General features: G+C 51.2%; 53 protein-coding genes and 2 pseudogenes (1 of these 55 running past the window's edge). 9 read left to right on the top strand and 46 right to left on the bottom strand.

The window, feature by feature from the left end; translation table 11 throughout:
- Window positions 1-637, bottom strand: partial view of a BMP family lipoprotein gene (locus G5B42_RS05410; RefSeq protein ID WP_181339435.1) — the 5' portion only. The gene continues 446 nt to the left of window position 1, outside the view; only the first 637 of its 1,083 coding nucleotides appear in the window; the start codon lies at window positions 635-637; its stop codon lies off the left edge, out of view.
- 157 nt (window positions 638-794) lie between these two features.
- Complete coding sequence (locus G5B42_RS05405; RefSeq protein ID WP_181339434.1) at window positions 795-3,590, bottom strand: response regulator; 2,796 nt, start codon at window positions 3,588-3,590, stop codon at window positions 795-797.
- 471 nt (window positions 3,591-4,061) lie between these two features.
- Here G5B42_RS05405 and G5B42_RS05400 point away from each other — a divergent pair, with 471 nt between their 5' ends.
- The 5 genes from G5B42_RS05400 to G5B42_RS05380 all read left to right on the top strand — a co-directional run bounded on the left by G5B42_RS05400 (window position 4,062) and on the right by G5B42_RS05380 (window position 7,904).
- Window positions 4,062-4,865 (top strand): amino acid ABC transporter substrate-binding protein, encoded by an 804-nt coding sequence (locus tag G5B42_RS05400; RefSeq protein ID WP_181339433.1) that lies wholly within the window; start codon window positions 4,062-4,064, stop codon window positions 4,863-4,865.
- Window positions 4,866-5,063: 198 nt separating this feature from the next.
- Window positions 5,064-5,738: an amino acid ABC transporter permease gene (locus G5B42_RS05395; protein WP_181339432.1), complete on the top strand. Its 675-nt coding sequence runs from the start codon at window positions 5,064-5,066 to the stop codon at window positions 5,736-5,738.
- 19 nt (window positions 5,739-5,757) lie between these two features.
- Complete coding sequence (locus tag G5B42_RS05390; protein WP_187350950.1) at window positions 5,758-6,534, top strand: amino acid ABC transporter ATP-binding protein; 777 nt, start codon at window positions 5,758-5,760, stop codon at window positions 6,532-6,534.
- Window positions 6,535-6,691: 157 nt separating this feature from the next.
- The gene (locus tag G5B42_RS05385; RefSeq protein ID WP_231133261.1) at window positions 6,692-7,315 is read left to right on the top strand and encodes a uridine kinase family protein; all 624 of its coding nucleotides are present in this window, start codon (window positions 6,692-6,694) and stop codon (window positions 7,313-7,315) included.
- A gap of 127 nt (window positions 7,316-7,442) precedes the next feature.
- Window positions 7,443-7,904, top strand: a complete 462-nt coding sequence (locus tag G5B42_RS05380; protein WP_181339431.1) for a hypothetical protein — start codon at window positions 7,443-7,445, stop codon at window positions 7,902-7,904.
- A gap of 46 nt (window positions 7,905-7,950) precedes the next feature.
- Here the strand turns inward: G5B42_RS05380 and G5B42_RS05375 are convergent, their stop codons facing one another.
- The 4 genes from G5B42_RS05375 to G5B42_RS05360 form a co-directional block, all read right to left on the bottom strand.
- A complete protein-coding gene (locus G5B42_RS05375) occupies window positions 7,951-8,598 on the bottom strand; it encodes an HAD family hydrolase (protein ID WP_181339430.1) in 648 nt (215 codons plus the stop codon).
- A gap of 39 nt (window positions 8,599-8,637) precedes the next feature.
- Window positions 8,638-9,108 carry a GNAT family N-acetyltransferase gene (locus tag G5B42_RS05370; protein ID WP_331274051.1) on the bottom strand — a complete coding sequence of 157 codons (471 nt, stop codon included), beginning with the start codon at window positions 9,106-9,108 and terminating at the stop codon, window positions 8,638-8,640.
- A 234-nt stretch (window positions 9,109-9,342) separates the two neighbouring features.
- Window positions 9,343-10,110, bottom strand: a complete 768-nt coding sequence (locus tag G5B42_RS05365; RefSeq protein WP_181339428.1) for a MerR family transcriptional regulator — start codon at window positions 10,108-10,110, stop codon at window positions 9,343-9,345.
- Between the two features lie 68 nt (window positions 10,111-10,178).
- The gene (locus G5B42_RS05360) at window positions 10,179-10,871 is read right to left on the bottom strand and encodes a Crp/Fnr family transcriptional regulator (RefSeq protein ID WP_181339427.1); all 693 of its coding nucleotides are present in this window, start codon (window positions 10,869-10,871) and stop codon (window positions 10,179-10,181) included.
- A 252-nt stretch (window positions 10,872-11,123) separates the two neighbouring features.
- On the opposite strand from G5B42_RS05360, the gene G5B42_RS05355 reads away from it, so the two are divergent.
- From G5B42_RS05355 to G5B42_RS05345, 3 genes are all read left to right on the top strand, one after another.
- Window positions 11,124-11,882, top strand: a complete 759-nt coding sequence (locus G5B42_RS05355) for an ATP-binding protein (RefSeq protein ID WP_181339426.1) — start codon at window positions 11,124-11,126, stop codon at window positions 11,880-11,882.
- Between the two features lie 41 nt (window positions 11,883-11,923).
- Window positions 11,924-13,489, top strand: a complete 1,566-nt coding sequence (hcp, locus tag G5B42_RS05350) for a hydroxylamine reductase (protein WP_181339425.1) — start codon at window positions 11,924-11,926, stop codon at window positions 13,487-13,489.
- Between the two features lie 134 nt (window positions 13,490-13,623).
- Window positions 13,624-14,034: a hemerythrin domain-containing protein gene (locus tag G5B42_RS05345; RefSeq protein ID WP_181339424.1), complete on the top strand. Its 411-nt coding sequence runs from the start codon at window positions 13,624-13,626 to the stop codon at window positions 14,032-14,034.
- Window positions 14,035-14,156: 122 nt separating this feature from the next.
- Here G5B42_RS05345 and G5B42_RS05340 read toward each other — a convergent pair.
- The 38 genes and pseudogenes from G5B42_RS05340 to G5B42_RS05155 all read right to left on the bottom strand — a co-directional run.
- Window positions 14,157-14,633, bottom strand: a pseudogene (locus G5B42_RS05340) (tripartite tricarboxylate transporter permease); the annotation flags it as partial.
- 134 nt (window positions 14,634-14,767) lie between these two features.
- Complete coding sequence (locus G5B42_RS05335) at window positions 14,768-15,463, bottom strand: GntR family transcriptional regulator (protein ID WP_181339422.1); 696 nt, start codon at window positions 15,461-15,463, stop codon at window positions 14,768-14,770.
- 77 nt (window positions 15,464-15,540) lie between these two features.
- Window positions 15,541-16,500 (bottom strand): annotated as a pseudogene (locus G5B42_RS05330) (2-hydroxyacid dehydrogenase); the annotation flags it as partial.
- 249 nt (window positions 16,501-16,749) lie between these two features.
- Complete coding sequence (locus G5B42_RS05325; protein ID WP_181339421.1) at window positions 16,750-17,256, bottom strand: nucleotide-binding domain containing protein; 507 nt, start codon at window positions 17,254-17,256, stop codon at window positions 16,750-16,752.
- Window positions 17,168-18,136: a BKACE family enzyme gene (locus tag G5B42_RS05320; RefSeq protein WP_181339420.1), complete on the bottom strand. Its 969-nt coding sequence runs from the start codon at window positions 18,134-18,136 to the stop codon at window positions 17,168-17,170. The genes G5B42_RS05325 and G5B42_RS05320 overlap by 89 nt, the downstream gene beginning before the upstream one ends.
- Before the next feature lie 73 nt (window positions 18,137-18,209).
- Window positions 18,210-18,938 carry an enoyl-CoA hydratase/isomerase family protein gene (locus tag G5B42_RS05315; RefSeq protein WP_181339419.1) on the bottom strand — a complete coding sequence of 243 codons (729 nt, stop codon included), beginning with the start codon at window positions 18,936-18,938 and terminating at the stop codon, window positions 18,210-18,212.
- 130 nt (window positions 18,939-19,068) lie between these two features.
- The gene (locus G5B42_RS05310; protein WP_181339418.1) at window positions 19,069-20,043 is read right to left on the bottom strand and encodes an AEC family transporter; all 975 of its coding nucleotides are present in this window, start codon (window positions 20,041-20,043) and stop codon (window positions 19,069-19,071) included.
- 234 nt (window positions 20,044-20,277) lie between these two features.
- Window positions 20,278-20,763: a rhodanese-like domain-containing protein gene (locus G5B42_RS05305; RefSeq protein WP_331274050.1), complete on the bottom strand. Its 486-nt coding sequence runs from the start codon at window positions 20,761-20,763 to the stop codon at window positions 20,278-20,280.
- Window positions 20,764-21,318 carry a YeeE/YedE thiosulfate transporter family protein gene (locus G5B42_RS05300; protein WP_181339417.1) on the bottom strand — a complete coding sequence of 185 codons (555 nt, stop codon included), beginning with the start codon at window positions 21,316-21,318 and terminating at the stop codon, window positions 20,764-20,766. It abuts the gene before it with no gap.
- The gene (locus G5B42_RS05295; RefSeq protein ID WP_181339416.1) at window positions 21,315-21,836 is read right to left on the bottom strand and encodes a YeeE/YedE thiosulfate transporter family protein; all 522 of its coding nucleotides are present in this window, start codon (window positions 21,834-21,836) and stop codon (window positions 21,315-21,317) included. Before G5B42_RS05295 ends, G5B42_RS05300 begins: the two co-directional genes overlap by 4 nt.
- Before the next feature lie 173 nt (window positions 21,837-22,009).
- The gene (locus tag G5B42_RS05290) at window positions 22,010-22,933 is read right to left on the bottom strand and encodes an AraC family transcriptional regulator (protein ID WP_181339415.1); all 924 of its coding nucleotides are present in this window, start codon (window positions 22,931-22,933) and stop codon (window positions 22,010-22,012) included.
- Between the two features lie 411 nt (window positions 22,934-23,344).
- Entirely contained in the window at window positions 23,345-26,746 is a 3,402-nt protein-coding gene (locus G5B42_RS05285; RefSeq protein WP_181339414.1) for a DEAD/DEAH box helicase family protein, read from the bottom strand.
- Between the two features lie 12 nt (window positions 26,747-26,758).
- Window positions 26,759-27,937 (bottom strand): restriction endonuclease subunit S, encoded by a 1,179-nt coding sequence (locus tag G5B42_RS05280; protein WP_181339413.1) that lies wholly within the window; start codon window positions 27,935-27,937, stop codon window positions 26,759-26,761.
- Window positions 27,930-29,402 (bottom strand): type I restriction-modification system subunit M, encoded by a 1,473-nt coding sequence (locus G5B42_RS05275; protein ID WP_181339412.1) that lies wholly within the window; start codon window positions 29,400-29,402, stop codon window positions 27,930-27,932. Before G5B42_RS05275 ends, G5B42_RS05280 begins: the two co-directional genes overlap by 8 nt.
- Window positions 29,403-29,649: 247 nt before the next feature.
- Window positions 29,650-30,195, bottom strand: coding sequence for a hypothetical protein (locus G5B42_RS05270; protein WP_181339411.1), 546 nt, complete (start codon window positions 30,193-30,195; stop codon window positions 29,650-29,652).
- Between the two features lie 4 nt (window positions 30,196-30,199).
- Complete coding sequence (locus G5B42_RS05265; protein ID WP_181339410.1) at window positions 30,200-30,745, bottom strand: ECF transporter S component; 546 nt, start codon at window positions 30,743-30,745, stop codon at window positions 30,200-30,202.
- Between the two features lie 50 nt (window positions 30,746-30,795).
- A complete protein-coding gene (locus tag G5B42_RS05260; protein WP_181339409.1) occupies window positions 30,796-31,590 on the bottom strand; it encodes an energy-coupling factor transporter transmembrane component T family protein in 795 nt (264 codons plus the stop codon).
- On the bottom strand, window positions 31,587-32,447 hold the full coding sequence (locus G5B42_RS05255; protein WP_181339408.1) for an ATP-binding cassette domain-containing protein: 861 nt from the start codon (window positions 32,445-32,447) through the stop codon (window positions 31,587-31,589). The genes G5B42_RS05260 and G5B42_RS05255 overlap by 4 nt, the downstream gene beginning before the upstream one ends.
- Window positions 32,423-33,253 (bottom strand): energy-coupling factor transporter ATPase, encoded by an 831-nt coding sequence (locus G5B42_RS05250; protein WP_181339407.1) that lies wholly within the window; start codon window positions 33,251-33,253, stop codon window positions 32,423-32,425. Before G5B42_RS05250 ends, G5B42_RS05255 begins: the two co-directional genes overlap by 25 nt.
- A gap of 312 nt (window positions 33,254-33,565) precedes the next feature.
- Window positions 33,566-34,243 (bottom strand): phosphoribosylaminoimidazolesuccinocarboxamide synthase, encoded by a 678-nt coding sequence (locus G5B42_RS05245; RefSeq protein WP_181339406.1) that lies wholly within the window; start codon window positions 34,241-34,243, stop codon window positions 33,566-33,568.
- Between the two features lie 225 nt (window positions 34,244-34,468).
- Complete coding sequence (locus tag G5B42_RS05240) at window positions 34,469-34,885, bottom strand: DUF3842 family protein (RefSeq protein ID WP_181339405.1); 417 nt, start codon at window positions 34,883-34,885, stop codon at window positions 34,469-34,471.
- A gap of 44 nt (window positions 34,886-34,929) precedes the next feature.
- Window positions 34,930-36,141, bottom strand: coding sequence for a M48 family metallopeptidase (locus G5B42_RS12255; RefSeq protein ID WP_181339404.1), 1,212 nt, complete (start codon window positions 36,139-36,141; stop codon window positions 34,930-34,932).
- A gap of 166 nt (window positions 36,142-36,307) precedes the next feature.
- Window positions 36,308-36,727, bottom strand: coding sequence for a Uma2 family endonuclease (locus tag G5B42_RS05230; protein ID WP_231133259.1), 420 nt, complete (start codon window positions 36,725-36,727; stop codon window positions 36,308-36,310).
- Between the two features lie 340 nt (window positions 36,728-37,067).
- Entirely contained in the window at window positions 37,068-38,222 is a 1,155-nt protein-coding gene (locus G5B42_RS05225) for a helix-turn-helix domain-containing protein (RefSeq protein WP_231133258.1), read from the bottom strand.
- A complete protein-coding gene (locus G5B42_RS05220) occupies window positions 38,192-38,686 on the bottom strand; it encodes a response regulator (protein ID WP_231133257.1) in 495 nt (164 codons plus the stop codon). The genes G5B42_RS05225 and G5B42_RS05220 overlap by 31 nt, the downstream gene beginning before the upstream one ends.
- Window positions 38,676-40,469: a cache domain-containing sensor histidine kinase gene (locus G5B42_RS05215; protein ID WP_231133256.1), complete on the bottom strand. Its 1,794-nt coding sequence runs from the start codon at window positions 40,467-40,469 to the stop codon at window positions 38,676-38,678. Before G5B42_RS05215 ends, G5B42_RS05220 begins: the two co-directional genes overlap by 11 nt.
- Window positions 40,466-41,506, bottom strand: a complete 1,041-nt coding sequence (locus G5B42_RS05210) for a substrate-binding domain-containing protein (RefSeq protein ID WP_181339399.1) — start codon at window positions 41,504-41,506, stop codon at window positions 40,466-40,468. Before G5B42_RS05210 ends, G5B42_RS05215 begins: the two co-directional genes overlap by 4 nt.
- Window positions 41,507-41,621: 115 nt before the next feature.
- A complete protein-coding gene (locus G5B42_RS05205) occupies window positions 41,622-42,716 on the bottom strand; it encodes a cache domain-containing protein (RefSeq protein WP_231133255.1) in 1,095 nt (364 codons plus the stop codon).
- Between the two features lie 52 nt (window positions 42,717-42,768).
- The gene (locus tag G5B42_RS05200) at window positions 42,769-43,869 is read right to left on the bottom strand and encodes an ABC transporter permease (protein WP_181339397.1); all 1,101 of its coding nucleotides are present in this window, start codon (window positions 43,867-43,869) and stop codon (window positions 42,769-42,771) included.
- 1 nt (window position 43,870) lies between these two features.
- The gene (locus G5B42_RS05195) at window positions 43,871-44,989 is read right to left on the bottom strand and encodes an ABC transporter permease (RefSeq protein ID WP_181339396.1); all 1,119 of its coding nucleotides are present in this window, start codon (window positions 44,987-44,989) and stop codon (window positions 43,871-43,873) included.
- Between the two features lies 1 nt (window position 44,990).
- On the bottom strand, window positions 44,991-46,469 hold the full coding sequence (locus G5B42_RS05190) for a sugar ABC transporter ATP-binding protein (protein ID WP_407926903.1): 1,479 nt from the start codon (window positions 46,467-46,469) through the stop codon (window positions 44,991-44,993).
- A 117-nt stretch (window positions 46,470-46,586) separates the two neighbouring features.
- Window positions 46,587-47,582 (bottom strand): substrate-binding domain-containing protein, encoded by a 996-nt coding sequence (locus tag G5B42_RS05185; protein ID WP_181339394.1) that lies wholly within the window; start codon window positions 47,580-47,582, stop codon window positions 46,587-46,589.
- Window positions 47,583-48,083: 501 nt separating this feature from the next.
- Complete coding sequence (locus tag G5B42_RS05180; protein ID WP_181339393.1) at window positions 48,084-49,187, bottom strand: hypothetical protein; 1,104 nt, start codon at window positions 49,185-49,187, stop codon at window positions 48,084-48,086.
- A 65-nt stretch (window positions 49,188-49,252) separates the two neighbouring features.
- Window positions 49,253-49,996, bottom strand: a complete 744-nt coding sequence (locus G5B42_RS05175) for an outer membrane lipoprotein-sorting protein (protein ID WP_181339392.1) — start codon at window positions 49,994-49,996, stop codon at window positions 49,253-49,255.
- A gap of 33 nt (window positions 49,997-50,029) precedes the next feature.
- Window positions 50,030-51,292 carry an ABC transporter permease gene (locus G5B42_RS05170; protein WP_181339391.1) on the bottom strand — a complete coding sequence of 421 codons (1,263 nt, stop codon included), beginning with the start codon at window positions 51,290-51,292 and terminating at the stop codon, window positions 50,030-50,032.
- 12 nt (window positions 51,293-51,304) lie between these two features.
- Window positions 51,305-52,555, bottom strand: a complete 1,251-nt coding sequence (locus G5B42_RS05165) for an ABC transporter permease (protein WP_231133254.1) — start codon at window positions 52,553-52,555, stop codon at window positions 51,305-51,307.
- A complete protein-coding gene (locus tag G5B42_RS05160; RefSeq protein ID WP_181339390.1) occupies window positions 52,539-53,246 on the bottom strand; it encodes an ABC transporter ATP-binding protein in 708 nt (235 codons plus the stop codon). The genes G5B42_RS05165 and G5B42_RS05160 overlap by 17 nt, the downstream gene beginning before the upstream one ends.
- Before the next feature lie 36 nt (window positions 53,247-53,282).
- Window positions 53,283-53,894 carry a TetR/AcrR family transcriptional regulator gene (locus G5B42_RS05155; protein WP_181339389.1) on the bottom strand — a complete coding sequence of 204 codons (612 nt, stop codon included), beginning with the start codon at window positions 53,892-53,894 and terminating at the stop codon, window positions 53,283-53,285.
- A 405-nt stretch (window positions 53,895-54,299) separates the two neighbouring features.
- On the opposite strand from G5B42_RS05155, the gene G5B42_RS05150 reads away from it, so the two are divergent.
- On the top strand, window positions 54,300-55,214 hold the full coding sequence (locus G5B42_RS05150) for an AEC family transporter (protein ID WP_181339388.1): 915 nt from the start codon (window positions 54,300-54,302) through the stop codon (window positions 55,212-55,214).
- Between the two features lie 301 nt (window positions 55,215-55,515).
- Here the strand turns inward: G5B42_RS05150 and G5B42_RS05145 are convergent, their stop codons facing one another.
- Both G5B42_RS05145 and G5B42_RS05140 read right to left on the bottom strand, forming a co-directional pair.
- Window positions 55,516-56,211: an L-ribulose-5-phosphate 4-epimerase gene (locus tag G5B42_RS05145; protein ID WP_181339387.1), complete on the bottom strand. Its 696-nt coding sequence runs from the start codon at window positions 56,209-56,211 to the stop codon at window positions 55,516-55,518.
- 154 nt (window positions 56,212-56,365) lie between these two features.
- Window positions 56,366-57,671: xylulokinase (locus G5B42_RS05140; RefSeq protein ID WP_181339386.1), on the bottom strand; the 1,306-nt coding region annotated here is incomplete at its 5' end.

Genomic DNA, 57,671 nt, shown 5'->3' with positions numbered 1-57,671 from the left:
AAGATCCCTGGTAGATCACATTTTCCGGACGGATCACCATGTTTGTTCCTAAATTGGCGTTGGCGTATTTGACCCCCTGTTGGAATCCCCAGTTAAATTTCTGGACTGCCGGGATCTCCATACCACCGATAAAGCCCAGTTCTCCTTCTTGCAATTGCAACGCCGTGGCCACACCAGCGACAAAACCGGATTCATGCTCCGCGAAAAAGATCGAAACGGTATTTTCTTTCACCACCGGCACAAAATCACCCGCATGGGGATTCCCGTCAATGAGAACGAATTTGGCATCCGGATACCGCTCTTGTGCTTGGTAAATGGCTGTTTCAAACTTAAAGCCAGGGCAGACCATAAATTTGAAGCCCGCATCATAAAGATTGCCAATCTCAGTCAGATAATCGGCTTCGGTTGTCCCCGCCGGTTTCAAATACTTTGTTTCCAAGCCAAGTTCCTCTCCGGCTTGCACAACCCCTTCCCAAGTCCCCTGGTTGAATGATTTGTCGTCAATGGTACCGGCATCGGTTACCATTCCCACTTTCATGCGGCCCATCTTGAGCACGCCGGTACGTTGTCCCACGTTGACCACGACCAATACGGCCACCACCAAGATTACCAGAGCAATTAAGACTTTTTTAAACATTCAGGAGCCTCCTTTGTTTTTGTTTTTTTATTTTGTAATCCCCCGATGAACTGGACATACCCTTTTTTGTCTATCCTTTTACTATTCTAGATAATTTTTGTAAATGTTGCAAGCTTCTGATAGAAATTAGTATATTTTCACTAAAAGTGTAAAATTATTAGTCCACCGTAACCTGCCGTAAAACCGCCAGTAATTCATCGATCCGGTACGGTTTACTGACCACGCCGGAAAAACCATGTTTTTGGTAATCGGCCATGATCGGATCCGAAGCATAACCGCTACAAACGATTGCTTTGATCTGCGGGTCAAAACTCCGTAGTCTGGTAATGACTTCTTTCCCTCCGATTCCACCGGGGATGGTGAGGTCCAGGATCACCACGTCAAAGGGGTTGTTCTCCAATTTGGCCTCCTGGTAGGCCTTGATGGTCTCCTCCCCATTGTGCGTGGTTACAATCTCATGGCCGAAATTGGTCAACAGTTCGGCGACCGCCCGGCAGATCAACTCTTCATCGTCCATCAGCAAAATCCGCAACCGTTCTCCCGGTACCGTTGTTTCATGTTCTTCCGTTTCCCTCTCCGCCGCTTGGGTGGAAGCGGGTAAGTAAATCCGGAAAGTCGAGCCGACCTCCACCTCCGATTCCACTTCGATTACTCCGTCGTGTTGCCGGATGATCGAAAACGCCGTCGCCAGTCCAAGCCCGTTACCACTGGGTTTGGTGGTGAAAAACGGATCAAAGATCTTCCCTAGGATCTCCGGCTTAATCCCCACACCCTGGTCCGTAATGGTTATCTGCACATAATTACCCGGCTTCAGCTTTTGTTTTTGATTGGCCCCGATTTCCACATTATGTACGCTGATGGTAATAATGCCGCCGTGTTGCATCGCCTGTTTAGCGTTGAGCACCAGGTTATGGATGACCTGACTGATCTGTCCGACATCGATGGCAACAGGCCAAAGGTCAGAAGGAATCTGGTATTCCACTTTAATGTTGGAACCCCGGAGCACAAATTCGGTCGTCTCCCGGATTAACCGGTCAAGCGGTGCATTTTTTTTCACCGGGGCCCCGCCTTTGGCAAAGGTCAGTAGTTGTTTGGTTAAGGCACTGGCTTTATAGGAGATCTCTACCGTCTGAGCCAGAGTGGAAGAGATATCGATCTGTTTGGCATACTGAACCGTGGCCAACTGAAGATTGGAGATGATCGCAGCCAGTATATTGTTGAAGTCGTGGGCAATGCCCGCGGCCAAGACCCCCAACGACTCCAACTTTGCCGACTTGATCAGCTCCCGCTCGGCTTGGCGTTTTTCCGTGATATCCTGAAAAACAGTGACCATGCCGATCTCTTTCCCGTTCAGCAGCTTAATGGGGGAGTTCTGGAGCGTGATCGGAATCTTCCCCATATTGCGGGTGATTAACACCAGATCGGGGTGGTTGGCCTCCGGCGGAAAAGTTTCAAATTTTTCGCCGGTTTTTTCATCGCAGACGGTCAAGAGATGACTGAGGGGTTGATTGTAGGCCTCTTCTTCGCTACAGCCAATCATCTTCCGGGCCGCACAATTCAGCAGCATCACCCGGCCGTTCTGGTCGGTGGCAATCACCCCTTCCTCCAGTGAATTAAGGGTGATTTTCAGCAGTTCCCGCTCCGAAGCAAGGGCCTCTTCTTCCATCCGCTTGCGTTCGGTGATGTCCAAGTTAATCCCAATTACCTCGGTCGTATCCTTTCCGACCCGGTTGACCAACCCTTTGGACAGGTTCCAGTGCTGCTGCCCGTGACAATTCGTACGGTACTCGACCTCAAAATCATGGCCAAGGCGGATTGCCCGCTTCAGCCGGTTGTAAACCTCCGCCCGGTCCCGGGGATCAATGGCGGCAAAAAACTCACTGGACGTCAGTGCCACCGGTTCTTGGTTATGCCCATCCAACCAGCAAGTAAACTGGTCCGAATCCAAATCCCACGTCCAGGTGCAAAGTCCGGTCGTCGAGAGGACCAACCGTAAACGCTTCTCGTTTTCCTGCAGTTTCTGCATAAGCAGGAGGTTTTCGTAGGCCAGCGCCACCTGTTTACTGAGGCACATAATCATTTCCGCATCTTCTTCCGTAAAGTATCCCCCGTGCTCTTTATTGCCCAGGGCTACCCAGCCGTACACTTTATTGGGGGTGGCCACCGGCACAACCAGCAATGACCGGTAGGCGCTCAGTTTCTGCCCTTGGTGCCCGTTGGGGGCTTTTTCGTTCCGCGGCCACCGGAATGGTTGCCGCTCCCTGATCACTTGGCGGATGATTACCGGCGGCGGAATGAGTTGGCCAACATTCTCTGCCTCTTTGCCTTGTTGTTTATCCCAGAAATAACGGCTCTTTGTCTTTTCATCCTCAATCGCCAATAGCGCCGATTGACAGTCGATAAACCCCCGCGCCCCCCGGCAAAAGGCTTCCAAAAGCACCGCCGGATTACGTTCGGAAACCAAATTATAACTGAGCTCCATTAAAATGGCCAACCGTAATCCCGCGCTCTGGCGGAAGATGGTCTGCACCGAATCGGCGGTAGCAGCCGCCTCCTCAGTAGCGGCTTGCGGTATGTTCAACGGTGGGGGGCCCAACACTTTATTGATGGCTTCCAAGAGAGCGGATGGCTCGGAAGCCTTCGGGATTGCTTGGCAGGTTTCATTCAGCTCACGGAGATGGATAACTTGGGGTTGGCGGTAGGTGGCTGTATAGAAGATAACCGGAATCTTGCGCAACCGATTTTCCCGCCGCAAGCGGCGGACCAGTTCGAAACCGTCCATCCCCGGCATCACGATGTCACTGATGATTAAATCTGGCACTTTTAGCCGGGCAATCGCCAGGGCTTCTTCTCCACTACCCGCCTTTAAGATGGAATGTCCCGTGTACCCAAGCCAGGTGTTGAGCATCTGTCGGCTGAGGGCATGGTCTTCAATAATAAGAATTGTCGCCATAATCTTCCCTCCTTGGTCCTCAGATTTCCCCACTTCATCCTTGGACTTCCTCTACAATCCTTTAATTATCGACAAAAAAAGGTGAAACGCGGGGGTTCGTTCACCTTTTTTTAAACCGCTGACCGGTAACCGGAGGATCTTTATTATGTCGCTACTGGACAAACCCATGTCTCCTTTCACGCTGAGAAAAGAATTAACCCTATATTGATTTAATATAAATATGTTTTTATTTTAATTCTCGTTTGAAATTGATTTCCCTTCTCCTTTCACGAAAGAGATTTTAGCGTTTTGCAAAAAAATCTTGGTCTAATTTGTTTCATAGAAAGAAATATGCTAGCCTACCCCCTTGATCCCCGGCATGGACCAACAAAAATATACGAAAGGAGAGTATTTTGTTACAGTTTCACCCTTTACTATCAACTTATTTTCAAGTATTATAATTGCATACAAATACTTATGGGGTGATTATTTATGAAGAGAAGCCTTGCTTTTGTCCTCATTTTGTTGTCCGTCCTCTTCCTTCTCTCCGGATGTTCCGGCACGAAAAAGGATACTTCCTGGGAAGATGTGAAAAAGAAAGGCGTCTTTGTCCTGGGGTTGGATGACAGCTTCCCGCCGATGGGGTTCCGGGATGAAAACGGGCAGATCGTCGGTTTTGATATCGATGTGGCCAAAGAAGCTTGCCGCCGTCTCGGTATTGAACTTAAGTTGCAACCAATCAACTGGGATGCCAAAGAACAAGAATTAAATACAAAAAATATCGACTGTATCTGGAACGGCTTAACCATAACCCCCGAACGCCAGAAGAATATCCTCTTTACCAAACCATACATGGATAACCGGCAGGTCGTCATCGTCCGGGCGGATTCGGGGATCACCTCCCTGGCCGCTTTGGCCGGAAAAACCCTGGGCTTGCAGGCCGGCTCCAGCGCAAAAGATGCCTTAAGTAGCGCCCCCGGCTTTGAAGCCTCGTTAGGGAACGTCATCGAATTTGACGAGAACATGACCGCGCTCATGGACCTGGAAATGGGCGGCTTGGATGCGGTCCTGATGGATGAGATCGTGGCGCGCTATTACATCCAACAAAAAGACAAGAACTTTATCGTCTTGGACGAGGCTTTGGCCAGCGAAGAATACGGCATCGGGTTCCGCAAAAACGATCAGTCGTTAATGGAAAAATTCCAGGATACCCTTATCGCGATGGCAAAAGACGGCACGCTGGCGGCCATCTCCAATAAATGGTTTGGTGAGGATATCACCGTAATTGACCGCTAAGGTCCGCAAAGGACAAATACGGTAAGGAAGAAGGGTTATGGGTTCCAGAGGGAACTTCATAACCCTTTTCGCTAATATTTTCTGGCCACCCTGAACTTTTGCCGAATGGAAACCATCTTTAAAGAGGATTCCCGGCGCTTGCTGCGAATACATCATATCAGCCAAACGAGCGACTAAAGAACAAAAGGAGTTTTCTTAATGTTTGTCCTGGAATACAGTACCCAACTTCTCAAGCAAGTGGCCTTACTGGGCTCCGGCGCCTTAACCACCCTCCGGATCTTCTTCCTGACCCTCCTTTTTTCCCTGCCGTTGGGTCTCCTGATCGCCCTGGCCCGCATGGCCCCGTATAAATGGTTGAATTTACCCGTACGCTTCTATATTTTGATCATGCGCGGAACCCCTTTGATTTTACAACTGATCTTTTTCTACTTTGCGCCCTCCGCTATTCTGCCGGAAGGATTAAGATTCACTCTCCCCCGTTTCACCGCCGCCGTTGTAGCGTTCTCCCTTAATTATGCCGCCTATTTTGCCGAGATTTACCGCGGCGGCATTGAGTCAATCCCCCTCGGCCAGTACGAAGCGGCAGCCGTTTTGGGTTTTACGAAAAGCCAGACTTTTTTCCGGATCATCCTTCCCCAAGTGATCAAGCGGATTCTGCCGCCCGTTAGCAATGAAGTGATCACTCTGGTCAAAGACACTGCTTTGATCACTGTCCTTGGCATCACCGAGCTGTTCCGGGTCGCCAGAAACGAGGCCAACCGCCTCTTTTCCACGACTCCGCTCTTTATCGCCGGTCTTTTCTATCTCTTTATGAACTGGATCGTCACCAAAGTTTTTGACGCCGCCGAAAAGAAGCTGAGTTATTACCGATGAAAAAAGAGGAGCTGACCCCATGGAAATCCTTCGCGTGGAAAACCTGTATAAAAGCTTTGCCGGCACCGAAGACGTGGTGACCGGGGTGTCGTTTCAGATCAACGAGGGGGAGGTCGTCGCCCTGATCGGCCCTTCCGGTTCCGGTAAAAGCACCCTCCTGCGCTGCCTCACCCTTCTGGAGAAGATCGACCACGGCGCCATCTACGTGGCGGGCGAACCCATGGTGACCACTGCGCCTTCGGGCGAGGTCATCTATGCGCCCGAGGCGGCCTTAAGAAAGATCCGTTTACGCCTGGGCATGGTCTTCCAGAATTTTAACCTTTTCCCCCATTTCTCTGTGCTCCGGAACATTACGGAAGCACCCATCCATGTGGCCGGGATGCCCCCCGCCGAAGCGGAGGCCCTCGCCCGCCAGTTGTTGGCCAAGATTGGCCTCTCCGACAAGGCCGACGCCTATCCCTACCAGCTTTCGGGCGGCCAATCGCAACGGGTGGCGATCGCCCGGGCTTTGGCCATGAAACCGGATATCCTCTTCTTTGACGAGCCCACCTCGGCGCTGGATCCGGAGTTAACCGGTGAAGTACTCAAAGTAATCCGGAATTTGGCCGCCGAACAGATGACGATGATGGTGGTCACCCACGAGATGGCCTTTGCCCGTGAAGTGGCCGACCGGGTCATCTTTATGGATAAGGGGCAGATTGTGGAAGAAGGGACCCCTGAAATCCTCTTCGGCCGGCCGGCCAACGAACGGACCAGAACCTTCCTGGGGAATTACAACCTAAACGCCGGTTCTTGATGCTTCGGGCCAACCCTTTGCCGGGGCATAAAACCGGCACGTCCGCGCCGCCGCACAGTTCGCCAATCATATTAGCCGGGCATGATAAATTACGGGGTCAAGGTTAGGCTAGGGCCAAGGCAAGCTAAAGGTAAAATGTACTAAGGAGAGAACGGTCATGGAAAAGGACAATAACTGCTGTACCCGCTTGAAACCAAAAAGCCCGGACCTTTCCCGCCCGGACTTTTCCCCGCTCTGCCAACGGATCGACTTGCTACTGGCCCAAAAAGACCAAGTGCTGGTCGCCATCGACGGCAACAGCGGTGCGGGCAAAACCCGCCTGGCCGCTTTCCTCGCCAGCCTTTACCATTGCAACGTTTTTCACATGGATGATTTTTTCCTCCCCCCGGCACTGAAAACGGCGGCCCGTTTAAACGAGGTTGGCGGGAATGTGGATTACCACCGTTTCAAAAACGAAGTGATTTCGGGCCTGCAAAGCGGCCGGCCCTTTCAATACCGGGTCTACGACTGCCACGCGGAGGCCTTTACCCGGTGGATCACTGTTCACCCCAAACCATTAAATATAATCGAAGGGGTGTACAGTCTCCATCCGACCTTGATCGCCCATTACGACCTGAAAATCTTTTTGCGGGTGGAGGCCGCGGAACAAAGCAGACGGATTCTGGCGAGGAACGGGCCCGAACTCCACCGCCGTTTTCTTGAGGAATGGATTCCCCTGGAGAACCGGTATTTTCAAGAACTGGGCATCGCCGAAAAATGCGATTTCGTCTTTTCCACCTAAGCCTCCCTTCAATCTTTGGCCTTTAAAACCGGCACGGCAAAGAAGGCCCGGCCAAACAGGCGCATATTGGTAAGTTCTCCGCCCGGATGTCGCATAATAAGTGCAAGAACTTTTTTCGAGGTGGAGCATGGGAAAAGAGCATTATCTCCCGGGCCTGATCGCCGGAACCTGCGGCGGAGTCGCCGCCACCATAGTGAACCTGATGCTGATTCTCCTTTTCAAAGTCGGTAACCTCCGGTTTATCGATTTCGCCGGGGTCTTTATTTTTGGCCATCCCCCCGCAAGCCCGGGGGAAAATTTACTCGCTTTCCTTGGCTATTTGGGTTTTTCCGCGAGCCTTGGCGTCCTCTTTACCTACTTGGTTGGCTTCCCGCCCAAACCTTATCTCCTCTTAAAAGCGATCCATTTCGGCCTGGGCGTCTGGTTTTGTTCCTACGCCCTGACTTTACTCTTTAAAGTCCCCGAACTGGCCAAGATCTCCCTGGGTTCGGCCATAACCAACTTCCTTGCTGCCGCCGTCTACGGTTTGGTCGTGGGTCTGGTCCTCCGTTTCCTGGCAGAAAAAACAGCCGCGACCAACGAAAAGTAGCGGCTGTCTGTTCTCGAACTTCGCTTTCAAAGCGCGCTTTCCCTGTTCACTCCAACAAGGCCAAAAGCTCCGGAACGGTGTGGGCAATGTGGGTCGGGCCCGCCGCTTCCAGCTCGGCCGGTTCGCCGTAGCCATACGTGACCGCAATCGCGGCAATCCCATTGGCCTTCGCCCCTTCAACGTCAAACTGCCGGTCCCCCACCATGACGGCCTTCTCCTTCTCCGGCGGGAGCAAAGCAAGGACCGTCGCGATTACCTCGGCCTTCTTGGTCCGTTGCCCGTCCAGGTAGCTGCCGATGATTAAGTCGTCGGCAAAATACCGGTCAATCTGGAAATGGGCGAGCACCTGCCGGGCGAAGACGGTCGGTTTGGAAGTTGCCAAAGCCAGCTGCTTTCCGCGGTCGACCAGGGCCCGGAGCAATTCGGGGATGCCCGGATAAAGCCGGTTTTCAAAGATCCCGCGCGGCCCGTAGTACTCCCGGTAGTACGCCACCGCTTCCCTGGCTTTTTCTTCATCAAACCCATAATACTTCATAAAGGAATCCATCAGCGGCGGGCCGACAAAACGGCGCAGAAATTCAGGGTCACCGTCAAGCCCGAATTTCCGTAAGGCATAACGGACCGAATTGATAATCCCGACTCCTGGATCGGTTAGTGTTCCGTCTAAGTCAAAAAGGATGTATTGGTATGACACCTTGACCACTCCATGCTGTAATCTTTACGGCATTGACCGCTATGTTCGTTCCCCCGTAGGGAGCCAGTCCCGGTAAATCCCCGGCTCCGACCCTTCAATTTCAATGGCCCCGACTGCTTTACGGTAAAAGTCAACCGGCCCGGCGCCACCGATGATCGCGTACGCATAACCCATCTCTGCCAAACCGTGCAGGGCCGCCAAAAGCAAAGCGCGCCCGACCCCCTGTCCCCGGGCCTCAGCCGTCACTCCCGTCGGCCCGAAAAAGCCTTTCGCCGTGACATCATAGCAGGCAAACCCGATGATTTTTCCGTCCTGAACGGCAATAAAACAACTAATCGGTTGCCTGGCAAAAGCCACTTCACATTCGGAAGCCCATTCCGCGCCAAATTCCCGGTTGACCCACTCGACCACGGCTTTTTTTTCAAAGGCCAGGGGATGGCGGAGCTTGATCCCGGCCGCCAGCAACCGCTCCTGGAGTGGGGCAAGTGCAGGAAGTTCATATAATTTCACCAGCAAATCAGGCAAACTACGATCCTCCTTTCCCGCTTTCCAGAACCGAAACTTCCAAAATTAAAAGACGCAACCAACAAAGTTTATATTTCGATTCCGGCCCCCACTTTCCTTTAAATAATCAAGTGAACAAGGCATGGTTATAAAAAAGGCTGCCTTACAAGAGTAGAAGGCAGCCCCAGCCTTATGGTCTCTACCCGGTAGTAACCTTATTGCCTCAGTCCTGGTGTAACCTTATTGTTTCTGCCCGGTGTAGATCAAGATCGCATCGCACAAAAACTGCGCGGCTCCCGGCTGGACCTGGTCATCATAGTAGGCGGTAAAACGGGGGTCCGCCACGTACATGCGGGCCAGTCCGGCATGGGCCTCTTTGTTATAATGTCCCCACGCGAAACTCAACCATTGCCGGTGTAAATCCGCAGTTTTCTGCGCCAGGTCGCCGGAGGGATCCCCGGTCGCCATCGCCGCCTTCAGGGTTTGCAGTACCTCCGCGCCCAGCCGCTGCCATTCTTCGTACTGCTCAACCGTCATGTTTTTAAGGATCTCATTGGAACGGTTGACGGCTTCGTCACCGTACTTGGCCCGGGCTTCCGCGCCGTATTTCTCTTCGTTCTCCGCGATCATTTTTTGCTTGAACGCTTCAAACTTCTCTTGATCGGTCATTGTTATTTTTCCCTCCTTCAAGGCGATTGTCTTTTCCACATTGGCGATCAAAAGATCAACATGTCGCCGCTTCGCCAGCAGCTTGGCCCGGTGCTCTCTTAAGGCTGCCAGCTCGTCAAAGGACGGTGCGGTGATCAGCCGTTTAATCTTTTTCAACTCCACGCCAAGCTCCCGGTAGAAAAGGATTTGCTGGAACCGATCCACTTCCGCCTGTCCGTAAAGGCGATAACCCGAAGCACTCACCCGCGCGGGCTTTAAAAGACCAATCTCATCATAGTAGCGGATGGTCCGCGGGCTGATCCCGGCAAGCCTGGCCAATTGCCGCACCGTGTAAGCCATTTCCTCACCTCCCGCAACCCCACTATACACCTTTACGTTACGTTAAGGTCAACACCTTTTTCCGTTTTTTATTCTGCCATCCGTTTTAGTGCTTCCACATCAATAATCTTCATCGAAGCACCATGAAAGTCGATCACGCCCTCCGCTTTCATCCGCCCCATCTCCCGGGAGAGGGAAGGCCGCGCCACGTTGAGAAATTCCGCCATTTCATTGCGGTTAAAGGGCAGCATGAAGGTCGTCGCCCCCGCTTCCTTTGCCTGTTCCAACAGAAACACAGCGATCTTGCCGCGGAGCGTCTTAATGGTCAGTTGTTCCACTTTCCGGTTGAGATAGAGCGCCTTTTCCGAGATAATCCGGAGCATATTAATGATTAAGCGCCGGTGCCCCAAGCACTGCCGCGGACAGCTCCCGATGATCTTTTCCGGCGACAAAAAAAAGACCGCCGCATCCTGCTGGGCCTGGATCGTCGCCGGCCATCCTTTCCGCCCGGAAAAAGCCACCATCTCCCCAAAAAGATCCCCCGCCTGTAAAGTGGAAAGGATCACCCGGTTCCCGGCCACACTCTCTTTGGTCACGATCGCCCGCCCGGCCAGAACCACCCCAACACCCAGGAATTTCTCGCCCTCCACCGTCACCAGTTCATTCCGGCGAAAACGGCGGACCTCCGGGTTTAGACAGGCCAGCATGCTTTGGAGTTCTTCCGGCTCAATCCCGGCAAACAAGGGGCAGACCGCCAACTCGGCTTGCCATTTTGTAAACATTCCGGCACCACCCATTTCGTAACCTAAGTTACCATTCGTTCGCCTTCATTTTATTACAACATCCCTAGCCGCGCAATGAGTTTAAAGCTGACAATTTGGTAACATTGGTTACCGCGTATCGGCCTTTAATTTATTAGAATAGACTTGCAAGAAACAGAGTAGAAAGCCGGTTACAACCTCCGCCGAGGTTGAATTGGGATATTGCAACGAAAACTGTTTCTCGAAATTTGATCCAAAAAGGGAGATTAAAAAATGAAAACCATCAGAAAGATCATTTCCATCGATGAAGAGAAATGTAATGGTTGCGGCCTTTGTGTCACCGCCTGCCACGAAGGGGCCCTGCAACTGGTCGATGGAAAAGCCAAATTAGTCTCGGAATCCTACTGCGACGGTCTGGGGAATTGTCTCCCCGAATGCCCGACCGGGGCGATCACCATTGTCGAGCGGGAAGCCGACCCCTTTGACGAAGCCGCGGTTAAAGAAAATATGGCCCGGCTGGCGCAGACCAATATGGCAGAGGCTAAGGCGGAAGCGAATACCCCACCGCCACTGGCATGTGGCTGCCCGGGGACCCACGCCAGGACAATCCGGCCCAATGCCCCGGCTGTTCAGGAGACCAATAACGCGCCCCAAGCCGCACCGACCTCCCAGCTCAGGCAATGGCCATGTCAGTTGCGGTTAGTACCGGCAAATGCGCCCTACCTGAAGGAGGCCAACCTGCTGATTGCCGCCGACTGTGCCGCCTATGCCTATGCCAGTTTCCACCAAGATTTCATGCGGAATAAGGTGACTTTAATCGGCTGTCCCAAACTGGATGCGGCTGATTACAGTGAAAAGATCGCCGCCATTCTGGCCGCCAATGACATTAAAAGCATCACCGTCGTCCGCATGGAAGTGCCCTGCTGCGGCGGTCTGGTCCACGCCGTAAAAACGGCCTTGATGCTGAGCGGCAAACTCGTGCCCTGGCAGGTCGTGACGATTGGCACCGACGGTTCAATTCTTGAACAATAACATTATGATTATAAAGACAAGCTTAAGGAGGAATTTAGACAATGAGTAACATGTTCTGTTTTCAATGTGAACAAACCGCCGGGGGGAAAGGCTGTACCAAAGTTGGTGTCTGCGGCAAACAACCGGAGGTGGCCAATCTCCAAGACGAACTGACCGGTGCTCTGGTCGGGCTCGCCCGGGCGGCCGAAGGGAAAAAAACCGACCGCCGGACCGACGACCTTATCATGCAAGGCCTTTTCGCCACTGTGACCAACGTCAATTTTGACGGCGCCCGGATCAAGGAACTCATCGCCCAAGTCCGCAGCGCGAAAGCCGCTCTGGGCGACGTCGCCGACCTCGACCCCGGTACTTTATGGCAAGGCGACCCCGATCTGGTTTCCTTGCGTTCCCTGCTCCTTTTGGGTCTACGGGGAATGGCCGCTTATGCCTGGCACGCCGCCGTCCTCGGCCACCGCGATGATGAGGTGACCGGCTGGTTCTACAAAGGACTGCGAGCCGTCGGCGCGGAACACACCGTGGAAGAAAGGTTGGCTCAGTTGAAGGAGTTTGGTGAGGTCAACCTGAAATGCATGGCTCTCCTTGATCAGGCCAACACCTCCACTTACGGGCACCCGGTGCCGACGAAAGTCAGTACCATTATTGAAAAAGGGCCCTTCATCGTTGTCTCCGGCCACGATCTCCATGATTTGAAACAACTGCTGGAGCAGACCGAAGGCAAGGGGATCAATATCTATACCCACGGGGAAATGTTGCCGGCCCATGCTTACCCCGAGCTGAAAAAATACCCGCACCTGAAGGGGAATTTTGGCACGGCCTGGCAAAACCAGAAAAAAGAACTGGACGGGATTCCCGGGGCGGTCCTCTTCACCACCAACTGCTTGATGCCACCCTTGGATTCCTACGCCGACCGGGTCTTTACCACGGCCGTCGTCGGTTACCCCGGCCTCGTCCATATTCCGGCTGATGAAAACGGGAAAAAAGATTTCACCCCCGTCATTAACAAGGCCTTGGAACTTGGCGGCTGGACCGAAGACCACAAAATGACCGGCATCAACGGTGGTACCGTCCTGACCACCGGCTTTGCCCGCAACACGGTGCTGGGTGTGGCCGATCAGGTCATCGACGCCGTGAAAAACGGGGCCATCAAACACTTCTTCCTGGTGGGCGGCTGCGACGGAGCCCGTCCCGGCCGGAACTACTACACCGAATTTGTGAAACAAACGCCCAAAGACACGGTGATTTTAACGCTGGCCTGCGGGAAATACCGCTTCAACGACCTGGATTTGGGCGAGATCGGCGGTCTCCCCCGCCTCCTGGATATGGGGCAATGCAATGACGCCTACTCCGCCATCCAAGTGGCGCTGGCGCTGGCCAAAGCCTTCAATTGCGACGTCAATGAACTGCCCCTGACCCTGGTCCTCTCCTGGTACGAGCAGAAAGCGGTCTGTATCCTCCTTACCCTGCTGGCGCTGGGGATCAAAAACATCTATCTCGGACCAAGCTTGCCCGCTTTCGTCTCGCCCAATGTCCTGCAGGTGCTGGTCGACAACTTCGGGATTAAACCGATCAGCACGCCGGAAAAAGACCTGAAAGCGATCCTGGGCTAAGCCGGTCGTGCGCCGGCCATAAAATAAAGCGGAGATGAGTTTAGCTCATCTCCGCTTTTAAAGATCCGGCACGTAAGTCAAACGTAAGTTAAACGATCATCACAAGAGAAATCTTTTAAATTCAGGAGGGCATCATGAGCCATTTAGAAAACTTCAAACGGCAGCACCGCGAAATCAAAGAACTGGTGGACAATTTAACCACGATGCTGAAGCAAGACCTTCTCGTACAAGAACCCACAAAAGTCAGGACCGTCCTCTCCACCCTCGCCGGTAAACTGATGATGCACCTGGCGATGGAAGACCAATTCCTTTATCCCACCCTCATCCAGAACGGCAACGCCCAAGCCCAAACCACTGCGGCTCGCTTCAGTAACGAAATGGGCGGCTTGGTCCAAGTTTTTAAAGACTACTCCACAAAATGGTTGAATCCAAGCTCAATCAAAGCAGACCCCGAAGCTTTCATCAGCGAGTCGCACGAAATTCTCCAGGCGCTACGGCACCGCATCGCGCGAGAAGACAGCGAGTTGTATCCCCTTGTTGAATGAGTCTGTCAACTTGCGCCGCCTCATCTTTTTGACAGGATAACAAAAAGGGGGCTACTCCGTTAGCCACCCTTTTTTCATTTTTTAATCCTTTGACAATTAACATTTATTATTATAAAGGTCCTTTAAACGGCCGCACTCTTCCGTTGAAAGCGTTGTTTTATTTTACCAAAGACCCCAAGCTGACCCAGGATTAAACCGATAATCGCTAAGAACAGAACCAAACTGACCGGACGGGTCACAAAGATTGAGATATCACCATGGGACGCTTGTAACGCCCGGCGAAAACTGGTATCAACCAACGGACCAAGGATGATCCCCAAAACCAACGGCGCCGGCGGATATTTGCCCTGATTCAAGAGGAGGCCGAACAAACCGGCGATAAAGACAAGGACAATATCTAAAAACCGGAGATCCAAGGCGTAGGATCCGATCGCGCATAGGACCGCAATGACCGGCATCGTAATGGCGTTTTTAATTTGGAGGATCTTAGACATCGGTTTGGCAATCATTATGCTAATACCCCACATAAACACCGTAGCCACCACCAACCAGGAAACGACCTGATAGAGAAAGGCCGGGTGTTGGAAGGTCAACATCGGACCGGGCTGGACTCGTTAATTCGCACCGCGGAACGGGAAAACTCGTCGGGCAATTGTTTTAAATATATTAATAATGTGCTACTTTTTTGATAACTGGATTTTGTGTTTTGAATTCATTTTTCGCGAAAAAAAACTCAAACCTCCAGTTCCCCCCACAAGCTTCCGTTCTCCTTGATAACCCGCGCAATATTTTCACGGCTGTTTTGAATATGCCGCATCGCCAAAAGCTGGGCACTGCCCGGGTCCCTTTTCTCCAGCGCGGCTATAATATCCAAGTGTTCCTGGAGGGTCTCATCGGGGGGACGAACCAGACCTTTTTGGTAACTGAAACGGTAGATATTAAACATCTCGTTAATCTGGAATAACAACCGGTTCCCGGCGATCTCCACCATCCGGGTGTGGAAAGTTTGGTCGTTCACCAGATAGCTTTTCTTTTCCTCACTCGACCATTCCCCGTTGAACCGGAACGGAGTAAAATATGCTTTCAGTTCGGCGATCTCCGCATCCGTCGCGTGCTCAGCCACCGCCCGGGCGGCGACCCCTTCAACAACCTCCCGCACCGCAAAGATCTCCATCATCTCGGCCAAAGTAAGCTTTTTGACATAGAACCCATGCCTGGGGATATACTCCACCAGATTTTCACTGGTCAAGCGTTGCAAAGCTTTAATCAGCGGCGTGCGGCTGACCCCCAATTGCTGCGCCAAATGTTCCTGTAAAATCTTACTTCCAGGAGCAAGGGTTTTATTCCAGATCATCTGTTTCACTTGCCGGTAAATATGCGTATTTAAGTCTTCAAAATTACCAATCAGCTTATTTTGTAATTTCTCCATCTGACTTAGCACCTTTTCCCCCAATGTTATTTTTACAATACTACATATATCCTTGCCCCGGAAGGTTTACTCAAGGTTTATTCCTCGATCATGTTCACGTGATAGGGCGGGACTTGCCCCTTCATCACCGCCAGAATGTTTTCCGCCGCCATCAGGCCCATCTTGGTCCGGGTTTCCATACTGGCGCTGGCGATATGCGGCAAAAGTACCACATTGTCCAGTTCCAGCAAACCGGGGTGCACCTTCGGCTCTTCTTCAAAAACATCAAGCCCGGCACCGTAAATCTGCTTTGCTTTCAGGGCTTTTACCAAAGCGTCTTCGTCCACCACCGGACCGCGGGCGGTATTGATCAAAATCGCCGTCGGCTTCATCAAGCTCAGTTCATGGGCGCCAATCAAATGGCGTGTCTCCGGGAGGAGCGGAACATGGAGGCTGATAATATCAGCTTCCTTAAGGAGCGTCTCCTTATCAACATAGGTCGCGCCGGTGGCTTTTTCGAACTCAACATTACGGACAATATCATTGTAAAGCACTTTCATGGCAAAACCCTGCGCTCTTTTCCCGACGGCCTCGCCAATCCGTCCGCCGCCAATAATGCCCAATGTTTTCCCGGTGACATCCTGCCCTAAAAAGAGCATCGGGGCCCAACCCTTGAACTTCCCTTCCCGGGTAAACCGGTCGGCTTCCACAACCCGCCGGGCAACGGCAAAGATTAACGCCCAAGCCAAATCGGCCGTGGTATCGGTCAGGACGCCGGGAGTGTTGCTCACCCAAATCTTCCGTTTGGTGGCGGCTTCAACATCGATATTGTTGTAGCCCACCGCATAATTGGCGAAGATCTTCACCCCTTGGGCGGCGTCCAACACTTCGGCATCGATTGTATCGGTTAAGAGGCAAAGAACAGCGTCGCGACCCTTGACTTTCGAGATCAGCTCGGCTTTGGTTAAAACCCGGTCTTCCTCGTTTACCTCAACCTCACAGGAAGCGCTTAATAAATCTAAAGCCGGCTGGGGTATTCTCCTGGTTACATATACCTTTCATTTCGCCATCGTTGTTCCTTCTTCCTTCCTAGCATACTAATTAATAACCAAGTTGGGTTTTGAATTCAAAATTCTTAATTACTTTATTCGCCTCCTTTCAAGTTATTCCTTCTTTTTAATAACATTTTTTTAAGATCATAAAAGATCAAACTACCAGCCACCCCGAAACCTTATACAGCCGAAAAAGTTGCCGGCGCCAACACCAACGAAAATTGATGAACAATCGTTGTAACGGGCACGGTAATACTATCTGAGCTCTGCGACAATATCTTTTAAGGTTTCAGGCCCGCCGACATTCCCGGGAAAGATGATGTAGGACAAACCCGGAAAACGACTCTCCGGTCCCAACCGCCAGACCGTGATCCCGGGCCTGATCTGTCCCAGGACAAAGGCTTCTTTGACCTTAAGTCCTTTGACCCCGATATCACTGGAGGTGATCCCGCCTTTCGCGACCAAAAACCCGGGTTTGCTTTTAAGGCCTTGGACCACCCGGACCAATCCTTCGGAGACCCGTACCGAATAAAGCAGGTTTTTTTCGCTCTTTTCCCCCTGCCGGTCGGAGCGCCAGTAGTCACGGGTTGTGTAGATACAAACATCCCTGCCCATTTGGAATCCTTTTTCGGCTTCCTCGGTCACGCGCGCCACTTCCGTCTGTAAAGAACAATCATCCTTGGCCGCGGCGACCTGCCATTCGACCCAGTGGATGCCGGGCAGATCTTTTAACGCCGCAAGCTGCTTTGTGGTCCGCTCCACATACGAACCGACGATGATTAACCCCGGCCCCCGCGCGCCGCCGGCCGGATAGAGATCGTCCTTGGTTAAATAGGGTTTCGGGCGGATCCCCCCGATGGCCTGGACAAAGGAGGCTGCGGTCCGGTACAGGTACCTTTTCCCCCGGGCGATTGCCCAGCTCGACATTGCTCCTGGCCACCGCCCCCGGGGCATAATAGATGCTATCCTCAAAGCCGACGCGCACAAAGGTGGCCCCCATCCCCACCGCGGTCGCCAGCATGGAGAAATCCTTCATGCCGTGATGGACCAGCCCCCAGGCGGAACCGGGCGGGATCATGCCACTCAAGAAATGAAGGTTATAAGCGTTGGCCGGTAAGGCGCCACGAAAACCAAGCGAAAAGGAAAAGTGGAACGGCGGCTTTAATACCCCTTCTTCCGCCAGGAGCATGGTGTTATGGATCATCCCGCCTTCGAAGATCTCAAGCTCCGGCTGGACATTGTTTTTCTCCATCTTCCTTGCCCAATAACGGATATCGTGGAGGGTATTGATGTACACTCCTTCGTCAAAATTGGCCGAGCCCATATTCAAAGAGGCACTCTCGACCCGGGGTTCGTCGACCGCGACCGATCTTTCCTCAAGGGAAAGATTGGAAACGCCGCCGGTTGAACCTTGAATAATAATGTCCGACTCCTTCCGGATCAAATCAAGCGTTGTTTTGAAATCGGTTAAATCGGCGGTTTGCTCCCCGGCCTTGTTCCTGACATGCAGGTGGACAAGGCTGGCTCCCGCCTTGGTGCAGCCAATCACTTCACGGGCAACCTCTTCCGGAGTAAGGGGATTCTTGGTTTCTTTTAAGGGACTCGAAGCTACCGGAGCCACCGCAACGATTATTTTTCTCATTCTATCCAACTCCTTCGTTATGTTTTTATTGAAAAAATGAAGAGCCCTACACCAACAGCTCTTCCCGTTTCCCCTACTGGCCTGCTTCTCCCGATTTTAGTAAGGTGATCAGCATATCCAGACCCTGTTCCATCTCTCTTCTGTACTGCGCGGCACCGATCCGCTGGTACAGTTTTTTGCACAGATTGAGGGCGGTCGCGTTAAAACCGGCCAGGCTTTGTGCAATCCCGTTAGCGCGCGCCAATACTTCTCCCCGCGGGCAAACCCAGTTCACCAAGCCGATCTCCTGCGCCTTGCGGGCGGAAATCGTCTGGCCGAAAAAGGCCAACTCCATCGCTTCCTTCCGGCCCAAGGTACGGCTTACCCCGGTCAAGGCCATCATGGGAGCAAGACCGGAAGTAATCTCCGGGACACCAAATTCCGCTTCTTCAGAGGCAACCGCCAGGTCACAGGCTTCGACCAGATGAAACCCGCCACCGAGGGCGTGCCCCTGCACGGCGGCGATCACCGGTTTGCTAAGACCGGTAATCGTCAGGTGCAAATCGATAAAACTCTCCCCGAATTTCCTAATCTCCATGGAACTTTGGTGCCGAAAGTCGCCCAACTCGCCGCCGTTACAGAAGTATTCCCCCTCGCCGGTGAGGACCACGACGCGGCAATCCCCGTTGTCCTCCGCTTTCTTTAGGGCCAAAACCATTTCGTTCATGGTTTGAATATTTAGTTTGTTGGTCTGTGCCGGACGGTTTATGGTCAAAAGGCCGACGTTCCCTTGTTGCGCGTAGCGAATATTTTTATAATCCATCATTGCCACCCTTTTCTGTCGTTAAGCCACGACCAGCCTTGGCCTATCCAAAGATTCCCCGGTACTGTTTGTAGGGTATCCTTCCAAAGAGAATCTAAATAGATAAGATCCCGCTTCAGGTAAACAACCCTTATAGCAACACAAAATATTGGATCGGCAGAACAATAAAGGTCGACATGGCGGTGGTCACGATCCAACAAGTGTTGGCCAGATCGACATCCAAATCATAGATGGTGGGCGGGACCATTGCTATGAAGCCGACCGGCATCGCCGCCAAAACAGCCACTACTTTTAATGGGAGCCCATTGTCGATTTTTCCTAAGCCCACCAGAGTCCCAAAACCGATCGCAATCAAGGGAACGACAACAAATTTGATTGCCGCCACCAAAAAAGCGGGTTTCAGATAAGGACCCATCCGCTGAAATTTTAAGGCCATACCGATCGAAACCAAGAGCAAAAAGGAGCTGAGCGGAATAACAATAAAATTAATCTGTTGATAGAATTCAGGCCGTGGAAGACCGCTAAGGTTGAGGACGAATCCCAGCCAGATACTTCCCAAAAGGACCAGGACAAAAATATCGGTGAAGATAATCTTCAACCTTGTAATGAACCCTTCGCCTCCGGCCGCCGAGGAACTGAAGGACTTGGCGATCGGGAAACCGACGGCATAATAGAGGAACTCCTCCAGGAGTTTATAAAAGGAAACCAAAGCAAAACCGGGCTCGCCAAAGAAATAATAACAGACCAGCCCCCCAAGGGAACCAATATTGGCAAACGAACCGCAAACGATGTAGGCTCCCGTTTGGTACCGGGACATTTTTAAGAGCCTGGCCACCAAGAAAGCAAGTATTCCCCCAACTATTAGATTATTCATTCCGATAAACGGCATCGCCGCCACTTCAGCATGTCTCCATTCCACCACCCAGATCGCACCGATAAAGGCAATCGGGTTCAAACCCAATAAGGCGATTTTTTGCAAGGTTTTTCGAATCTCGCCAACCGGGCGGGAAGTCTTGATCAGGTTATGGTCGATCATTAGGCGAAACACATACCCGGTCAAGAGTCCACCGATTACGATACCTAGTGAAGACAGGAGTCTGCTCATTTTATACCCCTTCTTCCTTCATGAATTTTAAATTTTGAATTCAAAATAAAAGATTATAATATTACATATAAAAAGTACGCCACCAACCCGAAAACACCTTCTTTTTTATCTATTTATGCCAATAATAATTTTTTTATCGCTAAAAAATAAAAACACCTCCCCTCGGATTTTAGCCCGTGGAGGTGTAAGGTCGGCGCATGTTTAGCCTAAACAGAAATCAATCTTATATGACATTTAATCGGTAACAACCGGATAGCCCATCTTGAGCCATCCGTTATTCATCCCGCCATTTAAAGAACGGGCTCGGTAACCGGCCAAGTTTAAAGCAGCCGTCGTCTGGCCTCCGGTTTGACCGGTATAACAGTAGACAATGATCATCCGGTCGGTCGGGAGTTTATTCAGGTTCTTCCCTACTTCGGCAAAAGGAATATTGACCGCGCCTTTGATATGACCGGCCGCATAATCCGCCGCCGCGCGGATATCGAGAATGAAAATGTCCGGATCATCCTGGTCAATTAATGCCTTTAACTCTGCTTCCGGTATCTTGTAGAGATCATCCGGCATTCTTTCAAAATAGGCGGCCACCGCTGCTCTTATCACCTGACGGTCATCCCCGCCGGCCCCGGCTTGCGGCCAACCGCCACCGACCATGGCAATCACCAGAAAAACAAGGATTGTCGCCGCCGTATACACAACTGCTTGATGACGATCTTTTAACACTTAAACCCCTCCTTCATTTCTCTGTGCTCTTCTTTTCTCATCCCAGTAATCCATGGCGTAAACCAGCCCCCCCAGCATCACGCTGAAGAGAACAGCGGTCGTAAAGGCATTGAACGGAAGTAGATCAATCAGACTAATCTCCCCGAAATTAGTGCCGGAAAATTGTAGCAATCCCGCTTGTTGTAATAACGTATAAACCAACACGCCGAGCAAACCGCCGAGGATCGTATAACCGGCGTCCTTCTTACCCTCCGCCCAGGCGCCGATACTCGTTCCCGGACAGTAACCGGAGAGGGCGAAACCAACCCCGAAGATCAGCCCCCCGGCCAGATTCGCCCAGGGGTTAGTGGGAATTAAGTCCAGCGAGACCAAGCCGAGCGTCCGCAGGCCAAAGATCCCCACTGCACTGATCGCCACGCTAAAAAGCATAAATTTGGCAATCGTCAAATCTTTCAGCCGCAACGTATTGATAATATTGTGATAATCCAAAGCGCCAACCCGGTACAAGATATAACCAAAACCGATCCCAAAGACAATCGCCGGTACTGGATTCATCTGGCATCCCCCTTTCGGTAGAGCAGTAACGCAACCGGAATCCCCGCGGCAAATACAGCGCCGCCGAAGAGCAGACCGCTGACCGCCAGTTGGCTCATCCCGCTAATCACGTGCGAGCTGGTACACCCGCCGGCAATTCTGGCCCCTAACAACAGCAAAAAGCCGCCAACCAAGGCATGCAAGTAACGCAGACGGGGGCGAAAACCAAACCTCTCCTGCCACAGCTTCGGGACGGGGTCCACTTTCTGCTTACCATGGACCAATCTCGCCGTTAATCCGCCCAAGAAAATCCCTAATACCAAATACCACTGCCAACCGACGCTTAGCACGCTCCCGGTCCCACAAGTTCCGGCCGTCCAGGCGTTAGCCGGAATCGCAGTGGTAAAAAACTGGGTCAGATACCCGGTGGTCTGCGCATAAGCCGTCGTCGTTCCCAAGTGATTTCCGCTTAAAAAGATTAGGATATTCCATAAACCAAGGATTAATCCGCCTTTTACCCATGACCACTTGGCCCTCATTTCCCGTCGTCCCTCCATTTTTAATATACTTATACCCCTATGGGTATCTATTAATTAGGGTATACTTTCTTCCGTCCATTGTCAAGTAGAAATTAAAGCAAAAAAGCCGTCCCCGTGAAACGGAAACGGCCTTTGGATTAGCGGATGTTTTTATTAATGAATCTGGGCTACCCTTACTCTTTTATATTCAACTGCCTGACCGGTCTGGCTTCAATATATCCCCGGTACCCCATGGGCGCCATTTGAAACCTGGGTCCGTCTTCGTCAGCCCAGTAAAAACCGTAAAGTTCCGGGTTGTAGCTTTTCATCGCCGCCCGCAAATCATCAATCGCCTTTTCATAGTCTTCATCGGTATAGGGCGGTCCCTGAAACACCATCATCTTACAAGGCGGCAACTCCATGATCTCAAATCCGGCCGGGATATCCCCGTTATAATCGACCGGGACTTCCACTCCTTGCACATACTCCGAGGTCCCCGGCCGACGGAATTTCTCCGGCAGCCACATCCCGATCGGCTCATACAAGGCTTCTTTGATCCCGGTAAGGACCTCCCAAACCTCACAACCAACTTCTTCGCAGTATTCAAAGTAATGAGTCGCTTTCACCCCCCGCTTTAAAATCACCTTGCGGGCCGGGCGATCAACTACCTGCACAAAGACGGTATTAATATTAGCGTTGTTTGGCATTTCCTCCGCTCCTCCTTGTAATTTGAGGTAATAATCACGGAACCGGTCCGGCATAAACAGCTTAATCCCGGGATTACCCTTTTCCCGGGCAAACCGCCGCGGCGATACGCCAAATTCCCGGGAAAACGCCCGCGTAAACCCTTCATGAGAGCCAAAGACAAAATCGAAAGCCACATCGATAATCTTCGGTTTCTCGCTCGCTTGCAGCTGAAGAGCGGCCTGGGTTAAGCGCCTTGCCCGGATGTAAGCAAAAGGTGTTTTACCGGTCAGCTCTTTAAAAATACGCCCGGCATGCCATGGCGAATACCGGGCGACCTCCGCCAGCATTTTCAGGGTAATCGGTTCATTGATATGTTCTTCGATAAAATCCTGCATCCGTTGGACCGCCAACACCTTATCCCGGCTTTCCATGACCTCACCTCCTGGTACAGTATACCATTACCGAAGCGAGTTTGCTTGACCGCTTTTGCTCTCCTCTAAAGCACCCGGCAATTCTTTATCTTTTGGGTAACGAAGCGCATAATTTCAATAACATTTGCTTTTCTCTAGAAGTCCTCCTGCTATGGCTATAGCACCGGGTATTACCTGGAGATAAGGCGGGATTAGTGAAAAAATTACTGCTGGTCATACCTTTGTCACTCAAGAGGTTACTTGGGATCTGAGCCCAGTTTATAATTACGCTCCATTCACGGCTCGTCGCAAATCAAAGGAGCGCCTTCCTGTGTTAGAAACAGCGCTCCTTTTTAATTCTCCGCATTAATTCCGTTAATAATTTAAAACATGCTACAAATTTGGGTTCTTTTTAGCTTCATTTTACCACCGCTAGCTGATAATCTTCGTGGCATTCTCTTTCAGTTCATTGATGATCCGGACAAACTCCTCCCGCAACCTGTGGTCGAAGAGATGGACAAAACTCCGCGGTTTGTCAAAGGGCGGTTTGGTCAGTTCGGCCGGGCTCTCCATATAGCCGTTTTGGACAATGTAATCGATGACTTTTTCGACAAAGGCAATCTGGTCGGAATTAAGGTTCTGCTCGTTGATGAAGGAGGAGAAGGCTTTATAGGCGGCTTCCCGCTCCATCTTCGCGATCCTCCGCACCAGGAGCCCGAAGGGGGTATCCCTGAAACTCCGCTCGTAATCCTCTCTTGTCCCCAGTTCCCCGGTGAAAATCCGCTCCAGCATCTTATAGTCGGTTTCAGTCAAGGGAATGTTGTTCCTCAGTTTATAGATAGCGATGTTATCCTTATTCTCTTCAATATACTTGTTGACTTTTCGTCTGTACTCGTGGAGGTTATAGTCAATCCGGTAATCTTTACCAACCAACCGCTCAAGCTCTTCATCGTGGAGGTTAGTGTAGATCAGGACCGGCGGCTCCCCGCCAATAAGCTTCATCAGGTCCCGGAGTTCCACCCGGATCTTTTCCAGCCATAAAAGATCGGCCTCCGCCCAAAACTCCTCTGTGGTTACTTCCCGGAGAAGAGTTATTTTTGCTTTGACCTGCGGCAGATTACCGTTCTTGAGCAAAAGGGAAGCACGGTCCATCACATTCTGCTTTAGCCTTTTGAAAATACCCTTCCCTTCCAACTGCGCCAGCATCAAACCGTACATTATATTGTCAAACTCCAGCGCCCGGTCGTCGCTATCGATGGTCGTCACCAGGTCGGCCAGGTTATCGATGAGTTCACTTTTATCCTGCTCGGAAAGGTTGGCAAAAGCCGCTTCCCGCCTATACTTCTCGACATATTGCCGCTTCATCCGCACGTCAATGCGTTCCGGTGACAACCCGGCAATCTGCCTGCTTACTTCAGCGACAAGCCCGTTGCGCCAAACCTGATATTCTTCGTCCTTGTAGGCCGTATCCTGCAGGTGGAAAATGAGGCGGACACGCTTGATAAAAACCTCGGCCGTGGTCGAGCGGGTCACCGCCGCTTCTCTCCCCTGCTGATGCTCGCGGAAAAACTCAAAATTGCCCAGGTAATCAAAGATATAGAAATATTCTTTGTGCCGGCCTGGACCGAAAAGGTTCTTACAAGTTCTGGTCCCCCGTCCGATCATCTGCCAGAACTTAATCTTCGAACGGACCCGTTTGAAGAAGACCAGGTTGACGATTTCCGGGACATCGATCCCGGTATCGAGCATATCAACGGAGACGGCGATATACGGTTCCTTCTCCGGGTCCTTAAACTGCAGAATCAAGTCCAGCACATAATCGTCGTCGCAGACCACCCGGCGGCAGAAGGTCCCTTTGTACTCCGGGTAGAGGGCGTTGAACCGGTCGACAATAAACTGGGCATGGTTCTTGTTCTGCGCAAAGATAATCGTCTTCCCCACCCGGTTGCCGCTGCTGTCCCGCAAGCCGTTGGTCATCAAGTCGTTGATCACGCGATCCACGGTATCCTGGTTGAAGATGAACTCATTGAGCTCCGACGGGAGAATCTCCTCGGGCATCTCCCCGTCCTCGTCGGTGAAATCCTCCTCGTATCTTTCCTTATCTTCCGGCGAAAGTTCGTCATAAGAAATCCCGTGGGTCAGGAATTTCGTCTTGACCTCAATATTGTAGTAGGGGACCAGGACCTCGTCCTTAATGGCGGTCTCATAATCATAGGCAAAGGTCGGCACACCCTTCTCCGCCTCAAAAAACTCATAAGTACTCTTGTGCACATCCTCCCGGGGCGTGGCGGTTAATCCCACCAAGTAGGCGTCGAAATAGTCGAAGATCGCCTTGTACTTCCGGAAGATGCTGCGGTGACTCTCGTCCACGATGATCAAGTCAAAATGGGCGGGACTAAAGATGCAACCGCCATCCTCATTCCGCATGTTGTTGATGGTATTCAGCATGGTGGGGTAGGTGGAAAAGACCACCCGGGCATTGCGGTCGTCTTTGTTGGATAAAAGGTTACAGAGGGACATATCGGGCAGGAGGTTCTTGAAGACATCCTTCGCCTGGTGGACCAGGGCAGTCCTGTCGGCCAGGAAGAGGGTGTTCGTCACATAGCCGCCCCGGGAGAGGACATCGGTCAGGCTCACCGCGGTCCTGGTTTTCCCGGTGCCCGTCGCCATCACCAAAAGCGCCTTCCGGTGGCCCTTTTCAAAATGGTCGCAGACCGCCCGCACCGCCTGTTTTTGGTAATAGCGGTCGGTGATCCGGTCGTCAATCGGGATGGTGCTCAGCTTCTGCCGGGAGGTCCGCCGGTTAATCAGCCGTTGCAGGTCGTCCCGGGAAAAAACACCGCTCACCCGGCGCTGCGGCCCGGTCCGGTCGTCCCAGAGAAAATAGTCATAACCGTTGGTGTTGAAAATGATCGGCCGGCGCCCGGTCATCTTCTCAAGACAATCGGCGTATAGCTTGGCCTGGTGGGTCCCATCCCGGGCATCCTTAAAGGTCCGTTTGGCCTCGATGATCGCCAGCGGCAGCCCGTCTTTCCCCCAGAGCACATAGTCGACAAAGCCTTCCCCGGAGCCGGACTCCCGCGGCATCCCCACCACCCGCATCTCTTCCTCGACGCAATCCCTCCGGTCGGTCTGGGAGAAACGCCAGCCCATGAGTTTCAGATCCACATCAATGTACTTCTTCCGCGTGGCAAACTCCGACAGGTTCTCCGGTGTAAATACCCTTTCCGCTTTGTATTTTTCTTTATATGCTGTAAGCTCCGCGCTCTTTTCCCGGAGTTCCGCCAGGAGTCTGGCGATCTCTTTATCCTTTTCATCAATGAGTTGTTCCGTTTGTTCTTTGAAACGCTGGAATTCCGCTGTTAACCGCGCCTCAATCTCACGGGCTGCTTCCAGATCACCGACGGTTTCCGGGATCAGCCTTTCGTCAAATCTCCGTTCCTGATAGTCCTCGCCATAACAGTAATCAATCCATTGTATAAACTCAAACAAGATGGCCAGGGAAAGCACAGCGTCATTCCGGGTGATAACTCTCCCCGTATGAACCGCCAGGTTCCCCACTTTGATAATATACTGTAGCTTTGGCCAGGTCGCCGGGTCAACCGCATAGCGGAAGCTTTCTTCGTGAACCAACGCCTGCAGGTGATTCCTGTACGGCATCTTCATGGTGTTATCAGCCGAATAGACCCATTTCACCGCCAGCTCAAACGCCTTCCTGCTCCCAACCGCAGACATGGCCGGCGAAACAGGCAATACCTTCTCCGCCTCAATACAAGCCGTAGCAAAGAGGCGGTAAGCGGGTATGCTTTTCAGAAACTCAAAATTGCCGGCCATGGGATCACCTGCCTAATCAAAATACTCGCTCATTAGGCTCTTGAAAAGGTGCTCGCTCTCGGTGATGGCTTGCTTGACAAGGGCTTTTTGTTCTTCGATCTTGGCGACGATCTCGGCAAATTTGTTTTGGAGATCGAGGGGTGGGATTGGTATATCAATATTTTTTACATCGTAATCAGTTACTGCAGGGTAACTTGCTCCTCGTGCAAGACTGACTAGTTTATCGATAAAATAATCGGATTTTACAATTTCAAAAAGATAACGGTAGTTTATGGTGCTTTTGCATCTCAAAACACAAAACCCTGTTGAACCAATTACTTTTTTGCCGGTATTAATGTTGTTTATGGCTACTGCATTAAGATTTGGTCTTACAGTAGATACTAATATATCATTTAGCTCTAGAATTTGCTTTGCTCTACTTGGTGCATCTTTAGAATTGATATTTTTTACGCTAATAATTTCCTTTTCTGTATTGCTTATAGCTGATATATCTACATACGATATTTCGATTTTTTCATTGCCACTTAGCTTTTTAATGTTATCATGACATACCTCTCCAATCTTGGTTCTTGCCCATTTTTTTTTATTAAGCCTAATGTCCCCAAACATCTCATAAAAGACTGCCTTAATCAAGTTATCAAGTTCTGCAAGCTGTTTTTTATATCCGTCGATTATTTCTTGGGTTTTATCTAGGGTGTCGGCGATGTATTTTTGGATGTTTAAAGGAGGAAAAATAAATTGTAATTCTTTTAAAGCAGTTACAGTAAAACTAGCCTGATTAACTGACTTTTTTGTTATTCTTGGAATCTGTCTCTTGAAAAATGGAGAATTTAAATAATAAAACGTGTACCTATAATTTACCTGTTCTTTTTTTAAGCGTAGACATAACAAGTTCATACCATGTATTATTGTTTCATTATTGATATTCTCGTAATAAGCAGTCTTTCCTAAATGACTTATGCTGTTAATATGAGACATCAAAATATCTCCTGTTTTAAGTACATAATCCTCATACTTACCCAAATCATAAATACCCGCATAACCCATTTTACTTCTATCAAATACTCCATTTGATATAGTCTCAATACGTGTAATAGGAAAACCTTTTTTACTATTATCTTGTTTTATACTTGCACCATTCCTAATAAATTCACACACATCTCCTATTCTCACCATTGGCCATTTACCCATTTCTCAGCAACTCCCTCAATTCTTCCATCTTGGCGCTAATATCCAACGCCAGTTGGTCCAGGCGGGCCATGATGACTTCCGGTTTGTCGTACTCCACTTTCTCGTATTCAATCTCTTTGTAACGGTTGATGGAGAGGTCGTACCCGTTCTCTTTGATCTCTTCCTTGTCCACCAAAAAGCTTTGCTCTGTGCGTTTCCGATTTGCTTCTCCTTCGAGGTTATGGAATCTGGCGATAATATCGGGAATATCCCCTTCATGGCCAAGGTCGGTCCGTTTATCATCCAGGGAATAGCCGTCGGATTTCATATCATAAAACCAGACTTTGTCTGTACCTCCGGCATCAGTTTTTGTAAAGACCAGGACAGCAGTAGAAACACCGGCGTACGGTTTGAACACCCCGCTGGGCATGGAGATGACCGCCCGTAGGTGTTGGTTCTCCACCAACTCCTTTCGCAAGGCTTTATGTGCTTTAGACGTGCCGAATAAGACCCCGTCCGGGACAATGCAGGCGCACCGGCCGCCTCTTCTTAACATCCGGAGGAAAAGGGCGACAAAGAGCAACTCCGTCTTTTTGGTGTTGCAGACTCTTTTCAAGTTATCATGGATACTCTCCGCATCGATCGTCCCAGTGAAAGGCGGATTCGCCAAGATAAGGGTAAACTTGTCCTCAATGTTATTCTGTTTAGAAACACTATCGGTATAGCTTATATGGGGATTTGTTACGGAATGCAGCATCAGATTCATAGCGGACAAACGCAGCATTGTCCGGTCAGTGTCAAATCCGGTAAACATTTCCCCGGTAAACCGCTCCCATTGCTCCGGCGTCATGGTTTTCTCATATTTTTCTCTGATATACTCGGCGGTCGAAACCAGGAATCCGGCGGTACCGCAGGCCGGGTCACAGATCAGATCATCAGGTGTCGGTTCTATCAGCCGCACCATCATGTCCCGGATATGTTTCGGGGTCCGGAACTGCCCGTTCTGACCGGCTGTATTCAGTTTACTGAGCATATACTCGTATAAATCCCCAAGCGTATCCTTGTCCTTGATATCATGCTCATAAAGTTCATCCAGCCCGGTAATGACTTTCTGCAACACCTGCGGAGTGGGCAAAAGGAAGAGCGCGTCCTCCATGTACCGGGAGAAGGCGGACTCAGCGTCTCCGTTCAGAGTTTTAATGAAAGGAAAGACCTTATCCCTAATGAGTTCAAAAATCTCCCGCGCATCTTTATCTTTAAACTTAGACCAACGCATGGCTTGTCCTTCCGGGGTCTGCGGGAAGATCTTCGGCACTTCCACCCCCAGGGCTTCCAGACTTTCGTTTTCGTTCTCTTTTTCATCCAGAGCACGGATAAACATTAAGTAGGTCAACTGCTCTATTACAGTCAGGGGTTGAGTGATTCCTCCCGCCCAGATGTCGGTCCATATTTTATCGACCTTATTCTTAATCGCACCGGTAATCATCTGTTCCAGCTCCTCTAAGATGTAATATCTTTATTTGTTGATAAAGACGCACTTTAATTTCAATAATATTCGCCTTTCTTTGGCGATTTTCCTGCCCTCGCCCAGTTTTCCGGCTTCATCAGATAATAATAAAAAACCTCCTCACCCAAGTTCTGTCTTCTGGTGAGGAGGTTTCTGCCCTTTCAGCGGTACCGTCAGGTACCGTCAGCGGTGTGGTACCGCAAACGCGGCGAAATGAGCAATCGTCTTAGAGTTTAATCTGGGTTTTTAAGACCGGCAACACCTGCTCATACTCTCTTTTGACAATCCGGTAGGCCGGTTGTTCCCTGCGCCGGTATGGTTCACTGTGGTGAACGGGACGGACCCCGCCGGCCAGATAGCTGTCCACATATCTCCGCCATTCGACACTGCTAAAAGGAAGAATCCTCTGTTCGGCACATGCCGTAACAATCTGCAGATACTCCATAAAAATGGGTTCGGCATCCTCCCTTTTTTCCGCGGCGGAGCGCTGAAAGATTTGAAATAGCCATTCCGGTGGCAACTGCCAGTACTTCCATGCGGCCAGGTTACAACGGCTGTATTCGGTGGAGATGGGTTCGAACACTTTAATCCTCCGCGGCATGGTCTGTTCAAGCTCGGCCAACAGATTGGCGCGGGCTTGCTCCAGGTCCGTCAAAAGATGTTCGGCCCCAAAAGCCGCTTGAAAGCATAACTTGACGCCATCCTGCGCGGTCATGCTCGGATGCAGCAAAGCCTGGTTTCTTAGGTAGCTGGCAAACGTTGCTTCCCGCATGCTTTTACTCCGCCGGGTACCGTTCCGGGATCAGCTTCGCTTTCATCAGGGCAACAACCAGGGCCGGGATGAGCGTCAGCTGGATAACCAAGGCGGGCCAACTGGTGACAAAATAGCTGGTAACCCAGGCGGCAAACGAGTAGCGGCCGGGGGCGAAAATCAGCGCCCGGGCGACCCCGGCCACAATCCGCCCGGCCAGGAGCGCCACCACCAAACTGCTGTAGAGATCGGCGTAAAGCTTTTTCGTACGTACCAGGTTAATCATAAGTCCGCAAACCAGGCCGTAGGCGGCAAGTTCAACCATCATCGACGGCAAATAGGCCATGGGCGGCATGCCCGTGAGCAAAGCAGATAGCAGGGGTCCGGCCAATCCGCAAAGCAGCCCGTAGGCCCAACCACAGATTAATCCACACAACAGGACAGGAATGTGCATTGGCGAGAAAATACTGCCCGCATTCGGAATGGCGTGGAACGCCATCGGCAAGACAACACACAGACCGATCGAGACGGCGGTAATAATTGAGCATTTTACAGAAGACATCTTGGACATCGGTTTTTTACCTCCCAATTAATTACTATATATTAAGGCGCAAGGCCTTATTACCATCGCAACAAAAATTGGACAAGGCAAATTAAGGCACACACCACCAGGGCACCGTAATCGGCCAGGACCAGGGGTTCTTTCTGCCGCTGGGTACGGTTCTTGGCATTGCGGTAGCCGCGCGCCTCCATCGCCAGGGCCAACTCCTCGGCCCGGCGGAATGCGGAAATAAAAATCGGCACGACCAGGGGAAGAAAACTCGCCGCCCGTTCCGACAGCTTCTTACTTTCAAACCGGGCGCCCCTGGCGATCTGGGCCATCTTGATTAACTCCGATTCCTCCAGCAAAGTGGGGATAAATTGAAAGGCCACACTGATGATCATGGCCACCTCTTCGGTGGGGACACCGACGAGCGCCAGCGGCTTAATCAGGCTCGCCAGCGCCGTGGTGACCTGGGTGGGCAAAGTTGTCATGGTCAGCAGATTACCCAGGATCAGTACGAGGACCACATTGCTCACCACGCGGAAGCCTTGCCCCATCCCGCCGCGGGAGAGCTGGAAAATCCCCCAGGAGACCAGGGCATCCTCCCCGTCGAAGAAGAAGGCATTCATCAGCCATATCACCAGCAAGAACAGGTACATGCTCCGGGCCGGGGCCACGGCGTAGCGCAGCGGGAGCCCGGAAAACAGGATGAGGATAGCAATCACCGCCACCACCAGGGCGTAACCCCAAAGCGACGAAGCGCCGATGACGGCGGCGATCAGGAAGAAAAGACAGAGCATTTTTGCTCTGGCATCGAGCCGGTGCAGGAAGGAATGGCCGGGCAAATACTGGCCGGCCGGCAGGGTCCTCATTCCTGACCACCTCCGCTTAGTTCTTGCTTGAGGACGGCGAGTAAATCGGCGTAGGTGACGACCGTAGCGGGAAGGGCCAGGTTACGTTCGGCAAGCCGGGTGGCAATTCTTTGCGCAGTCGTTTGACCAAGAAAACCGTTCTTCCTTTGCTGCAGGCGGATGAAAACCTCTCTGGTCGGTCCGGAGTCAAGCAGGCGGCCCCGCTCCAGCACCAGCAGATGCCGGGTATACTCGGCCAGGGCCTCCATGTTGTGGGAAACCACAAGAATGGTCGTTCCGGTTTGGTTCATTTGCGTCAGTAACCGTAAAAAGTTATCCCGGCCGGAGGGGTCAAGTCCGGCAATGGGCTCGTCCAGGATTAGAATCCGTGGTTTGGTGACAAGCACACCGGCAATTGCGACCCGCCGTTTTTCCCCGCCGGAAAGGGCCAGCGGCGATTGATGGCGGACTTTTTCAAAGTCAAAGCCCATGGTTTCCAAGGCCCACCGGACACGGGCGGTTACTTCCTGGTGGGTCAAACCGCTGTACTTCAACCCGAAGGCGACGTCTTTTTCCACCGTCGCGGCAAAAAGCTGGTATTCCGGTTCTTGAAACACCACGCCCACCGTTTGCCTTAAACGGTTCCGGTCGTAAGCTTTGGCGGTGATCTCCTCGCCGTTGATATAGATCCGCCCGCCGGCGGGCGCGCGTAGTCCGGCCAGCAATTGGACCAAAGTGGTTTTGCCACTGCCGGTGGTCCCCATGATCCCGACGAAGTCGCCTGGCCCAATCGAAAAGGAGACGTCTTTCAGGGCTTCGACTTCCTCCCCCGTGGGCTGCCGATAAGAAAAGCTCAGGTTTTCGACTTTAATTGACATATTGCTTCAACCAGTTCCTCCTCCGTCAGTGGGCAGCGGTTTAAATAGACACCCGCCTGTTGCAGGTCATAATAGAGGCGCACCGGCAGGGGCGGGATGAGCTCCGCCGCCCGCATCAGGTCGCGATTGGTCAGGATCGATTGCGGTCGGCCGCAGGCCAAAATCCGGCCTTGATGCATTAAAATGATTTGGTCGGCGGCTACCGCTTCCTCCACATAATGGGTGATGGCGATGATCGTCTTGCCGGCTTGGCGCAGCTTATGCATGATCGCCACCACTTCCTGCCTGCCGCGGGGGTCCAGCATGGCGGTGGCCTCATCAAAGATGATAATCTCGGGTTCCAACGCCAACACACCGGCCAAAGCAACGCGCTGTTTTTGCCCGCCGGACAGCGTATGCGGCGCCCGCTTCTCGTAACCGGTCATCTCGACCATCGCCAGGGCCGCTTGCACCCGCGCCGGAATTTCGGCGCGGGGGACTTCGTAGTTTTCAAGGCCGAAGGCGATGTCCTCCTCCACCACCGAAGAGACAAACTGGTGGTCGGGATTTTGAAACACCATCCCGCAGAGGCGGCGCAGGCGCCAGATCTCCTCCTCATTCCGGAGATCAATCTGCGCCACCTTTAGTTCCCCCTGTTGCAGTTTAAGCAGGGCATTGAGGTGTCTGACCAGTGTTGATTTGCCGGAACCGTTCCCGCCAAGAATGGCGACAAACTCACCCTGTTTGATGCGCAGGTCCACATCTTGGAGGGCAAAGAAACCGCCACCGTCGTATTTGTAGCAAATATTTTCCCCCTCAACCAGCACAGGTTTCCCCCCAGACCAAACAAAACCGCGAAGGCAATACTTCCGTCAGGAAGTCAAATCACCTTCGCGGTAATCAGTTCGCATGGATATTGGTTTTTTATAGTTATATAGTTTAGATTAGCCGGCTGTATTCAAATATATCAGGCTATATTGGCCGGTGATCAAATAATATAAGTAACGCAGGCTTTCTTCAGAAAGCAAACATTCCTTCGTGGAATGGATCAAACCATATTATACGGGATGGCCGCGGGAAAAGCAAGGGTGACGATGAGGATTTAAAGTCACGGTTACGCTCATTGCCGTTAAATAGCCCTATGAAAAGTATTTTTCCAATTCCACGGTATGCAGCCATTGATCATCTTTGTAGACGCGCATACATCCGGAGGAGATTTCGTCGATCAGGGCCACTTTACCGTCGATCCGGCCGAATTCCAGTTTTATATCATACAGCGTCAATCCTTTGGCTTTTAAATCATCACGAATGATCCTCGTGATCTGCTTGGTCAGCGTCCGTACTTCCTCGTATTCAGACCGGCTCATAATCCCTAACATAGCAAGGGCATCCGGAGTGATCATCGGATCGCCACGCTCGTCGTCTTTAAGGCTGACTTCAACGTAAAAATCCAAGTCCTGTCCTTCTGTGCAGTAATCGCCATAACGCCGGATGAAGCTGCCGGTGGCCTTGAGCCGGCAGATAATCTCGACCCCTTTACCAAAAATGGTAGCCGGTCTAACCGTCATTGTTCCTGCCTCCAAGTCACTGTCGATGTAATGGGTTAAGATCCCGGCCGCATTGATTTTTTCGAAATAATATTTGCTGATCCGCAAAGAGGACAGTCCCAATCCCTGGATCGTCGCTCCGACCTTGTTTCCGCCCGGGTCGAGCCGCCCGTCCTCGCCAACCGTGGCATCATCTTTAAATTTGAGCAGGATGTTCCCATCTTCCAAAGCGTAAACATCCTTTGTTTTGCCTTTTTTTATTAATTGCATTTAATACTCCTCCCGGTTTTATTTTGTCATTTGTTATTGTATCCCTGTTCGCCCTTGGCCATAAAACCCGTAATCCAGGCGGACAGTTATCTCTGACCACTAATATATCACCTGGCAATTTTCTTTTACAATAATCAAGTACAGAATCGAATAATACTAATAATACTTCTTACTCGGTTGGGCAGCACAAAGTTCAAATCTGAATAAGGTACTGTGCAGTGCTGTTTACCCCTGGTTGCCGGCGAGGCCCTGGATCGTTTTGACCACCGCTTGGATCATGGCGGATATGGACAAATCGGCCACGCCGACGACGATGTTATCGCAATGACTAATGGGAACCATGATTCTTTTGGCCGCACTTTGTCCCACGGCCCGCGCCATCCGCGGCGTAATCTCGCCGAAAAGGGCGTCCGCGATCACCATCCCAATCGGGCCGACAATAATATCGGCGTTACGGCAGCCGACCACCACGGCATTTTCTCCGGTGGCCGCATAGTCGGCTCCGGCTTTCAGCATGGCGGCAGTGGCCGTACTGTTGGTGCCAACCGCAGTCACCACCGCATTGGGAATACTTTGCTTGATCGCCGCCACCAGTTGCTTGCCAATCCCGCCACCCTGGGCATCAATTACTAAAATCTTCATGGCAGTCTCCCTTTACAACCTCCGGATTATTATTTTAAGACATCTCAGTGTTTAGACTCATACTTATAACCGCTGATCTTTTCGATCTGCGCAATTCGCCTTGCCGTCGAAGGATGGGTCTGGAACCTCTCGTCCAACTTCTTTAATTTAGTCGTCATATGGTTCAATCGCGCCAGCTTAAGGAGGGCGGTGATCATGACTTCCGGTTGAACACCAATTTCAAGCGCAAATTCATCCGCCTTTTTTTCTTGGTGTCGGTAGTATTTCAAGAGGCCGAGGGAGATATAGAAAAGAAATGGCCCCAGGAGAATGGCTAATCCTAAGTATACATTGATCTCTTTCCCGGTGTAATTTTCATACCACTCCAGCAGAGCTCCCACGAAAATAAGCTCGCATATCCCGCCAACAAGATACAACAGGCGTTTGAGCAGATGCTTATGCTTAAGGTGGCCAACTTCATGGGCAATAATCGCTTCAATCTCAGCGGGTTCGGCGTTTTCCAGATAATAGTCGCTGATCAAGACCTTGGGGTTTACCAAGCCCACCACCAGCGCATTGGCGATCTTTTTTCCCTTGGTGGGCCATTGATAGAACTGCGCCCGCTTGACTCCCGCTTTCACAAAGAGTTGGTCAAGGAGCCCCCTTAATCCAGCATCTTCCAAAGCAACCGCCTTTAATAACTTCGGATAGAAAAAGGGGAGGATTAGATTGAAGAGAAACATCATCGTGATTGGAATGGCGGCGGTGATAATATTCTCCAAAGCTTCACTCTCGACCTTGATTTCGCGCGCAAAAAACATAATGGTTCCGATGATCCCGGCCGGCACCAAAATCAGCAAGAAAGTTAAGGCCAGATCCCTAATCTGATTAAACAAGGATTCGGTTGTTCCTCTAATCCGCTGGTAAGTTTTATTGATGATTAATAATTGCCCAATGTTTACGACCATCAAAAAGACAAAAGGAATAAGGGTCATAAAAAGGATCCGTCCGGTTTTCCCATTAAGAGTAAAATACTTCGCGACCAAAAACTCCAAAGCGACGATCGTGACGATCTGCAGGATGGCCAAGATGTATTGGTTGTAGATGCGCAGTTTATTCACTGCTTCTTCCGGGGAGTTGGTTTTAAGGTAAACTTTTGATACGGACCGTTTGACCAAAAACTCGGCACCGTAGTTGATTACAATCAAGAACAGGATCAACAAGAACCTTAAACCATCGGGCAAATCAAAGATGATAAAACGAATAAAATTAGCCACGCCAATCCCCCCCCTTATCCCCGGCTGGTTGGTTTATACAAGGCCCTAGTTTACCCGACAGATCCGACGTATACCTTAGCAACAACGCCGGCTCCCAATCTCCAATCCCTTGCCATGTCCAAACGTAGTCGGCTTCCCGGCTGGACCACCCTTTTTAGTGCGCTCGTTAACCAAAGACCGCATTAACATCGATCCCCAAACCCGGGAAGACGAAAGAGGCTGCTCTTTCCCCTTTTTTAAAGGTCGTGGAGTTTTCGATCTCCCTTTCCTTAAACCAATAAACGGTGATCTCCTCGGCAAAAGGATTGACAATCCAGTATTCTTCCACCCCGCTCTGCATGTATAAATCCAGCTTTTTAATGAGATCTCTGCTTCTTGTCTTCTCCGAGAGAATCTCCACCACCAGAGTGGGCGTCCCCATATAAGTATCATCTTCTTTGATATTTTCCTGGTCGCAGATAACCAGCAGGTCAGGCTGAACCACGTTAGGCTTGCCTTCTTTATACAGTGTTACGTCGAGCGGTAAGGCCAAGGGAAAGCATTTTTTACCTTCAAACCAGGAAGAAAATTTATTCGCCATTGTCATTACTGTTTTTTGCCGCAAAAACTTTTTATTGTTACCGGTTTTGGCAGTAGACGGTTACTATCTCCGTCCTCGCTACCGTCCATGTATCCCTTTTCCTCCTTTACGCCTTTTAAATCTTACGATATTAAGATATTTTCTGTCAAGTTTCCGGGAATCCTTGGCGCGGCACCCGTTGGTGAAACGCCTATCCCCTTTCATCCAAACCTCACGATCAATTTCCATCTTTTTCTGCCGGTCCCCCCGACGGCTCGTTGGCGACAATATTTCCACCACTAAATATAAAAGAAAAGCCCGATTACTCCGGGCGATCGAACTGATGTTGTATAGTTAAACCAATTAATCACTTAGTATTCTCCCGGTATTCGCTGGGAGACATCCCCGTCATCTTTTTAAAGCAATTGCTGAAATAAAAGGAATCCTTATAACCGACGGCATTGGAGATCTCATAAATTTTTAGATCGGTATGTTTCAGCAACTCTTTGGCTTTCTTAATCCGGCGTTCGGTGAGATAATCGATGAAATTCTTCCCGGTCCGTTCCGTAAATAAGAGACTGAGGTAGCTGGGACTAATATTATAACGATTGGCCATGGCGGAAAGGGTAATATCCGCAGCGAAGTTTTCATCCAGATACCGCCGGATCTCCTCAACCAGTTGATGATTGAGGGAAGCGCGTTTTTGCCGGATATGATTATTTATCCGGTTAAAAAAAGAATGCAAAAGCTGCTTCAACTCCTCCAAACTTCCGATCTGATTCAAGTCAACCAGAGTAGTGTCATTGGCACCAAATATTTCCCCGGCGTTATACCCCAGTTCATTTAGGGTAGCAAGGGTTAACAGAATTAGATTGCTGGCCACCATCTTTGATAATTCCGGATTTAGTTTGGCCAGACGGACCTCCTCAATGATCCTGTTCAAATCCTCTTCGATCGCTGATTCCGCTCCGATTTTTATATTGTCGAAAATCGGGTGGCGGTGCAGCCCATTGAGGATTTTATGGTAGGATTGATTATCCGGATTAAGATCGTTAATAAAGAAAACCTGATTCATTCCGTATAAATAACGATATTGCAACGCGGTACATGCCTCCCGGTAGGAAACGGCCAGGTCCGCCAGATCCCGGTATTGACGGCCCAATCCGCAGGCGACCGGAAGTTTTAAGGCCAAATGTACCTGGGAGACAATCTCCTCCAGGCGCAGCGGTAAATTGTGATCCGGGTCCATGAAGATTAAGACGACCTGGTTACGATGGTGGTTGACGACAAAAGTGCGGTAGGCGTTGGCATTGGCCAACCGTTGGGCCTGTTGGTGAAGGTGCAAGCTGAGGAGATACTTTTCTTCTTCATTTAATTCCGCCAAATGGGTCTCCGGAAGCTCAATCACCGCCACTTGAAAGTCACGGTTATTAATCCCGCTGATCCCCAAAAAATCCAACTGGGCGTCAATATTGGCGACCGCATTCCCGTTCAGCAAATCCAACAAGAGTTTTTCAACCAAAGCGGTCTTATTTTTTTTTTTAACTGGTCCCGGAGGTCATTCATCTCCGACCGCTCCGCTTCTTCCTTTTCAAGCTCCTCCTTGAAACGGAGGGCCACTTCCAGCAGTCTTTTACTGGCGAAGGGTTTAAGCAGATAATCGGAGACGTTTAGTTTGATCGATTCCTGCGCATATTCAAACTCGGCAAAGCCGGAGATCACAATGATCTTCATCTGGTAGCCGCGGCGTTTGATCTCTTTAATCAGTTCAATCCCGTTCATCTTCGGCATCTGGACATCAGTCACCATAATCTTCACGGGATGCTTCTCGATGAGCGCGAGCGCCTCCAGTCCGTTGGCCGCTCCCAAAACCGGTGCAAAGCCGTAATCGGCCCACGCCACGTTGTTCATTAGTTTCTTGCGAATCGCTTCTTCATCCTCGACCAGCAATAGTCCGAACAACTTCTCCACCCCTTTACATAACAACCGGCAGTTTGATCGTCACCGTCACTCCCCCGCCCGGGGTCGCGCTCAACTCTACACCGTACTCCGGTCCAAAAGCCAGTCTAATCCGTTCATTGACATTACTAATCCCGAAATACCGTTGTTCGGTCCCGCTCTCCCGCAAGCAGCGGTTAATATCCTCCATTTTTGCCGGGTCCATACCGACCCCGTTATCAATCACTTGGAAGCAGACCGTCTTCGCATCTTCCATGAAAAACCCTTTGATCGTGATCAGGCCGCCCGCGGTTTCCAACTCCCTTACCCCATGGTAGATTGCGTTTTCCACAATCGGCTGGAGGATGAGTTTGATGGTTTTCTTATTCAATAATTGCTCCTGGACTTCGATCACATAGTTATATTTGTCACCATGGCGGATCTTTTGAATATAGAGGTAATTGCGGACATGCTCGACCTCTTCGCGGATGGTGATTAACTCCTGGCCATGGCTGAGACTGGTCCGGAAAAAGGCGCCCAGCGCCTCCACTGTGTTGATCACATCTTCATTTTTATTCGTTTCCAAGAGGCCAATGATGAGATCGAGCGTATTATAGATGAAATGCGGTTTAATCTGTTCTTGCAGCGCCCGCATTTCGGTCCGGCGCATTTTCTCCTGTTCCTGGACACTCTGATTCATCAACTGGCGAATCCGGGCCAACATCTGGTTGAATGTCTCGCTCAGTTCGCCGATCTCATCCATGGTGTGGATCACTGCGTTCGTATTTAAGTCCTCCGAAGCCTGTCTCATTGATTGCTGCAATTCTTTCAAGGGATTGGTCAGCAAATGGGCAAAATAGACCGCCATTAAGGTCAAGACCAGAATCGTGCTGACAATGATCGTTAGCGCAAGCCCGGTAATCTTTTGCATCTCCGTCGCCAGTTCGAACCGGTTGGAGAGACCGATAATTTTCCAGTTGGCCGGAGCAAAAGTCTTAACCCGGATCAGTTGATTGCCCGGTCCCATTTTGGTCGTAAAGTCCTGTTGCCAATCGGTAAGCGACGATTCTCCCAGCAAAGCACCGATCATTTTCCCGATTAACTCCGGATTCGGGTGGTAAATGATCCGGTTGTCTTCATCAACCAACATGATGTAACCGGTCTTACCAAGCCTGATATTCCCGCAAATCCGGTCCAATAATTCCACATCTACATCGATGCTCATCATGCCCAAAAAATTATCATAGTCACCATGAATCGCCTTCCCGACGGAAAAGACGGGACCTCCCAACCAGTCCGGGTGCGGCCCCCAAATGGCGATGCTGTTTTCCTTGGATGTCCGGTTCGCCAAGGTCTGAAACAATTTGTTCTGCGACAAATCGGTATGGGTCACGCCGTAACAACCAATCGTTACCCCGCCAATCGTCGTGATGGAGACATCCCTTAATTCGGTTTTATAATTCCGGATGTTATTCAGATTTTCCCAAAGCCGGAAGGTAAACTTGCGGTTGCCTTCAACGTCACCCGCAAGGCTTAATTTAATAAACTGCAGGTTATAATAGTCGTTCCGCAGTTCCAAAATCCGTTCCAGATCGCTCAGGTAAATCTCCAGGTTACGGTCGACCCGGTCAATAACCTCGCTGGTGTACGACTGAATGTTTTGTTGCAGGATATCATGATAAACCCCATAGGAAAAAATGGCCAGGATCACCATCGGGATCGTGCTTAAAGCAACAAACGACAAGATAAACTTCGTCCGTAATGAACGCAGTTTGAAGGTATTGACCAGCCAGTTTTGCAGGCCGGCAAAGACTGATTTCAAAGCTGTCATTTCATTTCCCATGGCTTTTTCTCACTCAGCAATTGATCAAAATTGGATTCATCGGCCAATTCCAAGCCGGTATCGATATATTCCATTGGCACCGGTTTCCCTTGAATCGCGTCCACCAGATATTTAACGGTCAGCACCCCCATCTTCCGGAAGTCTTGACCCACTAAGGCCTGGGCAAATCCTTTTTTCGCGGCTTGCAAGACGGAATAAAAAGTGTCCATCGAGACGGCGATTCCCCCGTTATTACACCATTCCTGATACAAAGGCATCGATTCTGTCGGCCCGAAAAACGCCCAGCCGCCGGCAAAAAAGAACAAATCGGTCTCCGGATGCTCTTTGATATAGGCTTCAACCATCTTGGCCCCGGTGGTGGTATCGTCATCACAAGCCAATAAGGCCACATACTCAAGATCCAGTTTTCCGGCAACCGCTTCCTTGAAGCCCCGGATCCGCTCGTTTAAGTTATGCGCCTCAATCCCGCCCGTCAGGATCGCCGTCCGTAACCGCTTGTCCGCCAGCCCCCGTTCGGTGACGATTTTCACCATCGCCTCGCCGCAAGCCCAGCCGGCCTTATAATTATCGGTGCCGCAATAAAAAAGGCGTTTACTGCCAGGACAATCAGCATCGATCGTCGCGACTTTGATCCCGGCCGCAACCGCCTTATCAATTACTTTCCTTATTTTCTCCGGATCGCTGGTACTGATTGCGATCCCGTCAACTTTCCGCCAAATTAACCCTTCGATGATTTTCACCTGAAGATCCGGATCAACCTTAAACGGCCCCACCCACTCCAAATTGACCCCCAATTCCTTCGCGGTCTGCATCGATGTTTCCATGGAATCGACAAAGACCGGATTATCGAGGGATTTCGGGACAATGGCAATGGTAATCGGCCTGTTTTTCGGATAGAAAGAACCGGAAACAGGCGTATTCTCGGCGGCCGCCACCACATAATCAGGACTTAAAGCAGGAGAATGCATGGCTAAAACCAGACAAAGGAGAAGGAAGGACAGACAAAAGATTCGATCACCTTTCAATCCGCTCACCCCCTTAACCTAATTATACCTTTTTTCTCCATTATTTGAAGAATTATGTGACAAGTAAACTGAATCATCTGTAAGTAAACGCTTTTCAACTTCGAAAAGTGTTTATCTATCTTCGTTCTTTACCGACCCGCTTTGTTAAATATAAAGACAAACAAAGGGCAAGCGCGCCAAAGAATAAACACAAAACCAGGGTGATCACCGTAACCACCCGTCTTTCTTTATATAAAAAGGACGCCGAAACCAAATTCACCAAATACCATCCATTCCTCCCCACCGCTTTATAGGTGACGAAATTTTGCTCCTGGTTGAACGTGGCAATGAAACTTCCCTGTTGCCCCTTACCGGTTTCATCCCCGGCCACATTCGCTCCGTCCGTCGGCAACATCTGGTCAATCAGTTGCGTAGCTTTCTTGCCGATATCCTCTTTAAACGGTGAAGAGATGATTTCACCCCTCCTGTTAATGAGGAGTGAATATTTCTCAATTCCGTTCCAGGAATTATTGAATTCGTGATAAAACGCCAAATTCACCAAGTGATCAATCTTCTCTTCGTCAATCACGATCGCGATAATTCCCAGCCTTGCCCCGGTGGAAATTCTTTTAAAAAGGCGACCTAAAAGCAGATAATTGCTCCGGTTCACTTGCCAAGGGGCCGCCCAAACAATCCCGCCGTCCGCTTCCATAATACTCCGGTAAGCGTGGGTTTCTTTGAATTGCCGGCTGAGATCATGAAAGTCTTGTTGCCAATCTCTAGTGACGACAAGCGGCTCAACCCGGTCGGAAGCGCTCACAAACATGAAACCGTACAAATCGGCGTTGTTTTTCATATATTCATTGAAACAAGCCTTTACGGTTTCCGCCGCCGCCCGCGCTTTATCCCCGTGGTCGTAATACTTCTCCAGCGCGGCGAGGAAATCATTATTGACAAACAATTGCAAAGAAATCGCTTCATAAGCGGCCAGTTTCGTTTGGATGTTATTCACTGCTTGCGTCAGTTCCGCCAAAGAATAGCGGGTAACTTTGTCGGTAACCGCTCGTTTAAAATTACCCTGAGAGATTAGATCAACAATCAAGACCGGGGTTAACGTCAGGACAATCAACAAGCAAAACAGGATTTTCCGGACCGAAATCCGCTGTAAAATTGGTTGTTTTCGGGAAGCCTGCTCTTTGGTTGGATTAATCCGGCCGCAATTCATCACCATTCACCTGTATAAAATCGTTTAGTTTCTGATCCGCACCCCGAAGTTCTTTCCGTCAACCTTGGTTCCCGGCCTCTTTCTCTTCCGGCAACCGGTGCGGTTTCAGCCAAGGAGGGAGCGTAAGGCGGAATTTCCGCCCGCTCCGTAACGACATCACGATGCTTTGCAGGACAATGAAGAGATACAGCAAGAGCCCGCTGACGATCGCTTGCAGGTTCGATTGGACTCCCGCCGCCCGGATCAGCTCATTGATGGTCAGCAGGGTCAGCGTCCCGATTGGCGCGCCCAGCAAGTTCCCCACGCCGCCGTTGAGCAGAATGCCGCCCATCACATTCGCAGCAATTGCTTTGATTTCGAACAATGCCCCGTTGCCGATATTACCGGCGCCGGTGGTCATCAGGAAGACAAATCCCCCGATCCCGGCGGTCAATCCGCAGATCACATAGGAAAGGAAGAGCGTTTTCTTGACGTTGATCCCGAGCATCCGGGCGCTCTGAATATTGCCGCCAACCGCATAGACATTGCGTCCGAAACGCGACCACTTCATGAGGACGGCGTAGAGAATCACCAGGACCAGGACAACGAAGACGCCCGGTTTGATTTCACACGGGATGAAAACACCCAGCCTGTTTACGGTCCCGAGCCAAGGAATCTCGATGGTGAAATTCCGCAGGGCGACAAAAGCCGGCTTGGTGACGTTGAGCGGATCTTTGTGCAGGGTCGTGAGCAACCCCTGTGCCAAGAACATCCCGGCCAGCGTAATGATAAAGGGCTGGATTTCAAGATAGGCAATGAGATAGCCATGCATGAGCCCAAAAGCGAGCCCGATCCCCAAGGCGAGCAGCAAGGCTCCCCAAACGTCCCCCGCCCCCGATTGCAACAGCATCGCACAGGCCATGGTGACCAGGCCGCAGACCGCGCCGACGGAAATATCGATCCCCCCGGCAATCATGACGATGCACATCCCAAGGGTAACGATAAAAAGGGCCGCGTTAAAGTTGAATAAGTCAAAGAAGGTTTGAAACTGCAGGAAACTGCCTGGAAAACTGATCAGGGCAAACCCGTACATCAGGAGAAAGATAATCCCGGCAATGATGAAAAGCAGGGTCGAATTCGACATTCTTACCTTCGGTTTGGTTGTGCGCAGCGCTTCCATCTTACTCCTCCTTCTTCCCGGCCGCTCTGTCCGCCATCGAAAACACTGTTTTGTTGAGACCAACGGACTTGCGCATGGAAAAGCCGGTAACGAACGTTTTCACCTTGTCCCAGACCTTCCTGGCAAACGCCCTCACCACCGGCGAGGCAATAACCATAAGGATGATGATGAAGACTGCCTTGAAGGCCTTAATCGCCTCGGGGTTTACTTCCAGCCGGAGCAGTGTCCTGTTGAGAATCTCGATCGTATAGGCGCCGATAATCGATCCGGTAATGCTGAACTTCCCGCCGCCCAGCGAATTTCCGCCTAAAGCAACGGCGAGGATCGCGTCCATCATGATGAACTTGAGGAGATTGACACTGTCGTGCCGCCCCGCCTTGTTCACCGCAATGAAACCGGCGACCGCCGAACAGACACCCATGATCAAAAAGGTCAGGAAGATGATCTTCTTCGGGTCAATTCCGTTCAAGCGGGCCGCGTTGGGGTTAATCCCCACCGCCTCCACATAGAGCCGGAGATTGGTGGTCTTGAGGACCAGGACCACGATGGCGATGAAGACGGCGGTCAGGATGATCGGCGTCTGGATGGGCACACCCGGGATGACGGTGCCGATCCGGTTCGAGATCTCGTTCGCCAGGATCGGCGAGACTTTCCCGTCAATAATAAAGGCGATCGACCGGCCGCCCAAAAAGAGAATGAGGGTGGCCACCATCGGCTGGACCCCGAAGAAGGAGACCAGGGTGCCGTTGAAGGCGCCGATGAGGAGTCCGGCCACGCAGCTGATGAGGAAACCGACCAGGATCGTCCATAAAGTGACCGCACTGCCGGCGCGCAAGACGTACTGGACGAAGATGGCGGAAGCAATCGCGCCAATCTCCCCGATGCTGATGTCCTGTCCGCGGGAGGCCGCCGTCACCAGGGTCATCCCGATCGCCAGAATCACCAACTCCGCCGCGCCGAAAAGGATATTCGGGATGTTCCCGTAAAAGGCCCCGTTGACCATGGTAATCTTAAAGTAATCAGCACCTTTGACCAGATTAATCAGAATTAAGATCACCAGGACAGAGAGGGGAAGGAAGAGGTGGGACAAGCGATCAAAGTGTGCTTTTAACTTTGGCATCTTATTTACCTCCCTGCGCAATCATCTGCATCACATCTTGTTCCGTCAGATTCATCCCACTGAGTTCGCCGATGATCTCCCGGTCCTTCATCACAATCATTCGCGAACAGACGCGCAGCATTTCGTCAATTTCGGACGAGATGAAGGTCAGGCTCATTCCCTCTTCCGCCAGTTTGAGCACAAGTTTTTGGATCTCCACTTTGGTCCCGACATCGATACCCCGCGTCGGTTCATCGAGGATCAGGTACATCGGGTGGGTGAGCAGCCAACGGGCCAGAATTACCTTCTGCTGGTTACCGCCGGAAAGCGATTTGATTGGCGTGTTCAGGGAGGGAGTTTTAATCTCCAGTTTCTCGACAAACTGGTTGGCAAACTCCTCCGCCTGTTTCCGCGAGAGCGGCTTGAAAAAGCCCTTCATCACTTGCAAGGCGAGGATAATATTGTCCCGCACGGAAAGCTCGTCAATGATCCCCTCGCTCTTCCGATCCTCCGGCAGGTAGCCGATGCCCTGCTTCATCGCATCCAGAGGCGTTTTGATCTTTACGCGATTGCCATTGATTTTGACTTCCCCGCCGGTCACCCTGTCGGCGGCAAAGATCGCGCGTACACTTTCACTCCGCCCCGAACCGAGCAGCCCGGCAAACCCGTTTACCTCGCCTTTTTGGATCGCAAAATTGAAGGGCTTGACCCCGGCGGCGCTCGCCAGGTCCTTCGCCTCGAAGACCGGCACATTGTTCTCCGCCTTCGGTGGCGCGTGTTTTTTGATTGTCTCGACGTCACTCAGCGCCTTCCCCATCATCTTTGAGATCAGTTCGATTTGGGGAAGCGCCGTGGTTTCGTATTCACCGATTAACTCGCCGTTGCGGAGCACCGTAATCCGGTCGCTGATCTCATAGACCTGATCGATAAAGTGGGTAATGAAGATAATTCCGACCCCCCGCGCCTTCAGCTCACGCATGAGGGCGAAGAGTTTCTGCACTTCGTCTTCGTCCAGCGACGACGTCGGCTCGTCCAGGATAAGAATCTTGCAGTCCATATCGACGGCGCGGGCAATCGCGATCATTTGCTGGACAGCAATTGAGCAACTGGCAAGTTCTTGGGTCGGGCTCGCTGGGATCCCGAGGGATTTGAGCATCTCTGCCGCCTTGGCGTTCATCTGTTTCCACTTAACGAAATTGCCCCGGCTGCGGCCGATAAACATATTCTCGGCCACGGTTAAATTGGGGCACAGCGCAATCTCCTGGAAAACCGTCCCGATCCCCATGTTCTGCGCATCTTGCGGCGATTTAAACTGAACCGGCCTGCCCTCGATCAGAATCTGGCCGGCATCTTTTTCGTAAACACCGGTGATAATCTTGATCAGGGTGGACTTGCCCGCTCCGTTCTCGCCCATCAGGGCGTGGATCTCACCCCGGCGGAGGGTGAAATCGACATTATTGAGAGCTCTGACCCCGGGAAAGGATTTGCTGATCCCCTCCATTTTGAGTAGAATATCTGACCGCAAGCAAAGACCTCCTTTACCGGTCGCGCATAAATTAACGGCAGTGCGGTGGCCCGGAAAAATCCGGGCACCGCACTGCCTTACCTGCAGGAAATACTACCGGGTGATTACACCCTTGCCCGGATCGGGATTGATCCCGTATTTTTCGATGTGTTCATCGGTGATCGTGTTGGTGTCGAGGATGATTTCCTGCTGATAGACGATTCCCTTGGGGATATTGCCACTCTTGATCCATTGATCGATCTGGCTGGCCTGCCGCGGATTGCACTGGACATCGGCATCCCAGTAACCGGCCTGGACGTTCCGGAGGGCAAAACGGTTAAAGTCAAACCCGATGATCTTGACCTTGCCGTTCTTCCCATGGCTGATCCCGGCCGCTTCGAGCGCCTGGACGGCCCCTTGCGCCATACCGTCGTTCTGTGCATAGATGACATTGAAATCTTTCCCGGCGGCAATCGCGGCTTCAACCACTTTCCGGGCTTCCTCGAGGCTCCAGGTGTCTCCGCCGGTCCCATCGGCCACGATCTCCAGTTTGCCTTCCTGGGCCGCTTTGAGGACCGGGGCGCTCCGCCCGATCTCCGCAGCGCTCCCCAGTTGACCACGGATCAGGACCAGTTTGATCGGTTTCGGCACATTCTTCAACACCCAGTCGGTGGCCAGCTGACCCTCATAATGCATATCGGAAACAAGGGCGGCCTCATAGTTCGAAGGATCCGTATCAATGAGCCGGTCAAAGAGAATAACCTTGACACCCGCTCTTTTGGCCGACTGCAGGACATCGTCCCACCCGGTGGCGTTGGCGGCCGAGATCAGGAGGTAGTCCACCCCGTCACGGATGTACCCTCTCGCCGCGGCGATCTGCTCGCTGTTGTCGGCGGTGTTGGTCTGTTTCGCGTCATAGCCGTTTTCCCGTGAGAAGACCTTGTTCATGTCTTCCACGTTGGCCTGACGGTAGCCGGATTCTTCCGGTGGCAGATTGACAATCCCGACTTTAATCAGTTTTTGTGTAGCGGCAAATGTCAACCCGCACGCAGTCGATAAAACCACAATAGCCACCAACAGTAACAATCCCATTTTTGTTAACCTTTTCATCCTTAAACCTCCTCTTTCTTTTTAGACCGAAACAAGGTAACCCATTGAATCAATGTTTCAAAAGTTACCTTTCATGTTTCGTTGATCTGGCCCGTGTATACCCCCTTTTTCTCTCCTTTTTTAAACTGCCTTTGCCATCCCACTGGTTGCCTCTAAGTATTAATCTGTTATTAATATAGAAAATGGACCCTTCAAATAGAATAGAGTTTTTTTGATTATGCTATAATAATTTTGGCCTCTCCAATATCCAAGCCGCTCAGCTCTTCTTCAGCTTATTTAAAACCAAAAAATCACAAAAAAATAATGATTAGTATTCTGACTTTGAAGACCAACGCACACAAAAATCCGGCCGGGTCATCCCGGCCGGATTTCGTGTTTTTTATATTATCCCATTTCGTTCTAAACCCATTTTGATAGAGCCAAAATTGTTGCTTCCATGTACACAGGCATTTCCCAGTGGGTGCCAAAGGGCGAGATACCACCCACCGGGTATAAATTCCCTCAAAACGAATAACTTAACCCCACGGCGATTGAAGTTGATTCCAGTTTGCTCTCCCTTAGATAAAATTCGCAATTTAAATCTAAATCAATATTCCCGGGGAGCGTATTTTGGTAACTTGGCATGACCAAATACTTATCCCCACCTAAACTAGCGATGGCAGTTAAGGAGAATACAGAGAAATCATCGATCGGGTAGGCGAGGGTGCCGGTTAAAAGATTAGTTCTTTCCTTCCCGCTTCCCATCATAATCAACGGACCGAGCAGTTGCGCCAGATTACCACCGTCAAGACCTAAATATTCCAACTGCATGGTCAGCTTACGATAATAGTCTACATTATAGCTGTAATCGACACCCAATAGATAGCTATTGCTCTGCGCCGGCTCCCCGCCAAAATAACGGCCGTAGGCACCGTACACCCCAATTGGCCCTAGGTCACCCTTAAAAGTAAGGCCGACCCGTTGCCGGGGAAAAGGGGGCAAACCGGGCCATCCTTGCCCATGTCCGCCGGGTCCTGCCGTTTCCGGTTCCTGCACATAATTGATGGTCAGATCGTAACCCTTTACCCCAAACCGGCCTCTGACCCCCCATTTCATCTTTTCCGTCTCCAAATCAAAACCGGTGGGAAAGGAGGCGACCAGCGCCAGGCCGGAATTCCAGTTCAGTGGAAGATAGGCTTCCACCGCATCCGTATATTTACTCTGATTCTCCGTTTCCAAAGCCTCGGCCCCAATAGTGTAGTCGACCGGGTTCAGCATCGACCCGAAGGACCAGGAGACCGGTTGCCGGCCGACCGTCAAATGAAAGCGGGAAAAACGGTGCTTCAAGTAGAGTTTTTTCGTGAAATAGGTAGCCTCTTCACCGGCCAGCAAACCCTGGAAGGGTGCTCCAACCCGGAAGGCGTAACTAAGCTCCGTCTTCCCCACCGGGGGCAGATAAAGCTCCAGATCCAAATGATCGTTTAGTTCATCGCTAAAGTCCCCGTTTTCAACCCAGGTTCCACTGTAAGCAAACTTAACCCTACCCCCGGCCTCAACCGCCCAGACCGGGGTCGCCGCCAGGATTCCGCATAGGACAAGAAACAAAACTACTGCAAACTTACGCACCGGAGAAACCTCCCTCTCGTCGCTGGTCGCTCGTCACTCGTATTAAAGCAAGCCGCTGACAATCCCTACCGCAAATTCTCCAGGGTAAAGGTCCCCGCCGGGATCTGCGGGTTGAACTCAATCGCCTTGATGATAAATTCGGTCCTGGTATCACGCCGCAGTTTGTCCTCCATCACCGACTCCACCGGATACCAGCGGCCGGCAATCTCCGCGACCTTCGTGACCGTCATCACTTTCAGCAGGCGCCCGCTCCGCGCGTATAACTCCTCTTTAAGCCCGACAAACCGCTCTTTGTCCACCCAGGATTTTCGCCGGTAGTAGGAGACCTCTTTCCCTTCCACCGCCGTACCCTCCAAGACATAACAAGGACGCCCGTCGACCACTTCTTCACCGATCAATTCAAAGTTATATAAGTCAGTCAGCTTATCCGATTCCATCACATCCTGGTAGGAAAAATCACTGCCCATGATCCCTTGGTTCAACATGTGCCCGGAGATCTTGACCAGATCTTCCGCCTCCGGGAAGAACATCCACAACTCATCACCGCGTTTTAAGAACTTGGTCCCCCGGTCTCCCGGATTGGTAAAAACAACCAAACCATTATCGCCCTGGGCATAAGAGGTCATGGTTTTGACAAGCCGCCGGTTCCGGTTGATGATGATCATCTCCGCTTCGACCTGCGCGGTCTCAAAATGTTCGTTAGCATCCCGCCGTTTGATGATCTCTTCCGCGGTCAACGCACCCAAAACCGTCGGGGTAAAGATCGAAAGGAGCGCGACACCAACCACCAGATAAATCAGTTTTTTCATCAGCCTTAACTCCCTTCCCATGATAATAAAGTCTTACTGCACTTCCCGCATGGCTTCCGTAGGCTGGAGACGGGCCGCCCGCCGGGCCGGGAACAGGCAAGCAATGGTGACCACGATCACGCCCAGCACAAAGGCGAAGACGGTGTTCCCGACCGAGGCCACCGGATAGAACATGGTATCAAAGAGCACCTCCGCCTCCATCCCGGATAAAGCCTCCCCGTAATCAAAACCGACCTTCCCCAAATAGGCCGTCAGCAGATGGCCAAGGACCGCCCCCACCAGACTGCCGGCGATCCCCATGAATGCGCCTTCAATCACAAAAAGTTGCAGAATGTTCTTTCCTTCCAACCCCAGGGCGGTCATCATCCCGATCTCTTTCGTCCGTTCCCTGATGATCATAATCATGGTGTTGATCACCACAATACAAGAGAGCAGAACCAGGATGAGATAGATATAGTTAAAGATGATCTCCGAGAGATCCATCAAAGGAATCAAATCACTGGTCTCCCGGTAACTCAAGGCCAGATAGCGGTCGGCTTCCCCCGCCTCGGCCAGGAAGGTTTTCACCGCCGGCAGGACCTGAGGAACCAGTTTGGGATCCTTCGTCACCAGCAAAAGCTCGGTCGCTTGGTCTTCCATCTCCAAAAGTCTTTGTGCCTGGTCCAGGGGCAAATAAAAGACCATCTCGTTGAGGAGCTTTAACCCGCTTTCAAGCCGGCCGACAATCTCGAACGTAATCCCTTTGAGGGAGCCGAAAGCCGTATTGAAGACAATGGTTACCTTATCCCCCACCCGCCGGCCGATCTTATTCAGGAGAGCGGTTCCCATCACCACAGCCTGCTCCCCGGGGCGTACCATCCGTCCCTCGACCAGTTTGTCTTCAAGATCGGTAAAAGCCAGTTCTTGAGCGGGGTTGACCCCCCAGCCGCTCATACTGACCAATTGATCACCGGTACTGACCAGCGCACCGAATTTCAGCCGGGGGATCACCATCTCCACCTGATCGAGAGCCGCCAGTGCCCCGCACATCTCCGACACCCCCCGGCCGGCCAGGCCGTCCACCGGGTAACTTAAGGTCAGGAGGCGTTCCCGTTTTTGGTAGTCCCGGTCAATGATCTTGATATGACCGGAATTGTAATAAATGTGATCGGCAAAGACTTTGTCGACCATCCCCACAATAAGACCGCGGGCAAAAACAACAATCATCACCCCGAACGCAATCGCGGCAATCGAAACCAGGGTCCGCAGTTTGCTCCGGAACATATTCTTAAAGGCAATTTTCACCAGATAGCCCACGACCACACCCCCTTACCGATGATAAATCGTCTTAACCGGATCCTTATCCGCCGCCCAGTAGGCCGGTAAGATACTGGCCAGAAGCGAAGTCAGCACCACGAAAAGGAAGACCCGGACAAAAGCGGCCGGATTCCATACCCCGTATATTTTCCCGATAATCGGCATGCCAAAGGTCGTAATGTCCAAGCCGACCATGCCGCCAAAGTCCACACCATACTTGGCAAGTAGCCCGACACCGGTCATACCCATCATAATGCCTGCTACTCCACCAAGGATCCCGATCCCGGTTGATTCCAAAACAAAAGTAAAGACCACTTCTTTGTTCTGGAGCCCCAACGCCTTCATCATCCCAATCTCGCCCATCCGTTCCAAAGCAGCCAAAATAACCGTGTTTATGATGGCAATCGCGCCGATCAACAAAATAATCGCGAAGATCACCCGTTTCTCCAGTTCAGCCGCCCCGATAAAGGTGACGGCCTCCAGCTCCTGCCAAGGGTAGACGGCCAGACGACCATCGATCTTTTTTATGCGGCCGGCCAGTTCGGCGGCGCGCTTTGGCGCCGTCTCCTTATTCTCCAGACGGATCATCACCTTGCTGACCCCACCGCCAACATTGAGTCTTTGTGCCACCAGCGGTAAAGGGAGATAAATGATGTTCTGATTGACGTTGGGGTTGCTGGTGTGCACCAGACCGGCAATCTCGGCTTCGATTGTATTGAAGTGTCCCGCTTTGTCTTTGACCAGTAAAGTTATGTAATCCCCTACGGTCAGCTCCATCAGGTCGGCCAGTCTTTTCCCCATAACCGCCTTGGCTTCGTCCAGGGCAAACATGGAACCCTCGACAAATTGCTTCTCCAGGGCAAAAACACCGCGCATTGCTTCCGGATCAATCCCTTTGGCAAGCACCGGCAGTTCATCCAGGCCATTACTAAGCCGGGCGAAGAAATGCAACTCTGGTGCGGCTGCTACAAAACCTTCCACCCCTTGAATTTCACGGTCCAACTCATCATCTAACATAAGGAGGTGTTCCAGGGGCAGCTCCTTTTCTTCCTTTTCGGCCTGCCAGTAGGCGTCGGTGACCACTTGCAGATGGCCGGCTTCGTAATCAAGGATGGTGGCGTAGGACATCTCACTCATTCCGCCGATTAATGAATCATACAAAATATACGTTAAAACGGCAAACGCAATAATGATCGAGGTAATAACCGTCCGGTTCCGGTGCCGGGTCAGATTCTTAAAGGCCAGCCTAGTTAAGAACAGCATCCTGCTCCCTCCTTTGGTCCTTCGCAATCAACCCGTCCCGGATCTCAATTAAACGGCGGGCGTAAGCCATCACCAGCGGATCATGGGTGGAAAAGATAAAGGTCGTCCCCAGTTCCCGGTTCATCTTGGCCATCACGGCCAGCACTTCCTCGCTGGTTTTTGAGTCCAGGTTGGCCGAGGGTTCGTCGGCCAGGACCAGTTTGGGTTCTTTAACCAAAGCCCGGGCAATCGCCACCCGCTGTTTCTGTCCGCCCGACAACTCATTGGGTTTCCGGTTCTCCAAACCCTCCAGTCCCACCGCCCTCAGGATACCCAGCACCCGGTCGCGGATCTCCCGCTTGTCGTATTTATTGACCAACCGGATGGCAAACTCCACATTTTCGTAGGCGGTCAAGACCGGAATCAGGTTATAACTTTGGAAGATGAAGCCGATATGATGACGGCGAATCATGGCCAGTTCTTTTTTGTCCAGCTCCGCCAAGCTTTGACCGTCAAACAAAATTGTCCCGGCGGTTGGGGTGTCCAGACAACCCACCAAATTCAAGAGCGTGGTCTTCCCGGAACCGGAGGGCCCAAAGATCGTCGTGAATTCCCCTTTCTCCACCGTGAGATCGACCCCCCTGAGCGCCGGGACCTCAATCTTCCCCTGGTCGTAAACTTTTTTCAACCCCTTGAGTTCCAATAAAGCCATCGTGCCTACCTCCTTGTTTATATTACTCGCCACTCGTCACTTCTTCCGCAGTCCGTTCTCGATGAAATAAAGCATCTGGTCGATAATCTTCATGTCATCCAGATCAAACTTCCCGTCTTCCATAATAAAATCAGTCAAGGAGTAAAGCATTCCCGTCAGCATCTTCCCCATGATCTTTGGGTTGATCGCCGGGTCAATCGCCCCTTGCACCTGTCCGTATTCCAGCAGTTGCTGGAAAAATTCGGCGCTCTGGTCTTCATATTCACCGAAGATCTCCCGGTAGAGTTCTTTGTCGTTCGCCAGCATCAGCCCGATCGGGAGTAAACGCGGGTTTTCTTTCGCAAAGCGGAACCCACTTAAATAAACCTCCCGTAAGAGCTGGAAAAAATCATATTTGTCCTTGTTTTTTACCATGTCACTGTTGATATACGATAATTTCTTCTCCACTAGCAATCCCATCAGGTATTTATAGAGATCCTTTTTATCCTCAAAATATTGGTAAAAACTGCCGACGGCAATCCCCGCCTGTTCCGCGATGACCGTCACCCGCGCCTGGTGAAAAGGATGGGTGGCAAACTCGTCGATGGCCGCTTCAATGATCCGTTCCTGCTTCTCTTTTGGTAGGTTGAAAAAAGTATCCTTCGGCATCGAATCCTCCCTTTCGTCCGCCAATCAACAATTATGTATGATCGTCGTTCCGCCAAATTCAGGGTCAATGACAATCTGATTTTATTTATGAATGTGAGTTCACATTCATATGAACCTACATTCATATTGTACCCCATAAAGCCAGCAGGGGCAAGCATAATCGTAAAAGAGCGGAAAAATCATTCTCCATGCGCAACCAAGCACGAATGGAAGGCGGGGTACTAGACGTTTTGCTAAACAGAATGTTACTTTCTTTTTGCGGCCGGCATGATAGAATAGATATTAGCAGTAAGCAAGTGATTTTTTAAAAGAAATCAACAATATGCAAGCAATCTTTTAAATAATTGTCCAAAGAAGCACCGGCAGATCGGAGATCGGCCGAAGAACACACAAGGAGTAGGAAAGATGAACAACTATGTAGTCGTTAACCAAGTTCTCATCCTCTTTTTAATCATAGGCATCGGTTTCATCACCCGGAAAAAGGACGTGCTGTCCCCGGAAGCAACCAGGGAACTAACCCGTCTGTTGCTGAATGTCACCTGCCCGTTAACCATCTTCACCTCCTTTCAATTGGAGTACTCCCGCACGGTCCTTCTCGGGGCCGGTCAAGTTTTTGCCTTTGCTGCCGGGGTCCATCTCTTTGCCCTCCTCCTTGGCCTGGTCATCTTCAACCGCCAGCCGGAAGCGGTCAAGCGCGTCCTCCGTTTTACCACCATCTTCTCCAACTGCGGTTTTATGGGCTTTCCCCTCCTGCAAAGTGTTTACGGCAAAAGCGGCGTTTTTTACGGTTCCTTTTATGTAATGGTCTTCAATCTTTTCGTTTGGACCGTCGGCATTCGCATCTTCAGTGGCAAGCCGGATCAGTCTTCATGGAAGAATGTTATGACCAACCCCAATCTCATCGCGGTCGTCCTCGGCCTGCTCTCTTTTCTCCTTCCGGTCAAGCTTCCGGGACCGGTCTACGCCGCCATGGAAATGGTCGGCTCAATGACCACCCCCCTGTCCATGCTCCTGGTTGGCGCGACCTTGACCGAGGTCAGACCGGGCGAACTGTTCTCCGGTTGGGCCGTCTATTACGGTTCCTTTATCCGCCTGCTGCTCATGCCGTTTCTGGCGCTTGCCGCCACCCGCCTGTTGAACTTTCCCCCGCTTTTACAAGGGATCTGTGTTCTGATCACCGCCACCCCGGCCGCCGCCTTAACCACCCCTATTGCGGCCAGATACGATGGGGATACCCGTTTATCCGCCCGCCTGGTCCTCCTCTCCACGGTTTTATCCGTGATCACCCTCCCGCTCTTTGCCTTTCTGTTAAATAAATAATCCGTATCCGTGGCGAATAATTTAATCGATTAAATTACCGCCGGAGAAACAAGATGCCAAACATTAAAGAGCGTTTGAAACCGGTGGATGTCTCCATGACTACGGTATCCGGGTTTTTTTGGAATTTCCTTCTTTGAGATCAATATTCAGAGCATTTTTTTTACTTTAGATGCGTAAAGCCTGCTGCCGACTAACCGGGTAAATTAAAACCAGGCATTAATTTTAGCAGGAAAAGGAGGGGAAAGAGGTGAGGCAGGAAAAACGGGAGGAGAAGAGAAGAGGGAAAAAAAAGATGGGGGAATCAGGTTATCGCTTGCCCGTAATACGCCCCGGCGCCATGCTTGCGGCGATAATGTTTGTCGAGAAGTTCCTGGCTGATAGCCAAAGCATTTCCATCCAGCGCTTTGGTAAGGAAAGCAATCTTCGCGATCTCTTCCAAAACCACGCTATTGTGGACCGCGGCCGCCGGATCCTTCCCCCATGTAAAGGGACCGTGGTTGGCAACCAGTACTCCGGGAAAATCCAGATAGTTAAGGCCGGCAAACCGCTCGACAATCACTTTCCCGGTGTTCAATTCGTATTCATCCTTAATCTCCGCCGGCATCAGCGGTCGGGTACAGGGCACTTCGCCGTAAAAATAATCGGCATGGGTCGTCCCCAGGCAGGGAATCCCCTTTTGGGCTTGCGCCCACGCAGTGGCCCAGGGCGAATGGGTGTGGACCACGCCCCCAATTTCCGGGAAGTTCTGGTAAAGGTACAGGTGGGTCGGTGTATCGGACGAGGGTTTCAGGTTCCCCTCCACCACTTTCCCGTAGAGGTCCACCACCACCATATGCTCAACCCGTAAATCTTCATACGGCACGCCGCTGGGTTTGATGACGACCAGCCCCTTTTCCCGGTCGATCCCGCTGACATTGCCCCAAGTGTAAATGATCAGATTCCGGTTTTTCAATTCAAGATTAGCGGCCAGCACTTTTTCTTTTAATGCGGCAAGCATAAAAATACCTCCTGCGCTGCTCAAAAACGCCCGTCGCTTTCCCCAAACCGGCCTGGCGCCAGAACCTTGGCCAGGCCGGAGAATAAATTCCGGCGGTCGCGGCGGAATCACTGACCGCGTCCGGACTCCGCCGCTCCCTCAGAGGCCATGGTCTTCATGTAAAATGTTCAACCGCGGCCTTTTCAATATTGAGACCGTCCTTATACCGCCGGAAAAACAGATTAAAACCTTCGATCTCTTCCGCCTGGGGCGCTATGATGCTTACTTTTTCGTTGGCAAATACTCTTTGGTCAAGATAGTCCTCAAGGGTCTCGTCTTTTGTTTTATTTTTCATATAGGCTGCCAAAAGGGCAATGCCCCAGGCACCGCCTTCCCCGGCGGACTCCATCACCGCAACCGGCACGTTTAGGGCACCGGCCATTAACCGCTGGGCGACACCCTTTGTCTTGAAGAGACCGCCATGTCCCAAAAGCTTATCTAAACCTACTTGCTCGTCCCGGGTCAAGATATCCATGCCGATCCTTAAAGTGCCCATTGCTGAAAAGAGCAGGGTGCGCATAAAGTTGCCCAAGGTAAAATTGCTGTTCTGGGTACGGACAAACAAAGGACGTCCTTCGGTAAACCCGGTGATATGTTCACCGGAGACATAGTTATAGGCCAGGAGGTTGCCGCCGTCCGGGTCCGCCGATAACGCCTTGTTATACAACATAGAATAAAGTTCATCTTTAGCCGGTTTGCGCCCCATGTTTTCCAAAAGCTCCGCAAAGATTGCTACCCAGTCGTCAAGATCGGAAGAGCAGTTGTTGCAATGCACCATGGCCACCGGCTTACCGGTCGGCGTGGTTACTAGGTCAATTTCCGGATGGACCTTTGATAATTCTTTTTCCAACACGATCATGGCAAAGATGGATGTCCCCGCCGAAACATTACCGGTGCGTGGGGCGACACTGTTGGTGGCCACCATCCCGGTACCGGCGTCACCTTCCGGCGGACACAGGGGAATTCCCGGTTGCAGGGTGCCGGTCGGGTCAAGCAGTTTTGCCCCCTTTACACTCAAGTAACCGGCATGATCCCCCGCCACCAGCACTTCGGGCAGAATATTCTCCAGTTTCCAACTGTAGTTGTAACCGGCAATCAGCTGTTCAAATTGGCGGATCATCCGGGGGTTGTAATCATTTAAACTGCTGTCGATAGGGAACATCCCGGAAGCATCCCCCACCCCCAGCACTTTTTCCCCGGTCAGCTGCCAGTGCACATAACCGGCCAGCGTCGTCATGAAGGCAATGTCTTTGACATGCTCTTCACCGTTGAGAATCGCCTGATAAAGATGGGCGATACTCCAGCGTTGGGGGATGTTGAAGTTGAATTCTTTCCTTAAAAGCTCAGCCGCTTGACCGGTGATGGTATTGCGCCAGGTACGAAAAGGAACCAACAGTTGATCGTTTTTGTCAAAAACAAGA

The organism is Capillibacterium thermochitinicola, assembly GCF_013664685.1.
Lineage (GTDB): Bacteria > Bacillota > UBA4882 > UBA10575 > UBA10575 > Capillibacterium > Capillibacterium thermochitinicola.
The sequence above is the reverse complement of the archived record's forward strand: the minus strand, read 5'-3'. Positions and strand labels throughout refer to the sequence as shown.

Bases quoted from the DNA above. Each gene is read 5' to 3' on its own strand.
- G5B42_RS05405 (WP_181339434.1), bottom strand. From the start codon at position 3,590: ATGGCGACAATTCTTATTATTGAAGACCATGCCCTCAGCCGACAGATG.
- G5B42_RS05400 (WP_181339433.1), top strand. From the start codon at position 4,062: ATGAAGAGAAGCCTTGCTTTTGTCCTCATTTTGTTGTCCGTCCTCTTC.
- G5B42_RS05395 (WP_181339432.1), top strand. From the start codon at position 5,064: ATGTTTGTCCTGGAATACAGTACCCAACTTCTCAAGCAAGTGGCCTTA.
- G5B42_RS05390 (WP_187350950.1), top strand. From the start codon at position 5,758: ATGGAAATCCTTCGCGTGGAAAACCTGTATAAAAGCTTTGCCGGCACC.
- G5B42_RS05385 (WP_231133261.1), top strand. From the start codon at position 6,692: ATGGAAAAGGACAATAACTGCTGTACCCGCTTGAAACCAAAAAGCCCG.
- G5B42_RS05380 (WP_181339431.1), top strand. From the start codon at position 7,443: ATGGGAAAAGAGCATTATCTCCCGGGCCTGATCGCCGGAACCTGCGGC.
- G5B42_RS05365 (WP_181339428.1), bottom strand. From the start codon at position 10,110: ATGGCTTACACGGTGCGGCAATTGGCCAGGCTTGCCGGGATCAGCCCG.
- G5B42_RS05360 (WP_181339427.1), bottom strand. From the start codon at position 10,871: ATGTTTACAAAATGGCAAGCCGAGTTGGCGGTCTGCCCCTTGTTTGCC.
- G5B42_RS05355 (WP_181339426.1), top strand. From the start codon at position 11,124: ATGAAAACCATCAGAAAGATCATTTCCATCGATGAAGAGAAATGTAAT.
- hcp (WP_181339425.1), top strand. From the start codon at position 11,924: ATGAGTAACATGTTCTGTTTTCAATGTGAACAAACCGCCGGGGGGAAA.
- G5B42_RS05345 (WP_181339424.1), top strand. From the start codon at position 13,624: ATGAGCCATTTAGAAAACTTCAAACGGCAGCACCGCGAAATCAAAGAA.
- G5B42_RS05335 (WP_181339422.1), bottom strand. From the start codon at position 15,463: ATGGAGAAATTACAAAATAAGCTGATTGGTAATTTTGAAGACTTAAAT.
- G5B42_RS05320 (WP_181339420.1), bottom strand. From the start codon at position 18,136: ATGAGAAAAATAATCGTTGCGGTGGCTCCGGTAGCTTCGAGTCCCTTA.
- G5B42_RS05315 (WP_181339419.1), bottom strand. From the start codon at position 18,938: ATGGATTATAAAAATATTCGCTACGCGCAACAAGGGAACGTCGGCCTT.
- G5B42_RS05310 (WP_181339418.1), bottom strand. From the start codon at position 20,043: ATGAGCAGACTCCTGTCTTCACTAGGTATCGTAATCGGTGGACTCTTG.
- G5B42_RS05300 (WP_181339417.1), bottom strand. From the start codon at position 21,318: ATGAATCCAGTACCGGCGATTGTCTTTGGGATCGGTTTTGGTTATATC.
- G5B42_RS05295 (WP_181339416.1), bottom strand. From the start codon at position 21,836: ATGAGGGCCAAGTGGTCATGGGTAAAAGGCGGATTAATCCTTGGTTTA.
- G5B42_RS05290 (WP_181339415.1), bottom strand. From the start codon at position 22,933: ATGGAAAGCCGGGATAAGGTGTTGGCGGTCCAACGGATGCAGGATTTT.
- G5B42_RS05285 (WP_181339414.1), bottom strand. From the start codon at position 26,746: ATGGCCGGCAATTTTGAGTTTCTGAAAAGCATACCCGCTTACCGCCTC.
- G5B42_RS05280 (WP_181339413.1), bottom strand. From the start codon at position 27,937: ATGGGTAAATGGCCAATGGTGAGAATAGGAGATGTGTGTGAATTTATT.
- G5B42_RS05275 (WP_181339412.1), bottom strand. From the start codon at position 29,402: ATGATTACCGGTGCGATTAAGAATAAGGTCGATAAAATATGGACCGAC.
- G5B42_RS05270 (WP_181339411.1), bottom strand. From the start codon at position 30,195: ATGCGGGAAGCAACGTTTGCCAGCTACCTAAGAAACCAGGCTTTGCTG.
- G5B42_RS05265 (WP_181339410.1), bottom strand. From the start codon at position 30,745: ATGTCCAAGATGTCTTCTGTAAAATGCTCAATTATTACCGCCGTCTCG.
- G5B42_RS05260 (WP_181339409.1), bottom strand. From the start codon at position 31,590: ATGAGGACCCTGCCGGCCGGCCAGTATTTGCCCGGCCATTCCTTCCTG.
- G5B42_RS05255 (WP_181339408.1), bottom strand. From the start codon at position 32,447: ATGTCAATTAAAGTCGAAAACCTGAGCTTTTCTTATCGGCAGCCCACG.
- G5B42_RS05245 (WP_181339406.1), bottom strand. From the start codon at position 34,243: ATGCAATTAATAAAAAAAGGCAAAACAAAGGATGTTTACGCTTTGGAA.
- G5B42_RS05240 (WP_181339405.1), bottom strand. From the start codon at position 34,885: ATGAAGATTTTAGTAATTGATGCCCAGGGTGGCGGGATTGGCAAGCAA.
- G5B42_RS05230 (WP_231133259.1), bottom strand. From the start codon at position 36,727: ATGACAATGGCGAATAAATTTTCTTCCTGGTTTGAAGGTAAAAAATGC.
- G5B42_RS05215 (WP_231133256.1), bottom strand. From the start codon at position 40,469: ATGACAGCTTTGAAATCAGTCTTTGCCGGCCTGCAAAACTGGCTGGTC.
- G5B42_RS05205 (WP_231133255.1), bottom strand. From the start codon at position 42,716: ATGGTGATGAATTGCGGCCGGATTAATCCAACCAAAGAGCAGGCTTCC.
- G5B42_RS05200 (WP_181339397.1), bottom strand. From the start codon at position 43,869: ATGGAAGCGCTGCGCACAACCAAACCGAAGGTAAGAATGTCGAATTCG.
- G5B42_RS05195 (WP_181339396.1), bottom strand. From the start codon at position 44,989: ATGCCAAAGTTAAAAGCACACTTTGATCGCTTGTCCCACCTCTTCCTT.
- G5B42_RS05190 (WP_407926903.1), bottom strand. From the start codon at position 46,469: ATGGAGGGGATCAGCAAATCCTTTCCCGGGGTCAGAGCTCTCAATAAT.
- G5B42_RS05185 (WP_181339394.1), bottom strand. From the start codon at position 47,582: ATGAAAAGGTTAACAAAAATGGGATTGTTACTGTTGGTGGCTATTGTG.
- G5B42_RS05175 (WP_181339392.1), bottom strand. From the start codon at position 49,996: ATGAAAAAACTGATTTATCTGGTGGTTGGTGTCGCGCTCCTTTCGATC.
- G5B42_RS05165 (WP_231133254.1), bottom strand. From the start codon at position 52,555: ATGCTGTTCTTAACTAGGCTGGCCTTTAAGAATCTGACCCGGCACCGG.
- G5B42_RS05160 (WP_181339390.1), bottom strand. From the start codon at position 53,246: ATGGCTTTATTGGAACTCAAGGGGTTGAAAAAAGTTTACGACCAGGGG.
- G5B42_RS05155 (WP_181339389.1), bottom strand. From the start codon at position 53,894: ATGCCGAAGGATACTTTTTTCAACCTACCAAAAGAGAAGCAGGAACGG.
- G5B42_RS05150 (WP_181339388.1), top strand. From the start codon at position 54,300: ATGAACAACTATGTAGTCGTTAACCAAGTTCTCATCCTCTTTTTAATC.
- G5B42_RS05145 (WP_181339387.1), bottom strand. From the start codon at position 56,211: ATGCTTGCCGCATTAAAAGAAAAAGTGCTGGCCGCTAATCTTGAATTG.